Consider the following 48,263-nt stretch of genomic DNA (forward strand, 5'->3'; position numbering starts at 1 on the left):
CCACAGCGCCGACGACCTCGCTGCAGTCGCCGCCAAGATCAACAACAGACCCCGGAAACGCCTCGGTTGGACAACACCAGCCGAGCTCCTCGTCGACGAACTAGAATCCAGCTAACCAATCAGTGTTGCGACGACCGCTGGAATTCGCCCCAACTGAAAATAGGGCCACCAACCATCATGGAAGGTGATCAAATTGGATGATTGGGCAGAGATTCGCCACCTGCATTCGACGGGGAAGCATTCGAAGCGGGAGATAGCTCGGCTGGTTGGAGTGTCCCGAGGAACGGTGGACCGGGCGTTGGCCGTGGATCGGTCGCCGACGTATCAGCGGGAGCCGACTGGGTCGAGTTTCGACGCGTTCGCCGGCCAGGTGCGGGTGTTGCTCGCAGCGACGCCAACGATGCCGGCCGCGACCGCTGCTGAGCGGGTGGGCTGGTCGGGGTCTCCGTCGCTGTTCCGGGCCAAGATCGCCGAGCTGCGGCCGGAGTATGCGGTGCCGGATCCCGCGGATCGGCTGGTGCACCCGCCCGGGTTCCAGGTCCAATGTGATCTCTGGTTCCCGCACGAAGACCTGCCGCTGGGCCATGACCAGGCTGCTGCGCCGCCGGTTTTGGTGATGACGTCAACGTTCTCCGGATTCATCCAGGCCCGCATGTTGCCCTCGAGGACGACGCCGGATTTGCTCGGTGGGATGTGGTCGTTGCTGCAGGAGGCCGAGGCCGTTCCCGCCCGTTTGACCTGGGACAACGAGACCGGCATCGGGCGCGGGAAACTCACCGAGCCGGCCGCCGCGTTCGCCGGCACCCTCGGCACGCAAATCAAGCTGCTCAAGGCCCGCGATCCTGAGTCCAAGGGCATGGTGGAGCGGATGAATCGCTTCTTCCGCAGCCGATTCATGTCGGGTCGCGCCTTCATCTCTCCCGACGACTTCAACCAGCAGTTGGCTGGCTGGCTGGCTGCCCATCGCGAACAACCGTCTCTCGAGGTCGCGACGAGGGCGACCCGGTGACCTGGTCCGCCTCGACCGGGCGGCGATGCGCGGCCTGCCGCCGATGGCGCCGGAGGTGATGTTCCGCAACAGCGTCCGGCTCCCAAGGGATTACTACGTTCGCGCGTTCAGCAACGACTACTCCGTCGACCCAGCCATGATCGGCCGGGTCGTTGACGTGGCAGCGAGCCTGGAGCGCGTGACCGTCCACCACGACGGGGTCCTCATCGCCGAGCATCGCCGGAAGTGGGCTCGGCAACTGACCGTCACCGACCCGGCACATGTCCTCCGCGCGGCCGAGCTGCGCGCCCAGTTCCAAGCCCAACGCGCCCGCCGGCCCACGGTCACGGCCGTCGTCGAGATGGCCTCACTGGACCGCTACGACGAGCTCTTCAGCGTTGACATCGACGCCGCACCGACCGTGTTGGCGGTCGCGTCATGACCGGCTCGGAAGCGGCCTCGCAGATCGAGTACTACGCCCGCGCGCTGCGGGCGCCACGGATCAGTGAAGCGTTCCGGCGCCTGGGCGATCAGGCCCGCGACGCGGGCTGGTCCCACGAGGAATACCTCTCCGCAGTGCTCTCCAAAGAGGTCTCCGAACGCGAAGCCTCCGGGGCCGCGCTGCGGATCAAGGCCGCCCGGTTTCCCGGTCACAAGACCCTCGAGGACTTCAACTTCGACCACCAACCCTCCGCCAACCGAAACCTGATCGCGCACCTCGGCACGAGCGTGTTCCTCACCGAAGCGAAGAACGTCGTCCTCCTCGGGCCACCCGGAACCGGGAAAACACACCTCGCCGTCGGCATCGGGATCAAGGCCGCCAAGGCCGGCCACCGGGTCCTCTTCGACACCGCGACGGGCTGGGTGACTCGACTCCAAGAGGCCCACTCGCGGGGCAAACTCGCCGCCGAACTCATCAGGCTGCGCCGCTACAGCCTGCTGATCGTCGATGAGGTCGGCTACATCCCATTCGACCAGGACGCCGCGAACCTGTTCTTCCAGCTCGTGTCATCCCGCTACGAACACGCCTCGCTGATCATGACGAGCAACCTGCCCTTCGCCCGCTGGGGCGACGTGTTCGGCGACCTCACCATCGCCTCCGCGATGATCGACCGCATCGTTCGCCACGCCGACGTAATCAGCCTCAAAGGCAACAGCTACCGGCTCAAGCAACACCAACCCGCCGTGACTACGGCACACTAGAACCACACGAGAGTGGCCCTGTTTTCAGTTGGCAGAAGTGGTCCTGTTTTCAGTCGGCGTTAACAGTCGCGGGGCCGCTTCACGCGGGCTGGGACGATCGCGCATTGGTAGTGGTCGGCGAGCTGCGGATACCGGGCATTCACGACCCGCTCCGCGGCGCCCTTGTGGGTTTGGTGGGTCGAGGTCGTCGGGTTGTCCGGAACGACGATCTGCGGGGCGCCGCCATAAAACGCGAACGCTTGAACGTGGGCGTCGAGCCAGGCTGGGGACTTCATATCCGCATAGGCGCGGCAGAACATCAGTCCCGAAAACGGCAGAACCGCGACGAACAGCACCGCCCTGGTGATCTCGCCGGTGACCGCGTCGACCAGATCGATGGTGTCGCCAGCCCAGTCCACCAGCATCGCCCGGCCCGGCTCGTGGCGGAGCACCGCCACCAGATCATGGGTGCGGAGATAGTCCATGAACAGGGCGCAGAACTGCGAATACCCATACTTCTTGCCCGCGTCTTTGGTATCGACGTAACGGCGCCAGGCCAACAGCAACGTGAAGTGCCGGTTCGCTTTCATCGACGTCACCACCCGCGCCAGGTCTGGCTGGACGTACTCCTTCGATACCTTCCGGCGCCCGTCCGGGAACCACTTCGCGAGCTCAGCGTCGGCGATCGCGACCATCGAGGTCAGACCCCGGTCCTGGACCTCCTGCCGAACCCGGGCCACGTCGCGATGCGAGCACCCCGCAATCTCGACGACTTCGCGGTAACTCCGCCCCTCCAACAACAACCCCAATATTTTCCGATAGTCCGCCATGACCCGCCCTTAACAATGAAACGACGACGCCGTATGCGTTGTCTATTCACAGCAGAGCAGTCCACTAGCCGCCAGCGCTACCGTGTACCCGGAAACGTGCTACCAACTCGCCGGACTACCGCTACCACCAAGCGCTACTCGCCAGAACAGCTCAATGTCGGGTGGGATGACCTCGCGGAGTTGTCTGAGGGCGAGGTCTATGCGGCGCTGTTTCCCGGGCGCGGGATACGTGAGAGCGTCTTCATGCAGCCGGACTGGCCCCGGGTGCATACCGAGCTGGCCCGGGTCGGGGTGACGTTGAAGCTGCTGCACAAGGAGCATGTCGACGACTGTGCTCGAGCGGGTCAGGCGGTGATGAGTTACGACCGGTTCTGTGTCAGATCTGGTCCACCAACCCGCTAGAACGCGTCAACAAAGAGATCAAACGTCGCACCGACGTCGTCGGCGTTTTCCCCAACGCGGCAGCCCTGTTGCGCCTGGCCGGGTCGGTGTTGATCGAGCAGCATGACGAGTGGGAGGCCGGCGAACGCCGTTACTTCTCCGAAGCATCAATGCTCGAGCTGGCCACCATGAACAACCCCGTCGAGGTCCTCGACGAGGCGGTGATCCTCCCCGAACTCGCCGCCGCCTAAACTAGAACGACTGACCCGCACGGTGTTGAGAAACTCCACCACTCAGCAGGACGTGAACCACCGGTCCCGCCGATCGCCGACTCGCGGTCCCAGACCATGGTCTTTGGGACCGCGCTGTCCAGCCGCTGGCGAATGCGATCGATATCGTCCTGGGCATCTTCAGCTGCCGCATCAACGTCTGGGGATCTGCTCTTTGCTCAACCCGCCGCGCTGTACTTGAGTGCTTCAATTGCTGAAGGGTCTGGATACGTTATCAAAACGGCTTTGTGCTTACCGTGGAAAACGAATCTGCTTCCTGCTGCCACGGCCGATGCGCCTACAGCCAAGGCCGCCACAAAATCAGCGTCGCTTGCCGCCCCGCCGAGTGCTATTACGGGTACCGTAACCGCTGCCGAGACTTGCCGGACAAGCTCGATATCGTAGCCGGCCCCCGTCCCCTCTCGATCAATCGACGTGACAATTATTTCTCCTACCCCAAGAGCTACGGACTCACGAGCAAAGGCGGCTGGGTCCACACCGGTCGCAATTGTTCCACTGTTAGTGAACGTACTCTGCCTTCCGAGGAGATCTCTGCGGACGTCAATGCTTGCCAGTACACTCTGCGCGCCGACCGCGGCCGAGATCTCTCGAACCTGCTCCGGACCTGTGCGCAAGAGCGAGTTCAGAATGAGTTTCTCCATGCCAAGCTCCAAGACACGTCGGGCATCGGCTGCTGTGCGAATTCCGCCCCCATAGCCAACGGGCATGAACGCTTCGGATGCAATCGCCTCAAGAAGCTCAAGGTCTGGCGCGGTAGATCTAGATGTTGCGTCAATGTCACAAATGATCAATTCATCGACCTGCTTTTCGTTGAAAATCTTGACGGCGTTAATCGGGTCGCCCACGTATCGTGGCTTGCCGAACTTCATCGTCTTGACCAGATACCCATCGCTAATAAGCAGCACAGGTATGACGCGCGGCGGCACAGTCATTTCTGTCCCCAATTCTCGAGCAACGTCATCCCGTAAACGTGGCTCTTTTCGGGGTGGAATTGAGCCCCCATCACGTTTTCTCGCGCGACCATGGAAGCAAATGTAATTTCATAGTCCGTTGTCGCCAGCACGTCAGGCTCCTGCGCACATTCAACGTAATAGCTGTGCGCGAAATAGAAACGATTCTTCTCCCGCAAGTTGGCGAATACCAGTGAATCCTTGGCTGGCGAAATACTGTTCCAACCCATGTGAGGCACGCGCAGGACTTGCGTGGCTCCGTCGGCTTGGAATCGCCTAGCGACACCGCCAATGTAGCCGAGCCCACACAATACTCCTTCTTCACTGGAATCCATGAGCAATTGCATTCCCAAGCAAATTCCAAGCAGGAAATTGCCCGAATCCGCATATTCCCTCAGCGGCTCGATTAGCTCCTTGTGTTCCAGTGCACGCATCGCGTGGTCGAACGATCCAACGCCCGGCAGTACAAGCCTGGAGACGCGTCGAATGTCGTCGGCAGTGGAAACAAGCTGGGTTTCAATGTCCAACTTACGAAACATGTTCACCAGGGAGCCAACGTTTCCGACTCCGTAGTTCAAGATGCCTACGCTCACTGTGGGTTCTGGTCTCTTCTGGAGACAGGCGCCGAGTGTCCCGCCGCCGCTTTCACCAAGTGCATCCGAAGTACTTCATCCAGTTTGTCACCCAATACCGAGTAATCGAAATGCTGCGCTACATAGCTTGCGGCATTTCGTCCCCATTTCTCTCGCTGGGCATTGTCGGCCTGCAGGACGCGCGTCATCGCTTCTCCAATTGCCGCCGAATCATTGGCGGGTACGCACACTCCACCATCAGAGTCCCTAACCGGATTGTTCACAGCGTTTCCGGCGATCACAATCGGCCGAGCCGCCGCCATGTAATCGAACAGCTTGTTAAGGCTGATTCCGTAACGGTAAATCTTCAAATCCAACAGGTTGACCACAAGGCAGTCCGATTGCGCAGCGACCGTCGGGATTTGTTCCTTTGGCACACCGGGCGCGAACTCAATGAGATCGCTCAAGCCAAGTTCAGCGGCTAATTTCACCAGATTTGACCTTTCAGGTCCGTTGCCCGTGAGTTTCAACCTGCATTTGATCCTGGGATTTTCACGTAGAGCATCCGAAAAGCCGTGCAAAATGGCGGGGAGTCCATTTGCTATTCCCAGAGAGCCGAAGTATTGAAAGGTGAATACAGTCCCCGTAGCGCTCGGGTGCGTCTGGAAGTCTGCAACATCGGTGCCATTCGAGATCCATGTCACCTTGTTCGGATCAACGCCTATCGTGGCGAGGTAGTCAGCTGCATGGGGAAGGAGCGTGATTATCCCAGCAGCTCTCGTGCACAAGAGCCGCTCTAGCCGCCTCATTAGGCGCGCGGGTATTCCGTTCTGCCGGAGTTTGCCCATGTCGATGAGGGTCTGTGGCCAAAGGTCACGGATCTCAAAGATGAACGGCACGTGATGCCTTCTCGCGAGCGAGCTCGCTGACCAGGCAGCCAGGGGGTGCACTGTACTGCCGATGACAATTTGAGGAGGTGTCAGATCGCGTGTCGACCGTCGAAGAAGGATCGCGATCGTGAACTGCAGAATATTTACAAGCCGTGCTGGGCCGTTGCCATGGTAAACGGAGGTACGGATCCACCTAAATAGCACGCCATCGCTTTGATCAGTACCCCACGGCGAGCCCGGGTCTAGCCGTTGCCGAGAGGAATTGTGCTCCGAACTTGCTGCGATCAGAACCGGCTCCCAGCCCAGCTGGCACAAGCGGCGTGCAAGAGAAAAGTGCCGCGACCCCGTTGCAGAGTCCCTCGGATCACTTGCGTAGTGGTTGACAATCCAGACGCTCGTCATTTTCAACGGTCCCTGCTCTCGATAAGTTCAGCGTACTTGCCAACCATCACTGCGGATTCTTCATCCCAAGTCGGAAGCAGGAGGCCCCGGAGTGACACCTTCGCTTCTGCGATTCGTGGCGCCGTGAGTGCGTGGATCGCAGGAACGAGGTCCCGGCTCGGGTCAGCGAGTTTCCATCCGTACATGCCAGAACCCAGGAGGTTTCCAATCTCAGGAAGATCAGTGAAGAAGAAAGGCAGACCCGACATCGCGTACTCGAGGGCCTTGTTCGGAAGCGAGAGCTCGTAGGATCGGCACGTTGGCTCGATGAGGCAGAGGCCCACGTCGCAGGCTGCAACGCGACCAACAACGTCGGCCGGCGACACGGATGGAAGGTGGTGGATATTCTTGTGAAGCGACACATAGCCGTCGACGAGCTGGATCAATGGGCCGTCCCCGAGAAAGACCACGTGGTCGTCGACGCCGGGAGATGCAAACGCCTGGAGAATCACTTCGATGTTCCTAGACTCAGCGAGGTTCCCAACGTGGATGAATAACCTTTTTCCGTCCGGCACCGTCAGATTCTGACGCATAGGAAACGACTCGCGAAGGACCGGGGCCTCGGGGATATTTCGAACGACGACGGGTTTGAGGCCTCTGTAGCGATTGGCGTACCAGCCTGCTATGGACTCGTTCACAACAAAAACTGCGTCACAGCTGTTAATAAAATGCCGTTCAATGAGCTTAAATATCCTGCCCTGCAGACCGCGAGCCGCCACAGTTTCTGTCTCAAGCTCATGTGTGTCGTAGATGAGCTTCGCCCCGAGCGTTCTGCTCAACAGGGCGCACACAGGCAGCACAGCAACCGAGTGCGCGTTGATCACAGACACGTTGCTTCGCGAGAATCGCTTGTACACCATCCGAGACCAAGTCACCTGTCGCCAGATACGCGCAAAGACAGAGGGCTCGCGTGCCCTAGCTGCGCCGAGTCGCTCAACTCGACGGTCAAACGGGAACTCTTCAAGGGAAGGCAACCCTTGCCTCGCCGTGCCGCAGATCACAACAGAAGAAAAAAGCCCTGACTCTGCCACAGAACGCGTTTGCTTGTGGATTCGGCTCTCGTTCACGATGGGAGACGGATACACATGTAGATTCTCGCCCTTGCTCATCGTGATCAACGAGGGTAGAAGCCGCGCTTGCGCAGCGCATTCACTAGCGCGCGAAGCATTTGGACGAAGTGATAGGAATTCTTGAAGGAGGCAAATGTTGTGGGGGCCGCCTCTAAAATCGCGGCAACGTCATTGTCGCTCAACCTGAGCTTCTTCTTGAGGAGGTCTTCGTCAGCACGCCGAAGCTTTTCCGGGTATGAGTCCTGAGCCAGCTGCATGATCGCCTCATCCCGAGTTATCTGCCCTGAGTTGATTAGGTCAGACAAATGCCCTCGCCGCTTGTCAATGTTGAATTTTCGAGGCAACAGGAACCCTTGTGCCCACCTCGTGAAAATCGACTCAAAGTGCTTGCCCTCGTACGCGACCCAGCCAAGGGTGCTCTGCATTTCTTCGACGGCCGCAGCTTTGTCATAGCTCATGTAGTTCAAGATTGAGGCAATCTGCACGCGGCGAATAGCCGTTGTCCAGAACAGCGTCCTGAATCCGAAGTGCGGGTACGTTCTGAGTCGGACTTTTCCAAACCTGCGGTGGACATTCTTGATGTATCGCCAATCCGAGTGCCCATAGGACCACGACTTGACGCTGATCGATTCCGTAGCGAAGTTCATTCCCGAAATGATGTATTTGACCTTGTATTTGCGAGCGAACGACCAGAGCACCGCCTGGATGGCGTGGTCGCTCGGGATGTCCGAGTCCGGCGTGGAAGCAAATAGGAAAGCCCGCTGCAGGTCATAGAACTCGCGTAAGTCAAGTACGACCGTCTGAAGGTCGAGGTCGAGACGAGTTAGCGTCTTCTCGACGTTTGAGACGGCCAATTCGGAATTCCACCCATTGTCGACGTGGATGGCGAGTGGCCGAAGGCCGAGCTCCTTTACCTTCAGGGCAACAAATGTGCTGTCGACCCCGCCACTGACGCCGATGATACAGTCATACTCTTTGCCGTGACCGGCACGTTTGATGTCCGACACTACTTTTGCGAGGAGCTGACCTCTCTGAGCCACGGGCACGATCCGCGTCGCTAGAAGCGCGTCATATCGGGCGCAATGGTTGCACACACCCTCCGACACCACGAGGTCTGGATCAACTGCTCTGGTCATTACGCACCTTGAGCAATCAAGCTCAATCGACAACTCACTTTCCATTTCTTTGTCCTGCTTTCCCAAGTCGTGTTCCAGTGGGTGAGATTTCAGTTCTCGTCTTCATAGTGCTTCCCCTACTTCTAGCTCGATTGCGTCATCCAGCGCCGGAAAAAAACCGTGACCGTTACCGTCGCGACGCAGGCAAATGCAATCGAGAACCAGACTCCATGAATTCCAAGGCTGGATGCAGTCGTCTCGAAGACCACCAGTGCGACGACGACCAAGGCGAAGAATCCAGCTCCAAAGGCCCACGTCCGTGCCAACGCGATCAACTTGAATGACGCTACGCGAGCAGCAACGAAAAAGTAGACGAGCGACTGCACTCCGGACAGCAGCGCAAACAGCGCGACGGAGACTAGGAGATCGCCCCACAGAATCATGGTCCCGCCAACAGCAACAATCACAGTCGAGTCCGCGATGATCTGCATAACGAATTGCCTCCGTTGCTTCCCTCTGACCTCAAAAACACGACCGATCCAGCTGGATTGAAGGGCGCACCAAGAGGCGGGCGCCAACAGGGCTGCGAATTCGCCCGCCACACGCCAATCGGCGCCGAAGGCGAGGGCGAATATCTCGGGCCCCACTACAACAACCAGCGCAAATCCCGCGGCTGGAACGAACATGCCGACTGCGAGTAAGCGCTTGGCCACTCGTTCAAGCTCTGGGGTTCCAATCTTATCGACCGCTTCTTTGAAGAACACAGGTCCTAGTGAAACCGAAGCTAACGAGGTGGGAACGAACATCACGGCCCGGGCTATCCCGTAGAAGCCAACCGTTGTCGCGCTCGCAAGCGCGCCGAAGATAATCAAGGGCGCGTCCCGTGCCACCGTGCTCACGATGCTGTAAGGCGTATTGAAAACCGCAAACTGCCGACATTCAGCAAGAACCTCGCGCAAGTCACGCAGCGAGAACTTCCACGTTTTCACATACGCCCATAGGCCATTAGACCAAAGGGACACCACAGCCGCGATCTGGCCGAGCACTCTTGCTATCACGAGTCCCCCCAGCCAAGGACTGAACGCCCCGATCCCCAAGGACAACGATTGAGTGGAAGTTTGATTGACGAGATTCACAAGTGCAAGTCGCCTAAATCCCTTCTGTCGCACTTGGAGCGACGAACCTAGCTGAGTGAGTGCCATCATGAGGCTCAGGACGGGAAGCATCCAGAGCCAGAATGTGGCTTCGCTATGCCCGATCATGCCCAGGATCAAATCATCGAAGAGCGCCAGCAACAGCGCGATACACGGAATCACCATGAGCATGGTCGTTAGCGTCGCATGTACGATCCGCTCAGCGGCCCTCTCATTCGCGGCGAGGACGGAAGCCAAGTCGAGTCTCAGGGTAGCAATCACACTAAGGGTCGAGGCCCACGTGATAGCTAAAGCTTGGAGCCCAATGGCTGCGGGATCATACATCCGCGTAACGATTGGAAGCGTGACAAGTGGAATTACCTGCGCCGCGACGGAACCGACCATGAGAACAGAACTACTTCGCAGTACGCTCGTGCCGGGTCCCACCTTTTGTCGGCGGAAACGTTTGGATGGCGCGCGCTTCTGCCCTTCCGGTCTTCCACGCGCGAAAATGTCAATCATCGTGCAGGCACACCCATGACCGTTGTGCCGTCGGCGACGTCGCGGACTACGCAGGAACTCGCACCAACCAGTGCGCCCGCGCCGATCGTTATTCCCTGCAGTACCACCGCACCCGCACCGATAAGGGCGCCGGTGCCCACAGCGACTTCTCCCGAGATTGTTGCCGAAGGGTTGACAGAGACGTAGTCGTTAAGGTTCGCATCGTGCCCAATCGTCGTGTTCGCGTTGAGGTGCACGTGGCGCCCTACAGACACGTTCGTCGAGACCTGCACTCCCACACACACGATCGACCCTTCTCCAATGGTCACCGCCGAGCCCACTGTAGCGGCAGGATGGACGGCAGTCGCGGCTGTAAGTCCGGCAGATGTGAAAGCCGCGTCAACACGTTGCCTCACTGCCGGATTGCCGATACCCACCAGGTACTCGGCGCAGACTCCGGCAATTAGCCACTCGCCCTCTGTGCCCAAGTATCGGATCCCCCGCGCGGCGAGGCGTGCCAGATTTCGCGGGCTCGGATTTGCGTCAACCACTCCAAGGAGGTCGAACGTCGGTTCTGAAACGGACCGATTGATCGCTTCCACGACGTCGAGTGTCTCTCGTCCGAATCCGCCGGCGCCTACGACGATGAGGGGCGTGCTCATAGCTTCTCAGCGCCGCGGGAATCGGTGCCCATGAATTCGTCGGCCGTGGCGTGCCCCTCGGCAGAAATGCCCTCGCGATTGACGACTGCGAGCAATGTCACTGCCAGGATGCGAAGATCCAGCGCGATGCTTCGCTGCTCGACATAGTCTCGGTCGAGCGCGAACTTGGCTTCCCAACTTAAGGAATTACGACCGCTGGACTGAGCAAGCCCAGTTATGCCCGGCCGAACCTCGTGCCTACGCGCCTGCTCCAGACTGTAGCGAGCAAGATACTGCACGAGCAGCGGGCGAGGGCCGACGATGCTCATGTCGCCCTTGACGACATTGATGAGAGTTGGAAGCTCGTCGAGGCTGGTCGACCTCAGCGTGCGCCCGAAAGACGTGAGTCTTTGCTCATCGGTCACCAGCCCCCGCTCAGGATCGACGTTGGTCATGCTGCGGAACTTGTAAAGACGGAACACCTGCCCGTTCAGGCCAGGGCGGTCCTGCTTGAAGAGCACGGGGCGACCAAGTTTCACGGCTACCAGGGCGGCAACAATGGCAATGACGGGCGAGAGCACGATAAGCCCCGCCGTCGCGGCGGCGGCATCCAGAACTCGTTTTGGGCTGTCGTACGGCCGACGATCATTCACGCGTAAGCGCCCATGAAGGCTCGAATGTTCGCGAACACGCGCTCGATGTCCCCGGCGATGAGGGCAGAGCCGCTTGGGAGGGTCAAACCGATCTCGAAGAGGCTCTGGGAGTTGCCGTTCGTGAGGGCGCGTGCCCCACTGAAAACCGGCTGGAGATGCATCGGCTTCCAGAGGGGCCGGCTTTCGATGTCTTCTCTGGCCAGAGCCTCACTCAGATCTGAGGCTTGCCAGCCGGTAACGTTGGAGTCAACGACGATGGACGTGAGCCAGCAGTTATCTTCCGCATCATTGCTGCCGCCGAAGACATCGACACCGTCGACGTCGGCAAAGACCTCGCGATATCGTACGCGCATTGCGCGCCGCCGGGCGATCATCTCATCCAGGCGAGAGAGCTGGGCCCGGCCGAGTGCGGCCAGGAGGTTGCTCAACCGGTAGTTATAGCCGATGTCGATGTGCTCGTAGTGCGCCACCGGCTGCCGGGCTTGGGTCGCGAGGTACCGGGTGTGCGCAGCGAGCTCCTCGTCGTCGGTCAGCAACATGCCCCCACCTGACGTCGTCATGATTTTATTGCCGTTGAAGGACACTACCGATGCCCGTCCGAACGATCCCGCCGCGCGCCCTCGGTGGGACGCTCCCAGTGACTCTGCTGCGTCAGCCAAGACGGGAATACCGTATTCCTTGGCGATGGCGCAGACTTCTGTGTAGTTGATGGCCTTACCGAGAAGGTCAACGGGCACGATCGCGGCAACTTTTTCGCCATCTCGGGTGAGTTGTTCGAGCGCCTCGCGGAGCAGGGCCGGATCCATATTTCCGGTCTCCAGCTCGCAGTCAAGGAAGTACGGTTCGGCCCCCGTGTACGTGATGGCATTCGCGGTGGCGGCAAATGTCATGGACGAAGTGAGTACTACGTCGCCCCGTCCCACACCCAGACCGAGCAGCCCGAGATGGAGTGCCGCGGTACCTGAACTCAACGCAACGGCGTGTGCGACGCCGACGCGCTCGGCAAGCTCCGACTCGAAAGCATTCACATCGGGTCCTAGGGGGGCAATCCAGCCAGACCTGATCGCTGCCACCATGTGCTGCTCTTCGAGATCACCCACGTCGGGGGACGACATGTAGATGCGTTCATTCATCGAGGTGTTCCTATTCCGGCCAACTCAGCTTCAACCTCGGTTAGCTCGTTCGTTGGATCGTTTCGGCAGCGTTCATCCCACCCCGGTTTGTTCAGGTTCTCGGGGCGAATGGGGGCGATGGAGGCGTGAGTGATCTTCGGGTGGATCGGCCGTGCGTCCGTTTCGTGGTCGCCGATGAGCTCTTCGTGCAGCTTCTCCCCGGGGCGCAGTCCGGTGTAGATGATCTCGATGTCCTTGCCCGACATTCCAATCATTCGCTCGGCCACGTCGAGGATTCTGACGGGCTCGCCCATGTCTAGGATGAGCACCTCGGCGGGCCCACCGATACCGCCGGCCTGGATGACCAGTTGGCACGCCTCGGGAATGGTCATGAAGAACCGCGTGACGTCAGGATGGGTGATCGTCAGCGGTCCACCGGCCTCAATTAGGGTGGTGAAGGTGGGCAGCATAGAGCCCCGGCTGCCGATGACGTTGCCGAAACGGACCGAGAGGTAGGCTCGCTGGGATTCCTGGGCGGCCCACGCCGTGAGCTTCTCGGCAACGCGCTTGGAATGACCGAGCACACTTGTGGGGTTCGCGGCCTTGTCGGTGGAGATGTTCACAAAAGTGGTGACTCCGACCGACTGGGCTGCTTCGAGCACATTGAGCGTGCCGAGCACATTGGTCTTCCACGCCTCGTCGGGATACTGCTCCAGCATCGGGAGGTGTTTGAGGGCCGCAGCATGGAATACCACCTCGGGTCGGCGCTCGGCAAAGATGGCCTTCAGTGCCTCCGCATCCCGGATGTCGGCGAGCACCACGTCTTTGGTGTCGAGAAGCCCGTGACCGAGGATGGAGATCTGAGTGCTTTGAAGGCCCGTTTCATCGCGGTCGAGCATGATGAGTTCGCTCGGGCCGAACTTGGTGATCTGACGGCACAGTTCGGAGCCGATGGAACCGCCAGCACCCGTCACCAGCACGCGTTTGCCGGCGAGGTAACCCGCGATCGACTCAACGTGGGTGTCAACAGGGTGACGGCCAATCAAGTCTTCGATCGAGATATCGCGAAGGTCATTGAGGCGTGACTTGCCGTTGAGCAGTTCATCCAAGGGCGGGAGAACCAGGACCTTGAGATGCGCGGCCTTGGCGGCATCGGTAATGTCACGCAGCAAGGAGGCATCGGCCTTGGCAATGGCCACGACCAGCGCAGTTGCCCCGGTGGCTTGAGCTGCTGCGGAGAGGGTGGCGCGTGAACCGACGACGCGAACGTCATGAAGCCACAGATTGCGCTTGAGCGGATCGTCGTCGATGAGCCCCACCGGCAGGAATGGCGAGTTTCGGTCGGTGGTCATGCGCCGGGCAATCGACGCTCCCATGTAGCCGGCGCCGAAAATCAGGGCCTTCTGAATGTCCTCTTTGGGAACCACCGACCGTTCCACCAGGAGACGCTTGATGTAACGCACGCCGCCCATCAAGACGAAGGCCATGGGAAGTGCGATGAAAACCGTGCTGCGGGGAATGCCGACCACCGTGCCGGCGACGGCAACCGGGATACCCAGGATGACGGTTGAGGCGAGAACCACCCCGAGCAGCGCCCTTACCTCGGAAAAACTCCCGTAGATGTGGCGCCCCTGGTAGAGGTGGTTGGCACCGCCCGCAAGAAACTGAACCAGGCACGCAGCCGCGCACAGAGCCAGCAGCGGCACCAGGTCAATCAGCCGCAAGTCGAACTCATAGCGAAGAATCTCGGCCAAAAAGAGAGCGACAACCCAAGCTCCTGCATCGATTGCGAGCTGAGTACCGAAACGCACGAGAGGCACAGACCCGTGCAGCTCCTGCATTCTGGTCGTTGCAAAGTCGCTTACTGCCATGTTGTGCCCCCATCACTCGATGTGCTCACTAAGTCCCCCGCCCACAGCCAGACAAATCCATCGGCGCTTGCCACCGCCAGGTCTCCCGGCGTGACTTCCGTCTCCCGGCATCCGCTCGGGGTGAGCACCCCGTCCAGCTCTTCAGGCGTCGCGAGCAGCTGTGCGCCCGCGCAGCCTGCCTGATCGGTGGCCACGATGATGTAATCGTCGTCGCTGACAGTCAGGTTCGCGGCGCCGGGAAGAGCGACCCCGGGCCCGTAGGTCGCGGCACCATCACCGGTGCGAAAGAGGGAGCCGTCTGAGCAGAGCAGGGCGGCCGTCGAGTCGGTGCGGGGTGCAAGTGCGATCACCGAGGAACAGGGGGCGGCGAATGAACCTGCCGGGCTGTGCACGCTCGCTCGGTCGGCCGGGTCGACATACCAGTCGGCCCCGACGCGATCGGGGTACTCCTGCCACTGGGCGCCGGCCACGAAGGTAGTCACGCGTTGCGGAGCGCAGTCTGCGGCCGTGAGCGTGACCATGGAGGCCTCGGACTCGCTGGAGCTAGTGATCGACAAGATGGAGGAGGAATCGGTGTCGGCCGAAGCGTCGAGTGCTGTCCAGGTCTCACCGGCGTCGGTGGAGAGCTCCGGGTTCGCGGTGGCGGCGGGGCAGTCACCGGTCGTGGCACGCCAGAGTGTGGACGCGTCGAGGGCGGTGAGGATACGGCTAGGGGTCGAAGATTCAATTGCCGCGGGCTCAACAGACTCGACCACCGGCTGCTCCGTTGCCGCGGGCTCTGCGGTCGGCGTCGTGGTCTCGACAGGCCCGACCGCCGTGCCCGCATTGGCGGAGGGCTTCGACGCGGTGAGTGCAAAGGACACCAGGGCAACGTCGAACAGCAAGAACACGGCCAGACCCGCAATGAGCAGGCGACGGCGAAGCACGCTGTCGCGGTTCTTGCGACTCTTAGGCCTATTTCCTCCCACGGCGTTCACTAGCTCGGCTGCACCGTTGCGGCTCTATGGAACAGGGCAGTGACAGCGTTAATGGCCGGCACGAGCTGCTGGGCAGACTCCACGTAGACCTCGTCGCTGCGGCGGTAGGGGTCAACGACGTCATCGTCATCGGCCGACACCAGCGGGGCGACAGCGCCACGCTGAGACGCGGCGAGGGCGATCAGGGGCGAGAGTCGGCCGACGACGTCGTCGAGGGGCAGCGAGGCGGCCTCAAAGAGGTCGTCGTCGGTGATGTCGGCAATCAGCCGGGCGAACTCGCGAATCGTGAAGGTGTAGCGAATGGCGCGCGGCACGAGTTCAACAATCGCGCGACGGTGCTCGCGGGACATTGCGAACACCAGGTCGGCGGTCTGCACGTGCTCGGCGGTCAGCTCTTGGGCCACGTGGGCACTCGGGTCACCGCCGAAATGGCGCGACAGGTCGGCGGCTTGCGCTGGCATGCCCTGACCGGTCAGGCCGATTGTTCCGGCACTGGCCAGCTGAATCTGCGGCCAAGACGCCAGGCCGACACGCAACAGCTGTTCGGCGAGCGGTGACCGGCAGATGTTGCCCGAGCAGACCGTGAGAATGGAGAAGGTCTGCATCACGCGGTTCTCCGTCGGGCCTTGCGGATGCCCCGCCCCGCAGGCGCTGCGGCACCGACAGTTGCTTTCTCTTCCTCGTGAATCGTGCCGTAGCTGTACTGGCCGTAGCCGTAGGAGTCGGGCCCCCTGGTGGGCAGCATGGTGATGACCATGCCGACGAGGTGGCTCCCCGCGCGCTCCAAAGCCTTCACGGCGCTGGTCAGCTCATTGCGCTTTGTGCGCCCGGAGGCCACCACCATGATGGCGCCGCCGCAGAGCTTGCTCAGCACGGCGGCATCCGTCACCAGCAGCAGCGGCGGGGCGTCGATCAGCACCACGTCGAACTCCTCGGTGAGCGCGCCGAGCATGCGGGCCATCGCAGCGGAGCCGAGCAGTTCGCTCGGGTTCGGGGGAACGCGGCCGCTGGGCAGAACGAACAACTTGTTCTTGCCCCACTTCTGCAGAACGTCCGCGAGCTCGGCGCGACCGATGAGCACGTCGGTAAGGCCGACGCCACCCTCGATGCCCATGTACTCGGCCACGCGCGGCAGGCGCAGGTCGCCGTCGATCAACGCAACGCGGGCGCCGGTCTCGGCGAGGGCGATCGCGAGGTTCGCCGTGGTCGTGCTCTTGCCCTCGCCGGGCACCGAGCTGGTGACCACGAAGCTGCGCGGGCCACCCTCGATGTTCACGAATTGGAGGTTGGTGCGCAGGCTGCGAAATGCCTCGGCCCGCGGATTCTTCGGGTCGGTGTGCACGACCAGGGGGCGAAGGCTCGCGCCGGGGTCGTTGGTGATGCCGCCGAGCATCGGTGAGTCGGTGACCAGCTCGATGTCGTGCAGGCTGTGGATGCGGGTGTCGAGCACGCTGCGCAGCACAGCGAGCCCGATGCCGACCGCGAGACCCACGAGAAGGCCGAGGGCGATGTTCAACGGCACGTTGGGGCTGGCCGGCGTTGTCGGCACGATCGCCGGCTGGATCGTTTCGATCTTCACGGGGCTGGCTGCGTCGCCATCGGGCTTCTCAAGGCGGTCGACGACGACCTTGCTGAAGTTCTGCCCGACGGAGTTGGCGATCTGAGCGGCTAGCTCCGGGTCACTGTTGGTCACGGAGACGTCGATCAGAACGGTGTTGAGGGGTGACGTGGACGTGATTGTGGAGGCGAGCTGTGCGGCGGTCAAGTCGAGGTTCAGTTGCTTGATGACCTCGTCGAGCACGATGGCACTGTTGACGACGTCGACGTACGACGTGACGGCCTGCCGGGCAAAGCTGGTTCCCTGAACCAGGTCTCCGGTCACAGCGCCGGCGGAGGCCTGCACGGCGACGTAGAGCTGGGTGTTGGCGATGTACTTCGGGGTGGTCGCGATGGCCGCACCGGCCGCGCCGGCGATTCCGAAGAGGGTGCAAGCGAAAATCAGGATCCAACTTTTATGAAAGATCCTGAGGTAGTCCTTGAGCTCCACGCGCGTTCCTCCGGTAGTACTAGGCAGAGAGGAACCGCTCGAATTGCATTATCCCCTTGTCCATCCTTGCACATAGGGGTATTGGGCCACCCCCCATGGGGGGTGTGAAGTTCTCTCGCGTTTTAGATGAAGTGCTACAAAGACGGCTGGAGGAGTCCGTCGGGGGTGACCGTGAGCATCCGTGGCTCGCCGGCGTCGACCACGATCGAGGCGATCGTGGGGCGGTCCGCGGGCAGCAGACGGGCGATCAGGTGGCCGCGGGTGAGGGCGTCGAGCTGGGCAGCCACGATGGCGGCCGCGGCGGCCAGCTGCCGGGGCGGCCGGTCGGCGCTGTCGTCGAGCAGGGTCACGTCAACGCCTCGGATGCGGGCGGCGCGGGCCGCGGTGATCACCGGCTCGACGAAGAGCGAGCGCCCCCGGATGGCGTCGCGCAGGGTGGCCTCCACGAGCAGGCTTTCCGCTCGCAGGGTCGGTTCAATCTGCAGGGCGTCGCTTTTCAGCAAATTCGCAAGGCGCTGCAGGGTGGGGCGGGCCAGCGTGTTCACCCGGGTCAGCTGGGTCTCCCGCTCCTCGCTGGCCGCCGCCGCCGTGGCCGCCGCCGCACCGCTGCGGGCCCGCTCCCGGTTCAGCCCGGCCAGGGTCTGGGTGGAGCGCTTCAGACCCACGGCGAACAGGGTCCCGGCGAGCAGGGTGCCGGCGTGACGGATGACCAGGGTCATCCCGTCGAGCAGCGACAGTCCGTTGAGCAGCGCCCAAACGATCGAGATGACCATGATCATGCCGTAGCCGTACCAGGCGAATCCGGGCCGGCCGCGCACCGCCAGCACGACCAACATCATGGTGATGGCGCCGAGGTACCAGTGGGCGAACGGGGTCGACCCGACCGGCGGCACCGGGAATACCGTGGCCACGGCGGACAGCCCGCACAGCGCGAGCACCATGACGGCGTTGCGAGGCGACACCGGGTCAGGCACGACGAGGGTGAGCCAGGCGGCCGCCGCAGACACCGCCACGAACCCGAGGATCTCGTATGGCAGGCCCCACAGGGGTTCACCGTCGGCGAAGGCGAGAAGGGCGTGCACGGCGATGAATCCCATGAGGATGGTAGTGGACAGGGCCTTCGGCAGGCGGGTCACGCCCTTCAGCTGCGTGGCGGGTCGCGGCGGGGTCGGGGGTGCGCTCGAGAGGGACGGGACCGGCTGCGCGGGGGCTGCAGGTGTGGGCGTCCAGGAGACCACCACCTCGGTGCCGACGCCGGGGCGGGAGCGCACGGCGGCGGCACCGCCGGAGAGGCGCTCCATGCGGCCGATGATGCTCTGCGCGATGCCCAGGCGCTCGGCCGGCACCCTTGCCGGGTCGAAGCCGACGCCGTTGTCGTGCACGGCCACCCGGATGCCGCCCTGGTAGCTGCGCACGGTAAGGGTGCGGGCCACCGGACTCCGCACGGGCTCCCGCACGTCGGCGGCGACCGAGTTGCGGAGGGCCTCGCCGACGGCGCCGAGCAGGGCGGTCACGGCGAGGTCGGGCACCGTGAGGGTGCCGGGCAGGTTGGAGGTGATCTGGGCATCCGGTGCCAGCTCGGCCACCAGCTGCTGGAGGCGCCGAGTCACCTGGAGGCCGGGCATGCTCGGGTCGGGTAGCGGGGCGCGCTGGGCGTCGAGCCGCACCAGGGTGTCGGCCGCGTGCCGGCTCAGCACCGGCACCGGGGTGCCGCCGCGTCCGGCCATCAGCAGGGTTGAGATGACGCTGTCGTGCACCAGGGCGTCGATGGTGAGCCGCTCGTGTTTGCGCGCGAGGCGGTCGGCGTGATCGACGAGCTGCACGAGGGCAATCGTGGCCGCCTGGTCGACCTTATCGGCGCTGCGGCGCGCCATGGTGGTCAGTCCCACGAGCATGCTCAACAGCAGGAACGAGTAGAGGCCGTCTTCCACACCGACCAGCACCGGGGAGGGGTCAGTCGAGGTGGCCGCACGCAGCAGCCCGCTCATCGTGCAGACCAGCACCAGGTAGGCCCAGGCCGTGCGGTCGCGGGTGGTCACCGCCACGGCCATCACGGGCACGCCGGTGAGGGTGATCGCCCAGGGGATGTCCGCGCCCGCCGGCAGCGGCTCCGCCCGTTCGGTCAGCCAGAACATCAGCAGCAGCACGAAGAGGGCCCCCTCGGCGAGCGCGATCACCCGCAGCACGCGCAACGGCACCCGGCGTGAGAGCACGGCGAGCAGCATCGGCAGCCCGAAGATCAGCAGCCACGCCGCCACCGACCAGGACCGCTGCGGCTTCCAGGCCTGCTCGAGCACGGTGCCCAGGCAGAGCAGCCCGAAGACGAGGGCGGTGGGCCCGAGCGCGCCGTAGAGCAGGCGGGCGAGGCGCTCGGTCGAGGACTGCGGCCGGGGCGGCGGTCGGGGTGGCCGCCGGGGCCGCCTGTGCAGTCGGTCCTGCTGGGGGGTCTGCCTGGGGGTCGCTGCGCGCCCGGTCACGGCTGGCCGGGGATGGGCAGGAGGCCGTCTTCCAGTGCCCGCTTGTAGAGGTCGATCTTGGTGTTCGCCGGGCGGCCGACCCGCTCATATTTCGAGCGCACCCGACGGATGTAGTCGATCACCGTGGCCTCGGAGAGTCCCATCCGCGAGGCCACCAGCGGTGCCTTCGCGCCCGCAGCGTAGAGCGAGAGCACCTCGCACTCGCGCACGCTCAGGCCCGCGTCGGAGAGGTCGGGATCGCCGTCGAGGGCCGCGGCCCACTCGGTGGAGACCACGGTCTCCCCCGCCGCCGCCCGGGTGACGGCGTCGAGCAGCACCGCGGTCGGCTCGGACTTGCGCACCACACCCAGCACGCCGCTGCGCGCCGCGGCCCGCATCAGAGCGGCGTCGTCGCCACCGGTGAACGCAAGCACCGCCGCGCCCGCCCCGCGCAGCCGGTCGACGTTGCCGGTGGCGGTGGACCCGTCGGAGAGCCGCAGATCCAGGATGACCAGGTCGACGGGCGTCTGCTGCACGGCAGACTCGAGCAGCTCGGTCACGGTCGCGACCGTAGCCACCACCTCGATCTCGGGGATCGTGGCGAAGAGGCCGGCGAATCCGCGGGCGACGATCTCGTGGTCATCGATCAGGGCTACGCGAAAGCGGGACATCAGCGATCCTTGGATTCTCGGGGCGGTGCCTGCCGGGGTCTCGGGCAGGGTTCAACGACGTGCGGAGTGACCCCTGTTCTGGTGCCACAAGAAGTAACGGCTGGTCAGTCCGGAAAGCGGCCCTTACGTTTAGGCATGGGGAAAACCAACCGGGGGGTTGGTGGGGCGCTCGCGATCCCGAAGTCGTTCGAGCGCCCCGTCCTTCCAGTTGTCACGCAGGTGCGGTCCGTCCTGCGGGCGTGGGTGCTCATGTGGATGCCGGCCGGCTGCGGTTGTTCAGCACACCATTGCTCTCCTCGAGGTAGCACGATCCGCAGAGCGACTCGTAGGTTACCTCGGCGCCGTCGATGGCCACCTGGTCGCCGTCGAAGACGAAGACCCCGTCGATCTGGCGCCCGTTGAACACGGCCTTGCGCCCACACCGGCAGATGGTCTTCAGCTCTTCGAGGCTGTGCGCCACCTCGAGCAGGCGCCGACTGCCCGGAAAGGCCACCGTCTGAAAATCGGTGCGGATGCCGTAGGCCAGCACCGGGATGTTCTCGAGGATAGCGATGCGCAGCAGGTCGTCCACCTGCTGCTCGGTGAGAAATTGCGCCTCGTCCACCAGCAGGGAGCTCACGTCGAGGCCGGTCTCGGCGAGCACCCGGGCGCGGTGCTCGTGGAAGAGGGCGTAGGCATCCGTCTCGGGGGTGAGCAGGTAGTCCACGGCCCGGGTGACGCCGAGCCGGGAGAGGATGCCCCGGTCGCCCTTGGTGTCGACCGACGGCTTGGCCAACAGCACCTGGTGGCCGCGTTCCTCGTAGTTGTAAGCGGCCTGGAGCATCGAGGTGCTCTTGCCGCTGTTCATGGCTCCGTAGCGGAAATACAGTTTCGCCATTGCGTGGTCGCCCCCTCGGCTGGTCGCGCTCGTGCCGCTCTGCTGCGCTGCGTCATGCCGCGCTGCATGTCGTGGCGCTGCGTGCGCCTAACTCAGCGTACTGGTGGAACCGGGCGCGGGCGCTTGTCGCCGAATTCCAGCGTCAGGCCGGGGCGACGGATGCTCACCCGCACCCACGGGAACACCACCCGCAGCACCGCCGTGTAGGAGCGCAGCAGGGCGCGCACCCGGCGCGGCGGGAGGTCGAGCGCCACCCGGATCGAGAACGTGTCGATGCCGGAGTGCCGCTGCTGGCGGTCGCTCGGCGGATCGACCTGGGTGTCGGGCTCGGAGTCGGGCTCGGTGTCTGCCTGCACCACGAGGCTGCGCGGGTCGAAGCCGGGGGCCAGGCAGAGCATGCTGATCAGGGCCGAGGTGGCCGCGCGCTGCTGCGTGCCGAAGTGCGCCGCCCGGTGCTCGGGGTCGGCCACGACGAGCAGCGGATCCTTGCCACGCTCGAGGAGCGCCGTGCGTTCGCGGGCGATGACGGCATCGAGCCAGGTCTCGTCGATGTGCGCCACGATCGCCCGGCGAACCCCGGCGGCGAGCTCGTTCGCGCGATTGATGTCGGCCTTGGTCACCACGCCGCGTTCGAGCACGCCGTCGAAGAGGGGGAAGACACCGGGCTGCAGGGTGGCGAGTTGCTGCTCGACCACCTGGCGCACCACGCTGCCGCGGGATTCTTCGGTGCGCCGGGCGATGGCGCGGCGGGCATCCGTTTGCCAGGCCAGCAGTTGACGCACGATGCGGCGGGAATACGCGGCGCCGGCGAGGCCGAGTGCGAGCACCTGGGTGACCGCGACGACCACGAAGACGCCCGACGGCACCCGCAGCGAGCGGAACGGTTCCTGCGGCAGTGTGACCGCGGCCACGACGACGGAGGCGAGCACCGCGGTCAGCGCCAGTTCACGCCAGGGGCGGAAGGGGGCGAGGGCCACGAGCAGGAAGCCGATGGTGATCGGACCGAAGTCGTCTTGCACCAAGGAGTTGCTGCCCCAGCGGGCGGCCTGGTCGAGCAGGTGGGCGGCCAGGCCGAGGCTGATGATCAGCAGCAGCGACGTCTGGCGCACCGGGGACCGCGACGGTCGTACGGCCGACACGAGCGCGGCGGACGCCACTGCGGAGGCAACGAGCGCGAGCACGGCCAGGAACGGATGCCGGATCTCGTCGGCCTGCAGCACCGTGGTCACCACCGCGTAGCCGAACACGACCAGGGCGATGCCGGGCACGATCGTCCAGACCGCGAGGGCGCCGAGCGGGTCGAGGCGCTGCTGGGTGAAGGCGTGCGGTTTGGTGTGAGGCGTGGGGACGGGGGTGTGGTTCTGCTGTGCGGCTGCAGCTGCGGCCGTGGCCGCGGCGCTGCCTGATGGCGAGGTTGCGTTCGTGGGTGTCACTGGGCCACCCGCTCGGGGTCTGGGGTTTCTGTTTGTTCGGGCTGTTTTGTCGGCTCGGCGTGCCCGCCGGGTTCCTCGATCGCCACGGGCACGCTCAGCATCACCGAGGTGCCGGCGCCCGGCCGGGTGAGGATGCTCACCGAGCCACCCAGGCGTTCGATCCGGCGGCGCACCGCCTGGCGCAGGCCGAGACGGTCGGCGCCGGTCTCCGATTCCGTGAAGCCGCGCCCGGCATCCATCACCATCAGTGAAATGCTGCTCGGCTCGGACTCGATCACGACCTCGGCGGCGACGATGCCGGAGTGGAGGATCACGTTCACGAGGCACTGCTGCACCGCCAGGCTCAGCTCGCGGTCGCTGGCCGGGCTCAGGCGGCCGAGGGCGGCGCGGTCTCCCGTGACTTCGACCACGAGGCCACGATCGCGACTGCGCTCGATGGCGGCGTAGACCGCGCTGGTGAGCCAGGCATCCGTGCCCCCGTGCGGTTCGACGCTCAGCGCATCGGCGTCGGTGAGCCAGTCGGTGCCGCGCAGGGTCTGCAGGGTGTCACGGATGCTGCCGGCCAGGTTGGCGCTGAGCGGCCCGGGATGCGCGCGGGCGAGGGCGACGAGCTGCTGGAGGGTGGTGTCCTGACCCAGGGCGAGGGTGCGCAGGTCGAGCTCGTGGCGCAGCAGGCGGGTCTGGTCGGTCTGCATGGCCCGGTGCAGGGCGATTTGAACGGACCACTCGCGGCGCACGAAGACCGTGAGCAGCAGCACGCTGACGAGGAAGAGATAGGTCGAGATGGTGAAGACGTCCGCGCCGTAGGGCACCTCGGTTTGCGTGGCGGCGTACACCGTGACGGCTTCGGCCAGGACGAAGGCGGTGGTGCTCCAGAGCACGCCGGCGCGGGCGGAGACTCCGGCGCCGCCGATCATGACCAGGGCCAGTTTCGGCAGGGTGACGAGGAAGACATTCGAGCTCGGGAACAGGGCGGGGATGCCGAGCACGGTAATCGTGTAGAGGTAGGTGGCGACGGTGCCGGTCACGAGGTAGGCGATCGTCAGGGCAACGGTGCGGCGCAGGGAGAGGGCGATCAGCACGGCGGCCATGAGGAGGAGGGCGACGATGGTGGCGAGAGTTTCGGTGGGTGTGGTGGCGAGCGTTGCGGCGGCTGTGGTGGCTGCGGTTGTGGCGGTTGTGGCTGCGGTTGTGGCAGTTGTTGTGGCGGTTGTGGCTGCGGTTGTGGCGGTTGTGGCTGCGGTTGTAGACAAACTGAGGAGGATGATGGCGGCGAGGGAGGCGGCCAGGCAGGTCAGCGCAAACCAGTGTGCAGCCCGCGCGAGGGCATGGCTGAGGGCCCTCGTGACCAGGTGGTCCGGGAGTCCAAGCGTCATGGCAACCCTCTCTGTTCGGTTGATTCTCTCATTCCGCGAGGGCGCTTCCGCGCTGCCCCGGGTAATCCGCTTCGCCCAGATCGAATTCGACGGAGATTGTGCACAATAACGTGGCCACGGGGCCCTTTTGCGCAATCATCGTGCAAGATCTCCGTCGAATTCGTTCGGCTGGGGTCGCGCGGGGCGGCGGGGCATCCGTCGCGTACGGTCGGGCGGCGCTGCGGCTCCGGCGGCTCTGGCGGCTCTGGCGGCTCTGGCGGCTCTGGCGGCTCTGGCGGCTCTGGCCCTAGCCACCCTGCCATCCCCCGCGCCCCTCCATGCCTTCCCTGCCATCCCCCCCCCGCGCCCGGTTGTGGCTAACTCAGGAGATCCCAGCCGCTGGCCACGGCGCGGGCACGGATCAGTGCCGAAATCGCCGCGACTCGGCCACGACCCCGCCGGGATCTCCTGAGTTGGCCACCAGTCCCCGCCTCTTCCCACCCCCGGGCACGCACATCTCCTGCAATTTGGCCAAAATAGGCTGATTCCGGCCCGTTTTGACCCGCTTTGACCCGCTTCTGAGAATCTGCAGGAGTTATGCAGAGCATGGCTCGGGTACGGGCCCGCAGCGACGGCAAAAAAATACCGCGGCACCGGTGCAGGGACCTCCCCGCACCGATATCAGCCCTCCTGGAGCAGGAGCAGGGCGCAGCGACCGCGGTCACCGGCATCGGATGTGGCTAACTCAGGAGATCCCAGCCGGCGGCCCGATCACGGGCGCGAAGCAGTGCCAAAGTAGCCGACACTCGGCCGCGACTCGGGCGAGATCTCCTGAGTTAGCCCCACCACGGGTCGGTGTCGAGGCTCTTGGGCGAGCCAGCGTCAGGGCGTGACGGATGCGGCGGCGCGGCATCCGTTCGGGGCAGCAGTGTGAGCTAACTTCGGAGAATTTCGCAACACGCCGCCCACGGCGCTGGGGTGACCCGGTCTTTTCGGACGGGGTCCTCGGTTTAATTTTAGGCGGCGAGTGTGAGTTTGATGAGGCGTTCGGTGGGTGTTGAGTAGCCGAGAGTTTGGTGCAGGCGAACGTTGTTGAAGTGGTGAACGTAGTTGATGACTTCGGTGCGGGCCTTGCGCCTTGTCGTGAAGGTTTGCCAGTTGAGGCTTTCGCTCTTGAGTTTGGAGAAGAACGTTTCGGCGGCGGCGTTGTCCCAACACTGCATCTTCGCGCCCATGGAGCGGATGATGCCGTGTCGGCCGCAGTACTTCGTGAACCGTTTCGACCGGTATTGGACTCCGTGGTCGGAGTGGAAAACTGCTCCTGGTTTGACGTGGCCGGTCTCGAGGGCCATGTTCATGGCCCGGGTGATGAGTTGGGTGGTCATGCGGGCCCCGGTCGCGTGGCCGAGCACGGAGCGGGAGGCTAGGTCGATGACGGTGGCGAGATAGAGCCAGCCTTCCTGGGTGTGGATGTAGGTGATATCACCGACGAGGATCGTGCCGACGCTCAGCGAGGTGAAGTCCCGCAGGAGCAGATCGACCGGGTCGGCCAGTCGGGAGGCCCGCTGGTAGCGGATCGTGAAGGCGCGTTCTGCAGCTGGGGAGATTAATCCCAGATCGTGCATGATTCCGGCGATGGTTTTGCGGTTCACCGGGACCCGGGCCCGGTTCAAAGCCGCGGTGACTTTGCGGTATCCGGCCGCGCCCTTGGACTCGGCGAACGCGACCATCACCTGCGCGGTGAGGTCTTCATGCCGCCTCTGCGCGGACGCGGTGACGTGGTGCGACCAGTCGTAGAACCCTGACGTTGATACTCCGAGCCGGCGGCAGAGGTAGGCGATGGGGAAGTCGGCCTTCATCCGGGAGATCATTTCGAACCGTTATCGTTTTGATCGAGTTCCAGGAAGAAGGCCTTCGCTTTTTTCTCGAAGTCGAGATCCCTCCGCAGCAGGGCGTTTTCCTTCTCCAGGTCCCGGATCCGTTTCCGGGCTTGCGGCGTGAGCTCACCAGCAGGATCGATGGTCTTCAGCCTCGCGGCGTTGACCCAAGTCCACAGAGTCCGGTGGTTGATCCCGAGCGCTGCGGCGACTTTCACGATCGATTTGTCGCCCTCCGCGACGCGGGCCACCGCGGCAGCCCGAATTTGTCTATCCAATCCTGAATTCAGGAAGACTGTCCGGAAACACTGGGTCACCCCACCCGCCAGGACGGCATGTTGCGAAAAACTCCGCAGTTACGGGCAGAGAATAGGCACCCCCAGCCCGCGGGCACGGGCAGAGAACAGGCACCCCCAGCCCCCGCGCCCCGGGCAACCCCACCCCCGGGCAACCTCCTACGCGGTCAGGTTCAGCACGGCCGCGGTCGCGGCGAGCGACGCGGCGGCAACGGCCGGGTCGTCGGAGAGCTTCGTGCCGAGGCTCGGGATCATCTCGCGCAGTCTGGGTTCCCAGGCCGGGTACTCCTCGGGGAAGCAGCGCTTGATCAGGTCAACCATGATCGGGGCCGCGGTCGAGGCTCCCGGGGAGGCGCCGAGCAGCCCGGCGATGGTGCCGTCGGCCGAGGTGATGACCTCGGTGCCGAACTGCAGCACGCCGCCCTGCTCCGGATCCTTCTTCATGACCTGCACGCGCTGTCCGGCGGTGATGAGTTCCCAGTCGGCGAGCTTCGCGGTCGGGATGAACTCCTGCAGCGCCTTGAGCTTCGTCTTCTTTGAGGCGAACACCTCGCCGATCAGGTACTTCATCAGGCCGAAGTTGTGCGCCGCCACAGCCAGCATCGGCCCGATGTTGTGCACCCGGATCGAGAACGGCAGGTCGAGCCAGCTGCTCGACTTGAGGAACTTGGGGGTGAAGCCGGCGTATGGTCCGAACAGAAGCGAGGTCTCTCCATCGACGACGCGGGTATCGAGGTGCGGCACCGACATGGGCGGAGCACCCTTCGCCGCCTTGCCGTAGACCTTGGCGTGGTGCTGGGCGACGAGCTTCTGGTTCGTGGTGCGTAGGAACTGCCCGCTGATCGGGAACCCGCCGAAACCCTTGATCTCGGGGATGCCGCTCTGCTGCAGCAGCGCCAGGGCGCCGCCGCCTGCACCGACGAAGACGAACCGGGCGTTGACGACGCTCGGGTGGTTGCCGACCAGGCGGCGCAGGTTGAGCTTCCATGAGCCATCCGTGAGCTGTTTCACACCGGTGACCTGCTGGTTCGTGTGCACGCCCACGCCCTCGGCGGTGAGGTTGGCGAAAAGGTAGCGGGTGAGGGCGCCGAAGTCCACGTCGGTGCCGGACACGATGCGCGTCGCCGCGATCTTCTGGTTCTTCGGGCGCTTCTGGGTGAGGAGCGGGGTCCAGGTGCCGATCACGGCCGGATCCTCGCTGTACTCCATGCCCGCAAAGAGGGGCTCGCCCTGGAGTACCGCGAACCGCTTGCGCAGGTATTCGACGCTGCTCTCGCCGTGCACGAAAGTCATGTGCGGGGTGGAGTTGATGAAGTTGGTGGGCTCGGGCAGCACGCCCGTCTCGACCAGGTGTGCCCACAGCTGGCGGCTGATCTGGAACTGCTCGTTGATCGCCACGGCCTTGGCCGCGGTCACCGAGCCGTCCTTCGATTCGGGCATGTAGTTCAGCTCGCACAGAGCCGCATGGCCGGTGCCCGCGTTGTTCCACGGGTTGGAGCTTTCCTGAGCGACTTCCCCCAATCGCTCGTAAACCTCGATGCTCCAGTCGGGCTGCAACTGCTTGATCAAGGTACCGAGGGTGGCGCTCATGATGCCGCCACCAATAAGAACGACATCAATCTTCGCCATTGGATTCACTCTTCCACCATATCGGTGGCAACGGATGCCTCCCGCCGGGACGCAGACGCGTCAGGTCACGGTTAGCTCGGCAACGAGCTCAAAAGCGACCCAATCGCGGCTCAAAACCGGTCCAGTCGCGACCGATAAGCGACTCAGTTGCCACCAAAAGCGGCTGAGCCGCGACTTTTCAGGAGCTCGTAGTTGGCGATGAAGTCGTCGACGGACACGCTCGCGACCTCGCGCACGATCAGGTCGAGATCGAGGTCGGCCAGCGTCTTGAACCGCACGCAGCTGTTGCCCATGTTCAGCGTGCGTCCGGTGGCGTCCCATTGGGAGCGGAACGCGGCATCCTTCTCGGGAAAGCTGCAGAGGCCCATCAGGTAGAGCGAGTTGTAGTGCTTCTGCGCGGCCAGGCTCACGTAGACGAGCGGCTGTTTGTCGTCGGTGTTCGCCAACAGTTCCAGCGGAACCGCCCAGCCGAGCATGCCGCCGTAGACGCCGAGCCGATACCCCGCGGGCATGGCATCGCGCACGACGTCGAGCACCGGGTAGATCACCGCCCGACGCTCGGGTTCGAGGTCGAAAACGATCGTCTCCACCTCGAACGGAACCGGTTCTGTGCTCATGAAACAAGCGTAATGCCGAGCCTCGGCACGACCGCACGGGCGCCGTACAACTCCAGCCGCGACAGGGTCTTCTCAAAGCTCTCCGGCACGCCGTAGTGGAACCCCTGCGCGCTACGGATGCCCAGCGCACTCAGGTGGTTCGCCATCGCATCGTTCTCCACACCCTCGACGATCATCGAGTACTCGAGGTTGTCACCGAAACCCTGCAGGGCGGTGAGCACCTCCCGCTGGCGGATGTCGTCGAGGTCGTCGACCAGGCTGCGGTCGATTTTGAGGATGTCCATGGGCATCCGTACCAGGGCGTCGACCGACGAATCCTGGGAACCGTAGTCGTCGAGCGCGATCATCATGCCGAGGTCGCGCAGGCGGTCGGCCTGGGCACGGATCGCGGGGGTGACCTTGGTCATCGACCGCTCGTTGAGCTCGAGGCAGAGCGAGATGCCGGGGTAGCGGTCCGCGAGCTCCTCGATGTAGTTGCCCACACGCTCGGGCAGGATCTGCCCGGCCTCAACGTTGATGGTCATGCACACCACGCGCGGCTCGATCAGCCGGAAGTCCGCCGCGGCGGCCATGGCCTTCACGGCCACCTGGCGGGTCATCGCGTCGAGCCGGCCGAGGCCCTTCGCCTTCTCGACGATCGACGGCGGCGATAGCGGGCCGAGGTCCGGGTCGGTGTAGCGCACGAGGGCTTCGAACGCCCAGATCTGCCCGGTGACGAGGCTGACGATGGGCTGGAAAGCCAGCTCGAGCAGGTCCTCGTCGATGGCGTGGGCGATGATGTCGTTCATCTGCGAGGAGCGGTGGCTCGAGATGTTGAGGCTGCTCTCCTTCGACGGGCCGCCACGCCGCCGGGACTTCTTGATCGCGAGCATCGACCGGTCGGCATCCTGGACCAGCTGGTTGACGTCGGTTTCGCGGTGCGCCGAGTAGGCCAGGCCCACGCTGATGATCGGGCTGTGGGTCGTCTGGCCGATGAGCATCGGCTCCCCGGAGACCACCAGGATGCGCTCGGCGATGGACTTCGCCTCGGCCAGCGACGCCAGGTGAGTGAGGATGATCACGAACTCGTCGCCGCCGACCCGGGCGACCACGTCATTCGGGCGCACCACGGCGCTCAGCCGACGCCCGAGCTCGCGCAGCACCTCATCGCCGGTCTGGTGGCCGAACCGGTCGTTCAGGCGTTTGAACTCGTCGAGGTCGATGAACAGCACGGCCAGGGCTTCGGAGTAATCCCGGTGGTCGTTGATGTTCGCCAGGGCCTCTTGGAACGCGCCGTAGTTGGGCAGGCTCGTGAGCGGATCGGTGTTGGCGCGCAGGGTGAGCCCGGCGATGTTGCGGCGGGCCCGCACGACCATCTCGGCGGTCGTGGCCAGGGCTTGGAGAGCGCGGCGGTCGTTGCCGGTGAAGGCGCCGTCCATGGCGTCGCGCCGGGCCACGATGTACTGGTCCGGCCCGATGGCGCCGGCCAGCGGCAGCAGCATGCTGATCTCGCCGGGCTGCGCGGGCTCGCTGCGCACGATGACGGATTCGGCACCGATTGCATCCGCCACCACCCGGCGCAGCAGGTCGGTGACGGCCGCCGGGGAGCCGGGCTCGGGCTCTGGGGTGGCGTCGGCGGCACTCGCGGCGGGGTAGGTGTTGTCGGCGGCGCTCGTGATGGCGGTACCGCTCGTGGCGCCGATGCCTGTGGTGGCTGGGCTCGTTGGGGTGACCCGCCCGGAGGGCCCGGTGGCCGGGTCGGCGGCAAGCGCGCTCGTGGCGGCGACCATGCCGGCCAGCCGGTGGCGCATGACCGCCATCACCGTGGAGACCTTGACCACGGAGGCGACGATCATCAGGGCGAACAGCACGATGACGGCATCGAGCGTGTTGGTGACCTCCACCAGAAACGGCAGCCCGACGACACTCCAGTGCGCGGCCGTCACCGTGACCAAGACGGTTCCGACCAGCACCAGCAGAACCCGGAACGGCGACAGGGGTCGCCCGCCGCTGCGCCGACCGAGCGGGCCGGCGACGAAGCGCCTGCGCAGCACCTCGGTCGCGATGATGAAGAAGACATAGCCCACGGATGCCGCGGCCACGCCCACCAGAATCGGCAGTCCGCCCGCGCCGAACCAGGTGAACAGGCCGATGGCGGCGAGGGCGCCGGCACCCTGCAGGCCGGCGCTGTAGAGCGCGACCGATGCCCGCCCGGACTCGATCAGGATGGCCAGCAGAACGCCGAGCGCGATCAGCCCGGCCGAGACCGGCAGGGAGAGGGTAGGGGCCAGCGCCGGCAGCGCCAGAACGGGGAGGCTGATCATCGGGCTGCGGTGCGCCACGGCGCCCACGCGCACCCAGGTGAGCTCGAGGGCGGCCGCGCAGACCACACCGACCCCGGCGATCAGCCAGCTGTCTGAGGGGTCATCAAGGAGCAGCACGAACGACGTGGCGATGAGCGCGAGGCCGATGCCGGCGAACGCAAGGAAAGCCAGGCGTTTAACGCCCCTTGAGTTCCGATTCCCGCCCACGAAGTCTGACACTAGCGGAGTGAGCGCCCGGTTATACACCACCACGCTGAGGTCAGCGAACGAGTAGGTCCGCGGCGACGAGTTCCGCGATCTGCACGGCGTTGAGTGCCGCACCTTTACGAAGGTTGTCGCTGGTGATGAACAGGGCCAATCCACGCCCGTTCGGCACGCCGCGGTCCTGACGCACGCGGCCGACGAAGCTCGGGTCCTGGCCGGCCGCTTCGAGGGGTGTGGGGACATCCGTCACGACCACGCCGGGGGCGGTGGCGAGCAGTTCGAGGGCGCGGGCGACGGTCAACGGGTTGGCGAACTCGGCGTTGATCGAGAGGGCGTGGCCGGTGAAGACGGGCACGCGCACGCAGGTGCCGGAAACGAGCAGATCGGGCAGCTCGAGGATCTTGCGGCTCTCGTTGCGGAGTTTCTTCTCCTCGTCGGTCTCGAATTCGCCGTCGTCGACGATGGAACCGGCCAGCGGGATCACGTCGAACGCGATCGGGCGGGCGTAGACGATGGGTGCCGGCATGGGCACAGCGGACCCGTCGTGGACCAGCTGGAGCAGGTTGTCGCTCAGGGCGGCGGCCCGCACCTGGCTGGCGAGCTCGCGGGCGCCGGCCAGGCCGCTGCCGGAGACCGCCTGGTAGGTGCTGACGATGAGGCGTTCGAGGCCGGCCTCGTCGTGCAGCACCTTGAGCACGGGCATGGCCGCCATGGTGGTGCAGTTCGGGTTCGCGATGATGCCCTTGGTGGCGAGTTTGATGGCCTCGGGGTTGACCTCGCTGACGACCAGCGGCACGTCGGGGTCCATCCGCCACCCGGAGGAGTTGTCGATCACGGTGACGCCGGCCGCGGCGAACCGGGGAGCCTGAATTTTCGAGAGTGTCGCGCCGGCGGAGAAGATGGCCACGTCGAGTCCGCTGGGGTCGGCGGTGGCGGCGTCTTCGACGACGATCTTCTCGCCCTTGAAGTGCAGCACGGAGCCGGCGGACCGGGACGACGCGAAGAAACGGATGCCTCCGACCGGGAAGTCCCGTTCCTCGAGCAGGCTGCGCACGACGGCTCCGACCTGGCCGGTGGCCCCGACGACGCCGATCTGGATTCCTGTGGTGCTGGTTGCTGCGGTGCTGTTTGCTGCGGTGCTGATTGCTGCGGTGCTGTTCACTGTGTTTCCTCCGCTGGATGCCGTGGCTGCTGGTGCTGGTGGTCTCGCTCTCGTTCGTGCACTTGCTCGTGCACTTGCACTTGCATCTGCATCTGCATCTGCATCTGCACTTGCATTTGTGGCTAACTCAGGAGATTCTCGCGACTTGGCCCGAATTCCAGCCGGATCGCGCCTGTGGCCTCTGGTTCTCCTGAGTTAGCCCCAGGGAAACCGGTTGAACGGGGTCGGGGTGGGGTGAGGCGGGGTGGGGTGAGTCGGGGTGAGGCGGGGTGGGACCGAGCCCGGCTGGCGTCCGGCCGAGCCCGGTTGGGCCGACGGATGCCGGCTAGCGGCCGGTGCCGCCGTGCACGACGGCGTCGTTGGTGGAGTCCAGGCCGAATGCGGTGTGCACGACCCGCAGCGCCTGGTTGATGGTGTCGGCGCGGGTGACCACGGAGATGCGGATCTCGCTGGTCGAGATCATTTCAATGTTGATCCCGGCCTCGAACAGCGCCTCGAACAGCTTCGCGGACACGCCCGTGTTGGTGCGCATGCCGGCGCCGACGAGCGCGAGCTTGCCGATCTGGTCGTCATACTGCAGACCGGCGAACCCGACGTTGGTCTGCTCGTTGCTCAGCGCGGTCAGCACCTGCTGGCCCTCCGATTTGGGCAGGGTGAAGGAAATGTCGGTCAGTCCCGTGGACGCAGCCGAGACGTTCTGCACGATCATGTCGACGTTCGCGTTGGTCTTCGCGACGATTTTGAAGATCTGCGCGGCTTTGCCCGGAATGTCGGGAACGCCGACGACCGTGACCTTGGCTTCGCTCAGGTCGGCGGCGACCCCGGCGATGATTGGCTCTTCCACTGTCTCTCCATTCGCGGATGCGTTATTGGGATGTGTGCGCTCGGTGGCCGACGAATTCGGGATTGCGACATGCGGGCTCGTGGTGTCGGGGTTGTAGACAATGGTTCCCACGTTGTTGTTGAACGAGGACCGCACATGCAGCGTCACACCGTGCCGACGCGCATATTCCACCGCCCGAATATAGAGGACCTTCGCACCAGCGGCGGCGAGCTCGAGCATTTCCTCGCTGGAGATGCGGTCGAGTTTGTGGGCCCGGGGAACGACGCGCGGGTCGGCGGTGAAGACGCCGTCGACATCCGTGTAGATCTCGCAGATATCGGCGCTGAGCGCGGCGGCCAGCGCGACGGCGGTCGTGTCAGAACCGCCGCGACCGAGCGTGGTGATGTCTTTGGTGTCGCGATTGAAGCCCTGGAAGCCGGCGACAATCGCCACGGCACCGTCGTCGAGGGCATCGCGGATGCGCCCGGGAGTCACGTCGACGATGCGGGCGGCGCCGTGTTGGCCATCCGTGATCATGCCGGCCTGACTGCCGGTGAAGGAGCGGGCGTCGTAGCCCATGCTCTTGATCGCCATGGCGAGCAGCGCCATCGAGATGCGCTCGCCCGCGGTGAGGAGCATGTCGAGCTCGCGCGGCGCGGGGATCGGGGTGACCTGGTGCGCAAGGTCGAGCAACTCGTCGGTGGAGTCTCCCATCGCGGAGACGGCGACGACGACCTCGTTGCCCGCTTTGCGGGTGTCGACGATGCGTTTGGCCACGCGTTTGATGCTTTCGGCGTCGGCGACGGATGATCCGCCGAACTTCTGCACGATCAAGCTCACGTGGCACTCCAAGGGTTCGGGTACGCGGGCACAGGCAAGCTCCCATCATAAATGCTGTTGTATTCGGCAGCGGTCATGTGACGGTGTGCGGCACCCATTGACGCCCTGTCATTGACACTATGTCAATCGCGGTCGCAGGATCGGGGCAGAGGGTGGATCCCGCCCCGCCACGCGGTTTGACCCAGTTGCCGAGGAAGCTCCGATGCCCGACGAGTTCACGTCGAAAGCGCCGGTGCCGGTGCCGGTGCCGGTGCGCCAGAGCAAGCAGCCGGACGAGCGCCGGGACGACATTCTGCGCGCCACCCGGGAACTGGTCGCCGAGCGCGGCGTGTCCCGCGTGAAGATCACCGACATCGCCGCCCGGGTCGGCGTCACCCGCGGCCTGATCTACCACTACTTCCCGAACAAGGACGCGATCATCGACCTCATCTGAGAGGACCACATCGCGGAGTTCGTGACCGACCTCAACCTCTGGGACGCCGCCCGCATCCCCGGCGACATCGACAGCGCGCTGGTCGAGTGCGTCGCACTGTTCCGTCACCACCTGCATCGCACCGACCTCTTCCGCGAGGAACTCGGCCGCACCGAGTACGCCGGGCTCTACAACGAGTTCGTCGACCGGGCCGTCAGGGCCGTCGTCGACCGGCTGCAGGTCACGACCGTCGAGGCCTACGCGCGGCGGCACGAGATCCGGATCGACAACGTCTCCGAGGTGTTCTCTGTGCTGGTGTTCGGGCTGATCGGGCTTGTACGTTCCACGCCCACGGTCTCGGACGATGTGCTCGTGGCGATTGTGCGCCAGACGCTCCACCTCGACCACAACGCGCCGGCCTAAGACTTTTCTCTAGCATCACTTTTTCACCCAGTACAAAGAAGTATTCGCATATGTTCCTATTCGATGCCATCCCGTGGTCGTCGACCCTGATGTGGGTCGCGGTCGTCGCGGGGCTGATGATCGCCAACGAGGTCGCACGGTCGAGCAAATGGGCGTCGCTGGCGCTGTTTATTGCACTGCCGGTGGCGCTGACGATCTTCGTGTGGCCCACCACCGCCGGCGCCGGGTCCAGCACGGGCACCTGGTTTCACTGGGTCAAGGTCTACTCGGCACTTGCCGGATGCCTGGGCTTCATGGCCATCCGTTTCATTCCGCGTCTGGCCAAGAACCGGTACGCGCTGATGTTCCCCGCGTTCATTCTGGCTCTCAACATCTTCGAGGCCGTGATTCGCGACTTCCAGGTCTACGGGCTGAACGGGATGGTCGACGGAGTGTTCATGGTGGGCGGGCCGTGGAACATCATGAACGGTATCGCCGGGCTGCTGAACCTGCTCACGATCTGCGGCTGGGCCGGGATCATCATCAGCCGCGGCCCCAAGAAGGACATGATCTGGCCGGACATGCTGTGGTTCTGGATCATCGCCTATGACCTCTGGAACTTCGCCTACGTCTACAACGCGGTCGGCGACCACTCGTTCTACGCCGGCGCGGCCCTACTCGTGTCGCGCACGATCCCCGCCTTCTTCATCAAGCGCGGCGCCTGGCTGCAGCACCGCGCGCAGACCCTGGCGTTCTGGATGATGTTCACCATGGCCTTCCCGACCTTCGTGTCGAGCTCGCAGTTCGCAGTTCGCAGTTCGCAGTTCGCAGTGAAGTCGTCGCACGACCCGGTCGCCCTGTTCTGGGTGAGCGCCGTGGCCCTCGCGGCCAACATCGCCGTTGTGGTCTACCAGATCTACACGATCGTGAAGAGACGCCGCAACCCGCTCACCGACGGGCTGTTCACGCACCTGCCCACGTACCGCACGGTGCTCGAAGCGAACAAGCCGCTGGTGCCGGCGGCGGCTGCTCCAGCCGCGCACCCGCGGGCGACCGCCAGCGCGAAATAGAACGCCGTAACTGCGGAGAATTTCGCGACACGCGGCATCCGTCGCCCCGGCCCGTCTGTCGTCCGGGCGGGCGGGCCGTCCAGTCCGGCGAGGTCGGTGGCGGATACGGTCCCCCTGGCCACTCCTGGCGGCAACTGTTGCCCGAGCGGACAACTGTTGCCGGCACACCGGGCACAGTTGTCCGCTCCGGCAACACTTGCGGCAGTGGGCAGGCGGCGCGGGGGGCTAGTTCGTGACGGTACGGCGGCCCTCGAAGGCCCGCCCGAGAGTCACCTCGTCGGCGTACTCGAGGTCGCCGCCGACCGGCAGCCCTGACGCGAGCCGGGAGACCTTGATCTCGAGGGTGGTCAGCAGGCGCGACAGGTAGGTCGCGGTCGCCTCCCCCTCGAGGTTCGGGTCGGTGGCGATGATGACCTCCTGCACCGTGTTGTCGGCAAGGCGCTGCATCAGCTGACGGATGCGCAGGTCGTCCGGTCCGACGCCGTCGATGGGGCTGATCGCCCCGCCGAGCACGTGGTAGAGCCCCTTGAATTCGCGGGTGCGCTCGATCGCGACGACGTCCTTGGCCTCTTCCACCACGCAGATCATCGCGGGATTGCGGCGCGGGTCGCGGCAGATCATGCAGGTCTTCTGCTCGGACACGTTGCCGCAGATGTCGCAGAACTTCACCTTGTCGCGCACCTCGAGCAGCACGTTGGCGAGCCGGGTCACGTCGAACTGCTCGGTCTGCAAGATGTGGAACGCAATCCTCTGCGCGGACTTGGGCCCGATCCCGGGCAGCGTGCCGAGCTCGTCGATCAGTTCCTGAACAATGCCTTCGTACATGGTTTAGTCGCCTCTGGTTCGGGATGCCGGATCGTGCGGCTGTTCTTCGAGGAAGGTGGCGCCGAGGATTTCGCGCACCACCGACTCGCCGTAGCGCTGCTTCTCCGCAAAGGCGGGCCCGCGACGGGCAACGGATGCTTCGACGCCCGCCCGGTTCGGAGCCTGCACCTGGGTGCGCGCCGGGGTTCCGGGCTGGGCGCCGTTTGGTACGCCGTTCTGGGCGCCGTTCTGAGACTGGGACTGGGACTGGACTCCCGGCTGAGACTGAGACTGAGACTGGGACTGAGACTGGGCCTGGGCTCCCGGCTGAGACTGGGCTCCCGATTGGTGCTGGGCTCCCGCTGCGGACAATCCCGCACGCGCGGCGGGCGCCTGGTAGCGGCCGGGCTGGCCGCCGTTCGGGTGCAGGTCCGGCGGGAATTCCTCGTCGTAGGACGGGGGCTCGTCGTCGTAGGGCGGCTGCGGCTCAGGGTCTCGCCCGGACGCGGGAAGCGTCGTGGGCGCCGGCGCGCTCGGCGTGGAACGCGGGGCGGTCTGCGGGGCGGATGCGTGCGCGGGGGCATCGGGGGTCGCAGCGGAGGCCGCAGACGCAGGAGCAGCGGTTTCAGCAGCCGGGGCTGACCCCGGGATGGCCACCGTGGCCCAGCCGGTGCCGGCATCCGAGGGACTCGGAATGGCAGCGGTCGCCCAGCCGGTCGCGGCGACCGCCGGGCTGGCAGTTGCGCGGCTGGTCACCGGCGACTCGGGCACTGTCGGGCTGGCCACTGCCGGGCTGGCCGCCGCCGGGCTGGCCGCCGTGGGGCTGGTCACCGTGGGGCTGGTCACCGTGGGGCCGGCAGCCGATGCCGCAGGCGCTTCTGGGGCGTCAACCTTGCCAACGCCGGCTGGGGCGGAACCGGCTGAAGCGTTCACGGCAGCAGCCGGATCGGGGTCGGCGGCAGCAGCCGGATCGGGGTCGGCGGCAGCAGCCGGATCGGGGTCGGCGGGCGACGCCTCGTCGGTTGTTGCAGCAGCGGATTTGGGTGTCGTCCTGGAGCCGGTGTCGCCGCTTCCGGACCCGGCTGCGGCCGAGCCGCTGACGGTTGCGGCCCGCGCGACAGGGCTCGGCGCGGTGGAGTCCTGCACGCCGAAACCTGACCCCGGGGAGACCGGGGCGACCGGTGCCGGAGCGGGGGCGGATGCGTTGGGGGTGGCTGGGACATCCGTTCTCGGGGAGTCGACCCGGGCGGTGAGCTGGGGCGTGAAGCCGAGCACCTCGTTGACGGCGCGCTTGAGATAGTCGCCGACGCCCTGCCCGGGGGCCGCCGACTGCTTGAGTCCGGCGACGTCGTTCTGGCTCGGGAAGGAGAGCACCAACAGGTCCCCGCCACGCAGTTCCATGGCGCGGGCCGTGTAGAGCACGAGCCAGGCGCTGATCTTGGCGGCCTTGACTGCCTCGAGGATCTGCGGCCAAGAGTCCTTTACCTGCTGCAGGGTGACGGGTCCGACAGGGCGGGGCGGGGCCGCGACTTGGGTCGCGGGCGCAGCTGCATCAGGTGCGGCGGCAGAAGCAGCAGCCGCACCGCCGGAGACCGCGGGCCGGCCGGAGGCATGCGTCGCCGAGACCGCAGCCGCGCGCGGGGGCGAGCCGACCGGGCTGGTGGCTGGGGCATCCGTCGCCGAGCTGTCGCCGGGATCAGAACCGGAACCAGAACCGGAACCAGAACCAGAACCGACCCCGATGCGGCGCTCGAGGCGTTCGACGCGGGCGAGCGCGCCGCGGGTGGAATCGTCGCTCGCGGGGATGAGCACGCGGGCAATCATGAGTTCGAGCTGCAGGCGGGGGCTGGTCGCGCCGGTCATCTCGGTGAGGGCGGCGTTGATCACGTCGGCGGTGCGGGAGAGCTCGGCGGGGCCGAACTTCGCGGCTTGCACGGCCATGCGGTCGAGTTCCTCCTGCGGCACGCCGCGCAGCACGGCGGCAGCGGCGGCGGCACTCGTGGCGCCCACGATGATGAGGTCGCGCAGGCGTTCGAGCAGGTCTTCGACGAAGCGGCGCGGGTCCTGGCCGGTCTGCACGACCCGGTCGACGGCGTCGAACGCGGCGGACGGGTCGCGGTCGGCGATCGCGTCGATGGACTCGTCGAGCAGCGACGCGTTCGTGTAGCCGAGCAGCGCCACGGCGCGGTCGTATTCGACGGAGTGCCCGTCGGATCCGGCCATCAGCTGATCGAGCAGCGACAGGGTGTCGCGCGGCGACCCGCCGCCGGCCCGCACCACGAGTGGCAGCACGCCCGGCGCGACGGTCATTTGCTCGGTGTCGCACATCTGCTGCACGTATTCGAGCATCGGCCCGGGCGGCACGAGCCGGAACGGGTAGTGATGCGTGCGCGAACGGATGGTGCCGATCACCTTTTCGGGCTCGGTTGTCGCAAAGATGAACTTGACGTGCTCGGGCGGCTCTTCGACGATCTTCAGCAGCGCGTTGAAGCCCTGCGGCGTGACCATGTGCGCCTCGTCCAGGATAAAGATCTTGTATCGGTCGCGGGCGGGAGCGAAGATCGCGCGCTCACGGATGTCCCGGGCATCGTCGACCCCGTTGTGGCTGGCCGCGTCGATCTCGACCACGTCGAGGGATCCGCCGCCGTCGCGGGACAGCTCCACACAGCTCGGGCAGACCCCGCATGGCGTGTCGGTGGGACCCTCGGCGCAGTTCAGGCAGCGCGCGAGAATACGGGCGGATGTCGTCTTGCCGCAACCTCGGGGCCCGCTGAACAGATAGGCATGATTCACCCGGTTCGTGCGCAGGGCCGTCATCAGCGGATCGGTCACCTGAGACTGACCGATCATTTCGGCAAAAGTCTCGGGCCGGTAGCGGCGATACAGGGCGGTAACCACGAGGTCAATCGTAGCCGGAGCCACTGACTATAGTGCGGTGTGGGGCGGGCGTGGGGCGGGGTGTGTGTGTGTGGTGTGGGTGGGGTGTGTGGTGGGGCGGGTGGCATCCGTTTGTCAGGTGGGCAGGGCTCAGGCGCGGCGGCTCAGGCGCGGCAGCTCAGGCGCGGCAGCTCAGGCGCGGCAGCTCAGGCGCGGCAGCTCAGGCGCGGCGGGCGACGGCCTGGTCGAACGCGCCGGGGCGATTGCTCACGATTTGCTTGCCGAGGGGCGCGAGCGAAACCGGCACCATCTTGAAGTCGGCGATGCCGAGGGGGATTCCGATGATGGTGAGGCAGAGCGCGATTCCCGAGACGATGTGCGCCAGGGCCAGCCACCAGCCCGCGAGGATCACCCAAATCACGTTGCCGATGAACGAGAACGCTCCACTGGTGGGTTTGGCCACGACGGTGCGGCCGAACGGCCAGAGCGCGTAGGCGGCGATGCGGAACGACGCGATGCCCCACGGGATCGTAACGATCAGCACGCAGAGCAGAATGCCTGCGGCGAGGTAGCCCAGGAACAGCCAGAACCCGCTCAGCACGAGCCAGATCAAGTTCAGGAGTGTGCTCACGCGAAAATACTACCCGCGCAGGAGGCGGAGGTCGCGGGATCGGAATCGGGCGCGGCGAGCGCGGACATCCGTCGCCGGCCGCGTGTTGCCCTCCCGGCACCCGGCTCCCGGCTTCCGGCTTCCGGCTCCCGGCTCCCGGCACCCGGCTCGACTTTAAACTCGGAGAATTTCGCAACACGCCGCCCACGGCGCTGGGGTGACCCGTGTCGCCTAAAAACTTCGAAGTCACGTCCTACAGCACCCCGCACCTCGCATCCCGAGCGCCCCGAACCCCCACCTGCCAATCGGCCGCCCCCGGAACCCGGGAACGGCCGATCAACGAAAGCATCAACAAAGGCATCAACAAAGGCATCAACGAGACACAGGAGCCGAAACCCCTACCAGCGAACCCCCTACACAGAAGGATGCGTGCGCTTGATCGTCCCCAGCGTCTGCCGGGCGATCTCCAGCTCCTCGTTCGTCGGGATGACGAGCACGGTTACCCGGGAGTTGTCCGTGGAGATCGCGCGCGGCGTGCGGGACTTGGCTTCGTTGCGCACGGGGTCGATTTCGATCCCCATGCCCTCGAGTCCGGCCAGGGCGCCCGCGCGCACGATCGGCGAGTTCTCACCGACGCCCGCGGTGAAGACGATGACGTCCACGGTTCCGAGTTGCGCGTAGTAGTTGCCGACATAGCCTTTGACGCGGTGGAAGTACACGTCGAGGGCAGCCTGGGCGACCGGGTCGCCCGCGACCGCGGCATCCTCCACGTCGCGCATATCGCCGTTGCCGGCCAGGGCCAGCATGCCGCCGCGGCGGTTGAGCAGGTCGTCGAGCTCGGCGGTGGTCATCCCGGCCCGGCGGCGCAGGTGGAAGATCACGGCCGGGTCGATGTCGCCCGAGCGGGTGCCCATCGCGAGCCCCTGCAGCGGGGTCATGCCCATGGAGGTGTCGATCGATTCGCCGCCGTCGACGGCACACACGGATGCCCCGTTTCCCAGGTGCAGCACGATCGTCTTGAGCTCGGCCAGGGGCCGGTCGAGGTAGGCCGCCGCGGCCTCCGAGACGAACTTGTGCGAGGTGCCGTGGAAGCCGTACTTACGCACGCGGTACCGCGTCGCGATGTCCCTGTCGATCGCGTAGGTGTACGCGGCCGGCGGCAGCGTCTGGTGAAACGCGGTGTCGAACACGGCGACGTGAGGCACGTTCGGGAAGCTGGCGCGGGCGGCACGGATGCCCTGCACGTTGGCCGGGTTGTGCAGCGGAGCGATCTCGGAGAGGTCCTCGATGTTCAGCTCGACCAGGTGGGTGATCTCGGTCGGCTCGAAGAACCGGTTGCCGCCCTGCACCACGCGGTGGCCGACGGCGATCAGGTTCGTCTCGGACAGCTTCGGGCCGTGCTCGGCGAAGGCCTCGATCATCACGGCGAAGCCGGCGGTGTGGTCCATGATCGGCAGGTCGCGCTCGGTGCGGCCGCCCTTCGACGTTCCCGCGGTGTGCCGTGAGTGCCCGATCGGCTCGCCGATGCGCTCGACCAGGCCGCTGGCGAGCTCCGTTTCGGTGTCCATGTCGATCAGCTGGTACTTGAACGACGACGATCCGGAGTTGACGACCAGGATGGCGGTCATGCGGACACCGCCGCTGCGGCCGATGCGGAAGATGCCGCACCGGAAGCCGAAGCTGCCGGGGTGCCGGACTCGGACGCTGCGAGCGTCGCGGCCTGGATCGCGGTGATGGCTACGGTGTTGACGATGTCCTGCACTAGTGCTCCTCGAGAAAGGTCATTGATGGGTTTGCGCAGGCCCTGGAGGACGGGGCCGATGGCCACTGCTCCGGCGCTCCGCTGCACGGCCTTGTACGTGTTGTTGCCCGTATTCAGGTCGGGGAAGATGAAGACGGTGGCGCGGCCGGCGACAGCCGAACCGGGCATCTTCGTGGCGGCGACGGCGGCATCCGCTGCCGCGTCGTACTGGATGGGACCCTCGATCAGAAGGTCGGGGCGACGCTCCCGCACGAGGGCGGTGGCGGCCCGCACCTTGTCCACGTCGGCACCCTGCCCGGACTCGCCGGTCGAGTAGCTCAGCATGGCGATGCGCGGCTCGATACCGAATTCGACGGCCGTCTCCGACGCCGAGATGGCGATGTCGGCGAGCTGCTCCGCGGTGGGGTCAGGGTTCACCGCGCAGTCGCCGTAGACGAGCACCTTGTCGGCCAGCGCCATCAGGAACACGCTGGACACGACCGAGACTCCCGGACGCGTCTTGATGATCTGCAGGCTCGGCCGGATGGTGTGCGCCGTGGTGTGCGTCGCCCCGGAGACCATGCCGTCCGCCAGCCCGAGCTGCACCATCATGGTGCCGAAGTAGGACACGTCGGTCACGAGTTCCATGGCCTGCTCGACCGTGACGCCCTTGTGGGCGCGCAGCTTCGCGTACGCCTCCGCGAACTTGCGCCGCAGCACGTCGTCGAAGGGGCTCAGAACCTGCGCCTTGGCGATGTCCAGGCCGAGGCCGATGGCACGCGAGCGCACCTCGAACTCCTCACCGAGAATCGTGATGTCGGCCACATCGCGGGCCAGCAGGGTCGCGGCGGCACGCAGCACGCGGTCGTCGTCCCCTTCGGGCAGCACGATGCGCTTTTGGTTGGTGCGTGCGCGCTCGAGAAGCATGTACTCGAACATCAGCGGCGTCACCACGTCGGCGCGGCTCACCTTGAGCCGGTCGAGCAGCACGGATGCCTCCACGTGGCCTTCGAAGAGCGCCAGCGCCGTGTCGCGCTTGCGTTGCGAGTCGGCGGCCATCCGTCCGGGCGTGTGTGTGATGCGCAGCGCGGCGTCATAGGAGTTCAGCTCGGTGCTGATGATCGGCACCGAGGCGTCGAGCCCCTCGACGAGCCGCCCGATCTCCTCGGGCAGGGCGAAGCCGCCGACCAGCACGATGCCGGCGATCGACGGGAACGTCGCGGACGAGTTCGCCATCAGAACGGCCAGCAGCACCTGCGGGCGGTCGCTGGGAACCACAACCACGGCGCCCTCGAACAGGCGCGGCAGCACGTTGACCATCGACATGGCCGCCACGACCACGCCGAGCGCCTCCCGGGACAGCAGCGCGGGGTCACCCTTGACGAGCGTGCCGTCGGTGGCCTTGAGGATGCTCTTCATGCTCGGGGCCACGAGGAACGGGTCTTCGGGCAGCGCCCAGACCGGCACCGCGTTGCGCCCGCTGCCGGGCTTCGTGTCGGCGTCGACGACGCTCCGCACGGCGTCGATGAGCTCATCGAGCCGAGTCGGATCGGCGCGGTTGACGATCACGCCAAGCAGTGAAACGTGCTCGTCGCGCAGTTCCGCCAGGGTCACGTCGGTCAACTGGCGGATGTCCTCGGCCGTGCGCGGGTCGCTCTGGCCGAGCTGCCGGTCACCCTGGCTGAGCGTGTCGCGCTGGCCGGGACCGACCCGCCCGCCGAGCACCAGCAGCACCGGCACCCCCAGGTTGGCGGCGATGCGCAGGTTGAAGGCGAGCTCGGTGGGACTGCCGACATCCGTGTAATCGGAGCCGATCACGACCACCGCGTCACACTGGGCCTCGACGGCCTTGAAGCGCTGCACGATGCGGCCGAGGGCCGCGTCGGGGTCGAGGTGCACCTCGTCGTAGGTGACGCCGACGCAGTCGTCGTAGGTCAGCGGGGGCTGCACGGTGAGCGCAGACGCACTCGACAGGTGCGAGAGCAGCAGCTTGAGCACGTAGTCGGGGTGGTGCGCCGAGCGAGCCACGGGCCGGAACACACCGACGCGCTCCACCGAACGGAGCAGGGTGTCGAGCACGCCCAGGGCGATGGTGGATTTGCCGGTATTTCCCTCGGCAGAGGTGATGTAGATACTGTCAGCCACGGTTTATACGTTATCTCCGCCGGTGGAGACACCGGCATTGTCGGGGGTCACGCCGACGCCATCGGCGTCCCAGACCCATTCGGTGACGGCGGGGATGTCTTCCCCGTGGTCGCGGGTGTAATTGCGGGCCCGAAGGCGGGCATCCTGCATCTCCTGGCGAAGCAGGGCGGCGCGGGCGCCGAGTCCGGGAACCCGGTCGATGACGTCCATCACCAGGTGGTACCGGTCGAGGTCGTTGAGCATGACCATGTCGAACGGCGTGGTGGTGGTGCCGTTCTCCTTGTAGCCGCGGGCGTGCAGGTTACCGTGCCCGGTGCGCTTGTAGGTCAGGCGATGGATCAGCCACGGATACCCGTGATAGGCGAACACGATCGGCTTGTCGGCCGTGAAGATGGCGTCGAACTCGTTGTCGCTGAGGCCGTGCGGGTGGTCCGCCTCGGACTGCAGGCGCATCAGGTCAACGACGTTCACGACGCGCACCGACAGGTCGGGCAGCCATTCCCGCAGGATGGCGGCCGCGGCCAGCACCTCGAGGGTGGGCACCTCGCCGGCGGCGGCCAGCACGACGTCGGGTGAGGTGCCGAACGTCTCGGTTCCGGCCCAGTCGAAGATGCCCAGACCCCGCTTGCAGTGCGCGACGGCCTGGTCCATGGTGAGCCAGTTCGGCGCGGGCTGCTTGCCGGCGACGACCACGTTGACGTAGTCCACACTGCGCAGGCAGTGGCCGTAGGTGGCGAGCAGCGTGTTGGCGTCGAACGGCAGGTAGACGCGTACGACATCCGCACTCTTGTTGACGACGTGGTCGATGAACCCGGGGTCCTGATGCGAGAACCCGTTGTGATCCTGGCGCCAGACGTGCGAGCTGAGCAGGTAGTTCAGGCTCGAGATTGAGCGGCGCCACGGGATCTCGCGGGTAACCTTGAGCCACTTCGCGTGCTGGTTGAACATCGAGTCGACGATGTGAATGAAGGCCTCGTAGCAGTTGAACAGGCCGTGACGGCCGGTGAGCAGGTAGCCCTCCAGCCAGCCCTGGCACTGGTGTTCGCTGAGCATCTCCATCACGCGGCCGGCGCGGGCGAGGTTCGTGTCACCCTCGTGGAATTCCGCGTTCCACTGCTTGTCCGTGGCCGCGTAGACGGCCGGGGCGAGGCGGTTGGAGGCCGTCTCGTCGGGCCCGAAGATGCGGAAATTGTCGGGGTTGTCACGGATGACGTCGGCCAGCCAGGTGCCGAGAACCTTGGTCGCCTCATCGGTGGTGGCGCCCGGGGAAGGGACATCCACCGCGTACTCCCGGAAGTCGGGCAGCTTCAGCGCCCGGCGCAGCAGCCCACCGTTGGAGACCGGGTTCGCGCTCATCCGCAGGTCGCCCGCGGGGGCCAGCGCCGAGATCTCTGCGGCGGGGGCGCCGTTCGCGTCGAAGAGTTCGCCCGGCCGGTAAGAGGCCAGCCACTCTTCGAGCAGCCGGGTGTGAGCCTCGGTGTCGCGGGCGTTGCTCAGGGGCACCTGGTGCGAACGCCAGGAGTCGACGACCTGCACCCCGTCGATGACGGGCGGGCAGGTCCAGCCCTTGGGCGTGCGCAGGATGATCATCGGCCAGCGCGGACGCTCGGTGTCGCCGGCGAGGGCGCGCGCCTTGATCGCGGCGATCTCGTTGAGCACCTCGTCGAGGGTGAGCGCCATGCGCTGGTGAACGAGAAGGGGATCCTCGCCGTCGAAGCCGCCATCCACGATGTAGGGCTTGTGGCCGTAGCCGCGCATCAGGTCGAGGAGTTCCTCTTCCGGGATGCGGGCGAGCACGGTGGGGTTGGCGATCTTGTACCCGTTGAGGTGCAGGATCGGCAGCACGACGCCATCCTGAAGCGGATCGATGAACTTGTTCGAGTGCCAGCTGGTGGCCAGCGGGCCGGTCTCGGCCTCGCCGTCGCCGACGACCGCGGCGACCAGCAGGTCGGGGTTGTCGAACGCGGCGCCGTAGGCGTGGCTGAGCGCGTAACCGAGCTCGCCGCCCTCGTGGATCGAGCCGGGCGTCTCGGGCGAGGCGTGGCTGGGGATGCCGCCGGGGAACGAGAACTGGCGGAACAGGGCCTTGACGCCCTGCTCGCTCTGGTCGACGCCGGAGTAGATCTCGGAGTACGTGCCGTCGAGGTAGGCGTTGGCCACCATCCCGGGGCCGCCGTGGCCGGGGCCGGTGACGTAGAGGGTGCTGATCGACCGTTCCTGGATGGCGCGGTTCAGGTGGGCATAAAGAAAATTGAGCCCCGGGGTGGTTCCCCAATGGCCGAGCAGACGCGGCTTGATGTGGTCCCGCGTGAGCGGCTCACGCAAAAACGGGTTGTCGAGCAGGTAGATCTGCCCTACCGACAGGTAGTTGGCGGCCCGCCACCAGGCATCGACGCTGGCGAGCGCTTCAGCGCTGAGCGGATGCGGTGACCGGTCTGGCCAGAGAAAGGGTTTACCGAATATTTCAGCCATGGTGCCTCCAGGCACTATCGGGGCGGGGGCGTTATCTGCGCCGTTTCATCTTACGAGATGAGGCGAAATCGTTATCATTGCTAACGGCCTGCGGCTGTGGCGGGGCTGTGGCGGGGCTGTGGCTGGGCTGTGGCGGGGCTGTGGCGGGGCTGTGGCGGGGCTGTGGCTGGGCTGTGGCTGGGCTGTGGCTGTTTTTCCGGTGCGTGCGGGCATGAAAAAGACTCCTCGCGCACCCACCAGAGCCCGGTTACCCTTGCTACGTTTCCGTCCTGGGGGAGTTGGCCGAGATGGCGCCACGCGAGGAGCCGACCCTTAGCTTAGACGCAAAGCCGGCGAGGCCGAAAACAAGGCGATTCCGAGTCGATTCCGAGTCTGCACCGGGTCTGCACCGGGCCTGCACCGGGTCTGCACCGGGTCTTGTACCAAGTCTGTACCGGGTCTGCACCGGGCGGGCGGGGCGAGTGTGCACGGAGGCCACCGGAAACAGGTAAGATTCTCTAGGTCGTTCCTTGAGGGAACGTTCGGCCAGGAGAATTCGCCTAGTGGCCTATGGCGCACGCTTGGAAAGCGTGTTGGGTGAGAGCCCTCGGGGGTTCGAATCCCCCATTCTCCGCCAGATCGCGCTGCAGCACGCGGGCGGGCATTAGTCTCGACGAACTCGACAATCAACTCTCGGGGGTTCGAATCTTCCGCCCCCGCAGGAATGCTTCCGTGCCCGGATGGGGCTAACTCAGGAGATCCAAGCCGCACGCAAACATCCACCGCCTGATTCCGGGGGCGGGAACCGCAACTGGCCGTGGTTCTCCTGAGTTAGCCACCGACCCGCGTCCATAGCTCCCGCACATTCTGCCGGATGTGGCCAATAGAGCCCTGAAACAGCCCACCGCCGAGAATTGGCGGGAGTTATGCACGTAGCGAGGCTCCGACCGTGCCTGGCATGGGGCCAACTCAGGAGATCCGCGCGGACCGCTCCGCCGTGGCCGCAGACCAGTGCAGAGCAGACTGCGGCCGCCCAGGGATCTCCTGAGTTGGCCACGGAAGTGTCGGGACAGGTCCGGCGGGCACCGGCGGGCACCGGCGAGCACCGGCGGGCACCGGCGGGCACCGGCGGGCACCGGCGAGCACCGGCGAGCACCGGCGAGCACCGGGGGCTAGTCGGCGAGCGGATGCCGCGGCGCACGCGGCACGGGCGGCGGTGGCACCGGCTTCGCGGCCACGACATCGGCGAGCGCGAGGACGACCAGACCGCGTTTGGTCTCAACCATGCACCCTGTGTCGGAGACGGACCGCAAGTAACCCACGGCATCCGTGACCCCGCCCTCGATGCGGGTGCGCACCACGATTCGGGTTCCGAGGGTGGTGCTGGAGACGAATTGGGCGGCGGCGAGGCTCATCAGGCTGAGCCTACTCTTCGAGCCCGAGCCGAGCGCAGCCCAGCTGCGCGGCTCCCGGCCCAGCCGCACGCAGCCGCACCGCGCCAAGCCCAGCCGCGCCGCGCCGCACGCAGCCCAGCCCAGCCGCACCGCGCCGCACCCAGCCCAAC

Annotated in this window: 40 protein-coding genes, 1 tRNA gene, 1 other RNA gene and 4 pseudogenes; 12 read left to right on the forward strand and 34 right to left on the reverse strand. The window is 65.5% G+C overall.

What is annotated here, in order from left to right:
• The 5 genes and pseudogenes from E3N94_RS17185 to istB form a co-directional block, all read left to right on the forward strand.
• Positions 1-115 (forward strand): annotated as a pseudogene (locus E3N94_RS17185) (IS30 family transposase); the annotation flags it as partial.
• Positions 116-184: 69 nt separating this feature from the next.
• Positions 185-247: pseudogene (locus tag E3N94_RS17190) on the forward strand (hypothetical protein); the annotation flags it as partial.
• Positions 248-376: 129 nt separating this feature from the next.
• Positions 377-1,009, forward strand: coding sequence for a hypothetical protein (locus E3N94_RS16875; protein ID WP_241987103.1), 633 nt, complete (start codon positions 377-379; stop codon positions 1,007-1,009).
• Between the two features lie 25 nt (positions 1,010-1,034).
• Complete coding sequence (locus E3N94_RS16880; RefSeq protein WP_198416276.1) at positions 1,035-1,430, forward strand: hypothetical protein; 396 nt, start codon at positions 1,035-1,037, stop codon at positions 1,428-1,430.
• A complete protein-coding gene (gene istB / locus E3N94_RS09860) occupies positions 1,427-2,191 on the forward strand; it encodes an IS21-like element helper ATPase IstB (RefSeq protein WP_134570151.1) in 765 nt (254 codons plus the stop codon). Before E3N94_RS16880 ends, istB begins: the two co-directional genes overlap by 4 nt.
• Positions 2,192-2,250: 59 nt before the next feature.
• Here the strand turns inward: istB and E3N94_RS09865 are convergent, their stop codons facing one another.
• The gene (locus E3N94_RS09865; RefSeq protein ID WP_134570152.1) at positions 2,251-3,000 is read right to left on the reverse strand and encodes a DDE-type integrase/transposase/recombinase; all 750 of its coding nucleotides are present in this window, start codon (positions 2,998-3,000) and stop codon (positions 2,251-2,253) included.
• 144 nt (positions 3,001-3,144) lie between these two features.
• On the opposite strand from E3N94_RS09865, the pseudogene E3N94_RS17195 reads away from it, so the two are divergent.
• Positions 3,145-3,327: pseudogene (locus E3N94_RS17195) on the forward strand (IS21 family transposase); the annotation flags it as partial.
• A gap of 50 nt (positions 3,328-3,377) precedes the next feature.
• Positions 3,378-3,632, forward strand: a pseudogene (locus tag E3N94_RS09870) (transposase); the annotation flags it as partial.
• Between the two features lie 197 nt (positions 3,633-3,829).
• Here E3N94_RS09870 and E3N94_RS09875 read toward each other — a convergent pair.
• From E3N94_RS09875 to E3N94_RS09990, 24 genes are all read right to left on the reverse strand, one after another.
• Positions 3,830-4,603, reverse strand: a complete 774-nt coding sequence (locus tag E3N94_RS09875; protein ID WP_134570153.1) for an AglZ/HisF2 family acetamidino modification protein — start codon at positions 4,601-4,603, stop codon at positions 3,830-3,832.
• Positions 4,600-5,214: an imidazole glycerol phosphate synthase subunit HisH gene (gene hisH, locus E3N94_RS09880; protein ID WP_134570154.1), complete on the reverse strand. Its 615-nt coding sequence runs from the start codon at positions 5,212-5,214 to the stop codon at positions 4,600-4,602. The genes E3N94_RS09875 and hisH overlap by 4 nt, the downstream gene beginning before the upstream one ends.
• Positions 5,211-6,485, reverse strand: coding sequence for a glycosyltransferase family 4 protein (locus E3N94_RS09885; RefSeq protein ID WP_134570155.1), 1,275 nt, complete (start codon positions 6,483-6,485; stop codon positions 5,211-5,213). The genes hisH and E3N94_RS09885 overlap by 4 nt, the downstream gene beginning before the upstream one ends.
• A gap of 2 nt (positions 6,486-6,487) precedes the next feature.
• Entirely contained in the window at positions 6,488-7,633 is a 1,146-nt protein-coding gene (locus E3N94_RS09890) for a glycosyltransferase (RefSeq protein ID WP_134570156.1), read from the reverse strand.
• A 5-nt stretch (positions 7,634-7,638) separates the two neighbouring features.
• Complete coding sequence (locus E3N94_RS09895) at positions 7,639-8,775, reverse strand: N-acetyl sugar amidotransferase (RefSeq protein ID WP_134570172.1); 1,137 nt, start codon at positions 8,773-8,775, stop codon at positions 7,639-7,641.
• 77 nt (positions 8,776-8,852) lie between these two features.
• A complete protein-coding gene (locus E3N94_RS09900) occupies positions 8,853-10,364 on the reverse strand; it encodes an oligosaccharide flippase family protein (RefSeq protein WP_134570157.1) in 1,512 nt (503 codons plus the stop codon).
• Complete coding sequence (locus E3N94_RS09905; RefSeq protein ID WP_134570158.1) at positions 10,361-11,005, reverse strand: acetyltransferase; 645 nt, start codon at positions 11,003-11,005, stop codon at positions 10,361-10,363. The genes E3N94_RS09900 and E3N94_RS09905 overlap by 4 nt, the downstream gene beginning before the upstream one ends.
• Entirely contained in the window at positions 11,002-11,637 is a 636-nt protein-coding gene (locus E3N94_RS09910; protein WP_134570159.1) for a sugar transferase, read from the reverse strand. The genes E3N94_RS09905 and E3N94_RS09910 overlap by 4 nt, the downstream gene beginning before the upstream one ends.
• Complete coding sequence (locus tag E3N94_RS09915) at positions 11,634-12,770, reverse strand: aminotransferase class I/II-fold pyridoxal phosphate-dependent enzyme (RefSeq protein WP_134570160.1); 1,137 nt, start codon at positions 12,768-12,770, stop codon at positions 11,634-11,636. The genes E3N94_RS09910 and E3N94_RS09915 overlap by 4 nt, the downstream gene beginning before the upstream one ends.
• On the reverse strand, positions 12,767-14,620 hold the full coding sequence (locus E3N94_RS09920; RefSeq protein WP_241987099.1) for a nucleoside-diphosphate sugar epimerase/dehydratase: 1,854 nt from the start codon (positions 14,618-14,620) through the stop codon (positions 12,767-12,769). The genes E3N94_RS09915 and E3N94_RS09920 overlap by 4 nt, the downstream gene beginning before the upstream one ends.
• Positions 14,611-15,546 (reverse strand): hypothetical protein, encoded by a 936-nt coding sequence (locus E3N94_RS09925; RefSeq protein ID WP_134570161.1) that lies wholly within the window; start codon positions 15,544-15,546, stop codon positions 14,611-14,613. The genes E3N94_RS09920 and E3N94_RS09925 overlap by 10 nt, the downstream gene beginning before the upstream one ends.
• 50 nt (positions 15,547-15,596) lie before the next feature.
• The gene (locus tag E3N94_RS09930; protein WP_134570174.1) at positions 15,597-16,202 is read right to left on the reverse strand and encodes a low molecular weight phosphatase family protein; all 606 of its coding nucleotides are present in this window, start codon (positions 16,200-16,202) and stop codon (positions 15,597-15,599) included.
• Positions 16,202-17,644, reverse strand: a complete 1,443-nt coding sequence (locus E3N94_RS09935; RefSeq protein ID WP_134570162.1) for a polysaccharide biosynthesis tyrosine autokinase — start codon at positions 17,642-17,644, stop codon at positions 16,202-16,204. The genes E3N94_RS09930 and E3N94_RS09935 overlap by 1 nt, the downstream gene beginning before the upstream one ends.
• Positions 17,645-17,778: 134 nt before the next feature.
• Positions 17,779-20,121 carry a hypothetical protein gene (locus tag E3N94_RS09940; protein ID WP_134570163.1) on the reverse strand — a complete coding sequence of 781 codons (2,343 nt, stop codon included), beginning with the start codon at positions 20,119-20,121 and terminating at the stop codon, positions 17,779-17,781.
• Positions 20,118-20,771 carry a response regulator transcription factor gene (locus tag E3N94_RS09945; protein ID WP_104099815.1) on the reverse strand — a complete coding sequence of 218 codons (654 nt, stop codon included), beginning with the start codon at positions 20,769-20,771 and terminating at the stop codon, positions 20,118-20,120. Before E3N94_RS09945 ends, E3N94_RS09940 begins: the two co-directional genes overlap by 4 nt.
• Before the next feature lie 247 nt (positions 20,772-21,018).
• Positions 21,019-21,648, reverse strand: coding sequence for a thymidine kinase (locus tag E3N94_RS09950; protein WP_134372096.1), 630 nt, complete (start codon positions 21,646-21,648; stop codon positions 21,019-21,021).
• A gap of 92 nt (positions 21,649-21,740) precedes the next feature.
• Positions 21,741-23,081, reverse strand: a complete 1,341-nt coding sequence (locus E3N94_RS09955) for a hypothetical protein (protein WP_134570164.1) — start codon at positions 23,079-23,081, stop codon at positions 21,741-21,743.
• On the reverse strand, positions 23,078-24,457 hold the full coding sequence (locus E3N94_RS09960) for a hypothetical protein (protein WP_134570165.1): 1,380 nt from the start codon (positions 24,455-24,457) through the stop codon (positions 23,078-23,080). The genes E3N94_RS09955 and E3N94_RS09960 overlap by 4 nt, the downstream gene beginning before the upstream one ends.
• 995 nt (positions 24,458-25,452) lie before the next feature.
• Complete coding sequence (locus tag E3N94_RS09965; RefSeq protein ID WP_134401275.1) at positions 25,453-26,307, reverse strand: IS3 family transposase; 855 nt, start codon at positions 26,305-26,307, stop codon at positions 25,453-25,455.
• The gene (locus E3N94_RS09970; protein WP_277870679.1) at positions 26,304-26,630 is read right to left on the reverse strand and encodes a transposase; all 327 of its coding nucleotides are present in this window, start codon (positions 26,628-26,630) and stop codon (positions 26,304-26,306) included. The genes E3N94_RS09965 and E3N94_RS09970 overlap by 4 nt, the downstream gene beginning before the upstream one ends.
• A gap of 138 nt (positions 26,631-26,768) precedes the next feature.
• Complete coding sequence (locus E3N94_RS09975; protein WP_134570167.1) at positions 26,769-28,238, reverse strand: malate:quinone oxidoreductase; 1,470 nt, start codon at positions 28,236-28,238, stop codon at positions 26,769-26,771.
• 143 nt (positions 28,239-28,381) lie between these two features.
• Complete coding sequence (locus E3N94_RS17200) at positions 28,382-28,855, reverse strand: DUF1801 domain-containing protein (protein ID WP_134570168.1); 474 nt, start codon at positions 28,853-28,855, stop codon at positions 28,382-28,384.
• Positions 28,852-31,365, reverse strand: a complete 2,514-nt coding sequence (locus E3N94_RS09985; RefSeq protein ID WP_134570169.1) for an EAL domain-containing protein — start codon at positions 31,363-31,365, stop codon at positions 28,852-28,854. Before E3N94_RS09985 ends, E3N94_RS17200 begins: the two co-directional genes overlap by 4 nt.
• A 52-nt stretch (positions 31,366-31,417) precedes the next feature.
• Positions 31,418-32,524 (reverse strand): aspartate-semialdehyde dehydrogenase, encoded by a 1,107-nt coding sequence (locus E3N94_RS09990; protein WP_241987100.1) that lies wholly within the window; start codon positions 32,522-32,524, stop codon positions 31,418-31,420.
• A gap of 17 nt (positions 32,525-32,541) precedes the next feature.
• Here E3N94_RS09990 and E3N94_RS16565 point away from each other — a divergent pair, with 17 nt between their 5' ends.
• On the forward strand, positions 32,542-32,718 hold the full coding sequence (locus E3N94_RS16565) for a hypothetical protein (RefSeq protein WP_166784832.1): 177 nt from the start codon (positions 32,542-32,544) through the stop codon (positions 32,716-32,718).
• 131 nt (positions 32,719-32,849) lie between these two features.
• Here E3N94_RS16565 and E3N94_RS09995 read toward each other — a convergent pair whose 3' ends face one another.
• Positions 32,850-34,187 carry an aspartate kinase gene (locus E3N94_RS09995; RefSeq protein ID WP_104099827.1) on the reverse strand — a complete coding sequence of 446 codons (1,338 nt, stop codon included), beginning with the start codon at positions 34,185-34,187 and terminating at the stop codon, positions 32,850-32,852.
• A 202-nt stretch (positions 34,188-34,389) separates the two neighbouring features.
• Here E3N94_RS09995 and E3N94_RS10000 point away from each other — a divergent pair, with 202 nt between their 5' ends.
• The 3 genes from E3N94_RS10000 to E3N94_RS10010 are packed head-to-tail and all read left to right on the forward strand — an operon-like array spanning position 34,390 to position 36,071.
• Positions 34,390-34,620, forward strand: a complete 231-nt coding sequence (locus tag E3N94_RS10000; RefSeq protein WP_134416387.1) for a helix-turn-helix domain-containing protein — start codon at positions 34,390-34,392, stop codon at positions 34,618-34,620.
• Between the two features lie 21 nt (positions 34,621-34,641).
• A complete protein-coding gene (locus E3N94_RS10005) occupies positions 34,642-35,022 on the forward strand; it encodes a hypothetical protein (RefSeq protein ID WP_134416389.1) in 381 nt (126 codons plus the stop codon).
• Positions 35,023-35,072: 50 nt separating this feature from the next.
• Positions 35,073-36,071, forward strand: coding sequence for a DUF5692 family protein (locus tag E3N94_RS10010; RefSeq protein ID WP_134416391.1), 999 nt, complete (start codon positions 35,073-35,075; stop codon positions 36,069-36,071).
• A 225-nt stretch (positions 36,072-36,296) separates the two neighbouring features.
• On the opposite strand, the gene recR is transcribed toward E3N94_RS10010, so the two are convergent.
• The 7 genes from recR to ffs form a co-directional block, all read right to left on the reverse strand.
• A complete protein-coding gene (gene recR / locus E3N94_RS10015; RefSeq protein WP_104099829.1) occupies positions 36,297-36,896 on the reverse strand; it encodes a recombination mediator RecR in 600 nt (199 codons plus the stop codon).
• 3 nt (positions 36,897-36,899) lie between these two features.
• Positions 36,900-39,797, reverse strand: a complete 2,898-nt coding sequence (locus tag E3N94_RS10020; protein WP_347232699.1) for a DNA polymerase III subunit gamma and tau — start codon at positions 39,795-39,797, stop codon at positions 36,900-36,902.
• A 175-nt stretch (positions 39,798-39,972) separates the two neighbouring features.
• Positions 39,973-40,383, reverse strand: coding sequence for a YccF domain-containing protein (locus E3N94_RS10025; RefSeq protein WP_104099831.1), 411 nt, complete (start codon positions 40,381-40,383; stop codon positions 39,973-39,975).
• 392 nt (positions 40,384-40,775) lie between these two features.
• Complete coding sequence (locus tag E3N94_RS10030) at positions 40,776-41,990, reverse strand: acetate kinase (protein ID WP_134570170.1); 1,215 nt, start codon at positions 41,988-41,990, stop codon at positions 40,776-40,778.
• Positions 41,987-44,248 carry a phosphate acetyltransferase gene (gene pta / locus E3N94_RS10035; protein ID WP_104099833.1) on the reverse strand — a complete coding sequence of 754 codons (2,262 nt, stop codon included), beginning with the start codon at positions 44,246-44,248 and terminating at the stop codon, positions 41,987-41,989. The genes E3N94_RS10030 and pta overlap by 4 nt, the downstream gene beginning before the upstream one ends.
• Before the next feature lie 3 nt (positions 44,249-44,251).
• The gene (locus E3N94_RS10040; RefSeq protein ID WP_134570171.1) at positions 44,252-46,720 is read right to left on the reverse strand and encodes a phosphoketolase family protein; all 2,469 of its coding nucleotides are present in this window, start codon (positions 46,718-46,720) and stop codon (positions 44,252-44,254) included.
• Between the two features lie 213 nt (positions 46,721-46,933).
• An RNA gene (ffs, locus tag E3N94_RS10045) (signal recognition particle sRNA small type) lies at positions 46,934-47,030 on the reverse strand.
• A gap of 218 nt (positions 47,031-47,248) precedes the next feature.
• Between ffs and E3N94_RS10050 the strand changes: the two genes are divergently transcribed.
• A tRNA-Ser gene (locus E3N94_RS10050) sits at positions 47,249-47,336 on the forward strand.
• Positions 47,337-47,871: 535 nt separating this feature from the next.
• Here E3N94_RS10050 and E3N94_RS17205 read toward each other — a convergent pair.
• Positions 47,872-48,263, reverse strand: a 392-nt coding sequence (locus E3N94_RS17205) for a hypothetical protein (RefSeq protein WP_241987101.1), incomplete at its 5' end; no start/stop codon positions are given.

It is taken from the genome of Cryobacterium sp. Sr3, assembly GCF_004402835.1.
In the GTDB taxonomy this organism is placed as follows: Bacteria; Actinomycetota; Actinomycetes; order Actinomycetales; family Microbacteriaceae; genus Cryobacterium; species Cryobacterium sandaracinum.

Coding starts and splice junctions, on each gene's coding strand:
- E3N94_RS09975 (WP_134570167.1), bottom strand. CDS start 28,238: ATGGCGAAGATTGATGTCGTTCTTATTGGTGGCGGCATCATGAGCGCC.
- E3N94_RS09965 (WP_134401275.1), bottom strand. CDS start 26,307: ATGATCTCCCGGATGAAGGCCGACTTCCCCATCGCCTACCTCTGCCGC.
- E3N94_RS09960 (WP_134570165.1), bottom strand. CDS start 24,457: ATGACGCTTGGACTCCCGGACCACCTGGTCACGAGGGCCCTCAGCCAT.
- E3N94_RS10030 (WP_134570170.1), bottom strand. CDS start 41,990: ATGACCGCCATCCTGGTCGTCAACTCCGGATCGTCGTCGTTCAAGTAC.
- E3N94_RS09945 (WP_104099815.1), bottom strand. CDS start 20,771: ATGTCCCGCTTTCGCGTAGCCCTGATCGATGACCACGAGATCGTCGCC.
- E3N94_RS09950 (WP_134372096.1), bottom strand. CDS start 21,648: ATGGCGAAACTGTATTTCCGCTACGGAGCCATGAACAGCGGCAAGAGC.
- E3N94_RS09875 (WP_134570153.1), bottom strand. CDS start 4,603: ATGACTGTGCCGCCGCGCGTCATACCTGTGCTGCTTATTAGCGATGGG.
- E3N94_RS09895 (WP_134570172.1), bottom strand. CDS start 8,775: ATGGAAAGTGAGTTGTCGATTGAGCTTGATTGCTCAAGGTGCGTAATG.
- E3N94_RS09865 (WP_134570152.1), bottom strand. CDS start 3,000: ATGGCGGACTATCGGAAAATATTGGGGTTGTTGTTGGAGGGGCGGAGT.
- E3N94_RS09915 (WP_134570160.1), bottom strand. CDS start 12,770: ATGAATGAACGCATCTACATGTCGTCCCCCGACGTGGGTGATCTCGAA.
- E3N94_RS16880 (WP_198416276.1), top strand. CDS start 1,035: ATGCGCGGCCTGCCGCCGATGGCGCCGGAGGTGATGTTCCGCAACAGC.
- E3N94_RS09920 (WP_241987099.1), bottom strand. CDS start 14,620: ATGGCAGTAAGCGACTTTGCAACGACCAGAATGCAGGAGCTGCACGGG.
- E3N94_RS10010 (WP_134416391.1), top strand. CDS start 35,073: ATGTTCCTATTCGATGCCATCCCGTGGTCGTCGACCCTGATGTGGGTC.
- E3N94_RS09905 (WP_134570158.1), bottom strand. CDS start 11,005: ATGAGCACGCCCCTCATCGTCGTAGGCGCCGGCGGATTCGGACGAGAG.
- E3N94_RS16565 (WP_166784832.1), top strand. CDS start 32,542: ATGCCGTGGCTGCTGGTGCTGGTGGTCTCGCTCTCGTTCGTGCACTTG.
- E3N94_RS10000 (WP_134416387.1), top strand. CDS start 34,390: ATGCCCGACGAGTTCACGTCGAAAGCGCCGGTGCCGGTGCCGGTGCCG.
- E3N94_RS09930 (WP_134570174.1), bottom strand. CDS start 16,202: ATGCAGACCTTCTCCATTCTCACGGTCTGCTCGGGCAACATCTGCCGG.
- recR (WP_104099829.1), bottom strand. CDS start 36,896: ATGTACGAAGGCATTGTTCAGGAACTGATCGACGAGCTCGGCACGCTG.
- E3N94_RS17200 (WP_134570168.1), bottom strand. CDS start 28,855: ATGAGCACAGAACCGGTTCCGTTCGAGGTGGAGACGATCGTTTTCGAC.
- E3N94_RS09900 (WP_134570157.1), bottom strand. CDS start 10,364: ATGATTGACATTTTCGCGCGTGGAAGACCGGAAGGGCAGAAGCGCGCG.
- E3N94_RS10040 (WP_134570171.1), bottom strand. CDS start 46,720: ATGGCTGAAATATTCGGTAAACCCTTTCTCTGGCCAGACCGGTCACCG.
- istB (WP_134570151.1), top strand. CDS start 1,427: ATGACCGGCTCGGAAGCGGCCTCGCAGATCGAGTACTACGCCCGCGCG.
- E3N94_RS09890 (WP_134570156.1), bottom strand. CDS start 7,633: ATGAGCAAGGGCGAGAATCTACATGTGTATCCGTCTCCCATCGTGAAC.
- E3N94_RS09885 (WP_134570155.1), bottom strand. CDS start 6,485: ATGACGAGCGTCTGGATTGTCAACCACTACGCAAGTGATCCGAGGGAC.